The organism is Pseudomonadota bacterium (assembly GCA_016195085.1).
Lineage (GTDB): Bacteria > Pseudomonadota > Alphaproteobacteria > SHVZ01 > SHVZ01 > JACQAG01.
Window position 1 is genome coordinate 1 of the sequence record JACQAG010000008.1, and the last position, 56,261, is coordinate 56,261.

Genomic DNA, 56,261 nt, shown 5'->3' on the forward strand with positions numbered 1-56,261 from the left:
CGCACCCCCTCCCCGGCCCTCCCTGGGCGGGAGAGGGGCTTAATGCGGAATCTCCTAACCCCTCGCCCGCATCGCGGGAGAGGGTGGCGAGCGCAGCGAGCCGGGTGAGGGTCTTATCCTATCTGGGCGGCGATCGGTCGAGGCGCTCGGTGGCACTCACCGCACGGCTCGGCAGCGGCACCAGGAGCCGGCGGCGGCGTGGTGTCGCCCGGACGGCGCTGGCGGCATAAACCTGCTTGGCCGCTTCCAGCAGCACCACGCCGGCGAAGGTTCTGAACCAGCGTTCGCCGATCTCGTCGACGGCCCCGGCCGAGCGGCTGATCAGCCGGATCCCCCAGGGCGGCGAATAGAGCGCGCCCGCTCCCTGCACCGGGGTGAACATGGTATCCCGCAGCAACCGGGAGAGCTGTCCTTGCGAATAGGGCTGGCCATGGCCGAAGGGCGAGCGGTCGCTGCGCGCCCACAGCCCGCGACGGTTGGGCACGACCACCAGCAGCCTGCCGTTGCCGGCGAGCACCCGCCAGATCTCGCGCAGCATCGGCCGGAGCTGCTCGGCCCCTTCGATCGCGTGCACCAGCAGCACCCGGTCGAAGGAGAGGTCGGGCAAGGGCAGCTCGCTTTCGTCGGCGAGCGCCACCTGGTTGACGCCGTCGCTGGGCCAGGCCAGCACGCCCTGGGTCGCCGGCATCAGCGCCACCACCCGCTCGGCTTCGCTGCGGAACGGGCCCAAGAATGGCGTGGCGTAGCCCAGGCCCAACAGGCTCTGGCCTTTCAGATCCGGCCAAACCCGGCGGATCCGCTTGCCAATGAGGCGCCGTGCCATTTGGCCGCGCCTGGAGGCATAGAAGGTCCGGAGATCGACGACGTCGGTAAACATCGGCTCAAATCCTAGCACGAAGCGCCGGCCGGCGCCGACGGTGCTTAAAGCTGGCTCCCGCCTCTCTAAATGTAGATAGTGAGCGCCGGCCGGATGCGCGAGCCCAGGGATCCGCGACCCGGGCCGACACCCATTCTCTTCGGGGCCCTCGCCATGGCCAAGCTCGAAATCGTACAGCTCCCGGTGTTGAGGGACAATTACGTCTACCTCGTGCGCGAGCCGGAGACGAACCAGGTGGGCGTGGTCGATCCCTCTGTGGCCGCCCCGGTCCTGGACCGGCTCCGTGAGCTCGGCTGGACCTTGACCCACATCATCAACACCCATCACCACAACGACCATACCGGCGGCAATCTCGAGCTCAAGGTCGCTACCGGCTCAACCATCGTCGGTCCCAAGGCCGACCGGGACCGCATTCCCGGCATCGACGTGGCGCTGGCCGATGGCGAGCGGTTCCGCTTCGGCAATGCCGAGGCGGCGATCTTCGACGTGCCCGGTCATACCCGTGGCCATATCGCCTACTGGTTTGCGGAATCGGATGCGCTGTTTTGCGGCGACACGCTGTTCCTCCTGGGCTGCGGCCGGCTGTTCGAAGGCACGCCGGCGCAAATGTGGCGCTCCTTGAGCAAGCTCAAGGCGCTGCCCGGCTCGGCGCGCGTCTTTTGCGCGCACGAGTACACCCAGGCCAATGCCCGCTTCGCGCTGACGGTGGATCCAGAGAACCAGACGCTCAGGGCCCGCGCCCGGGAGATCGACAGGCTCAGAGCCGAGGGCCTGCCGACGGTGCCGGCGACCTTGGCAGAGGAACGCGCGACCAACCCGTTCCTGCGCGCCGACGATCCGGCACTCGCCGCCTATGCCAAGGCGAGCGACCCCGTTGCCGTGTTCGCGGCCGTACGCCTGGCCAAGGACAATTTTTAGCCCGGACGCGGCCGCCAGCTTCGGTATCGGCAATGGACGCCACCGATCTCATCCGGCATCTCGGGCTGATCCCGCATCCCGAAGGCGGGCATTACCGGGAGATGTACCGCGACCAGCCGCGGGCGGGCGGGCGCGGGCAGCTCACTACGATCTGCTATCTGCTGCAGGCGGGCGAACGATCCGCCTGGCACCGGGTGACCGACGCGCTCGAGGTCTGGAACTTCCATGCCGGCGCGCCCTTGGTGCTGACCCTCTCGGCCGACGGCAGGAGCGTGGCGACGCACCGTCTCGGGCCCGATGTTGCCGTGGGTGAGCTGCCCCAGGTGACGGTGCCGGCCGGATGCTGGCAGGCGGCGCAAAGCCTCGGCGCCTGGACCCTGGTCGGCTGCGCAGTGGCGCCTGCCTTCAGCTTTGCAGGCTTCGAGATGGCCCCACCGGGCTGGCATCCAGGTCAGCGGCGGGGCTGAAATCGCGGGGCGTATCCAAGGCGGCGAGCGCGGCCCCGCCGATGAGGGTTGACTGGCCTCTGGTCATGGGAGCGTCCGCCGGAGGGATTGGGCCAGCCCGATCACCCGCACCGTCTCAGACCACATGCCGAGAGTCTCGATCGCATCCACAGTGACCCACTTCGCCGCCGCCGCGTCATCGCGTGCGGCCGCCTCGCCCGCGCGCCAATCCGCCACCACCTCGACAAGCGTGTAGTGGTAGCGGACCCGGCCGGCCTCGTCGCGGCTTATGGAATCGATCGCCGTCACGATCGCCTTCGGCTCGATCTCGACGCCCGTCTCCTCGAGGACCTCGCGGCTGGCCGCCTCGAACACCGTCTCGCCCACATGCTGCGCGCCGCCGGGCAAGCCCCACTGCCCGAGGCGCGGAGGCTTGCCGCGCTGGACCAGCAACACCTCCGATCGGCGCAGCACCACGACGCCGATGCCGACCCAAGGCCGGCTCGGATATTCGCGCTCGTCAATGGTCATGAGCTGCTGTCGGCCGACGCTATCTCGGCCCAATATGTCGCAATGCGCAAGCGTCGCCGCGCAACACGAATTGACGTTGAGGTTCGCAGCATTGCGGGCAGTTAAGAACCCTCACCCTAACCCTCTCCCGCGGTGCGGGAGAGGGGACTCGACGCCTCTCTCATTCTCCCTCTCCCGCACCGCGGGAGAGGGTCGGGGTGAGGGTCTTAGCAGACCGAATTCGGCGGAGCGGATCGCCGAAGAACGCTAATACATGTGCTGGCCGCCATTGACCGAGAGGGTCGAGCCGGTGATGAAGCCGGCATCGTCGGCGACCAGGAACAAGACCGTGCGGGCGATCTCCGAGGCCTTGCCGAGACGGCCAACGGGGATGCGGGCAACGATCTTCTCCAGCACATTGTGGGGCACGGCGCGCACCATCTCGGTGTCGATGTAGCCGGGCGCGATCGCATTCACGGTGATGCCCTTGGGGGCACCCTCCTGCGCCAGCGCCTTGGTGAAGCCGTGGATGCCGGACTTGGCGGCGGCGTAATTGACCTGCCCATACTGCCCCGCCTGGCCGTTGATCGAGCCGATATTGACGATGCGTCCGAAGCTGCGCTCGCGCATGCCGTCGATCACCGTCCGGCACATGTTGAAGCAGGAGGAGAGGTTCGTCTGGATGACGGAATTCCACTGCTCGAAGCTCATCTTGTGCATGGTGGCGTCGCGGGTGATGCCGGCATTGTTGACCAGCACCTCGACCGGCCCCAGATCCTTCTCGATGCGCGCCACCCCGGCCTTGCAGGCTTCAAAGTCGGACACATCGAAGCGGTAGACGGCGATGCCGGTCTCCTTGTTGAACGCCTGGGCCACGCCGTCATTGCTGCCATAGATCGCCGCGACGTTGTACCCGGCGTCCTTGAGCGCCGTGCAGATCGCCGCACCAATGCCGCGCGTGCCACCGGTGATTGCCGCTACCCGAGCCATCATGCCTCCCCGTTCGTTCTTATTGTCGTTGCAGAGCCAGAGCCTAGCGCTCGACGCACATGGCGATGCCCATGCCGCCGCCGATGCAAAGCGTCGCCAAGCCTTTCTTGGCGCCGCGCTTCTTCATCTCATGCAAGAGCGTCACCAGGACGCGCGCACCCGATGCGCCGATGGGATGGCCGAGCGCGATCGCGCCCCCATTTACGTTCACCTTCGCCGGATCCCAGCCGAGGTCCTTGTTGACCGCACAGGCCTGGGCGGCGAAGGCTTCGTTCGCCTCGATCAGATCCAGATCCTCGATCTTCCAGCCGGCCTTGGCCAAGGCCGCCCGGCTGGCCGGGATGGGCCCCGAGCCCATGACCGCGGGATCGACGCCGCGCGTGGCCCAGCCGGCGATGCGCGCGATCGGCTCGAGGCCGCGCCGCTTGGCTTCGCTGGCGCTCATCAGCACATGCACGGCCGCACCGTCATTGATGCCCGACGCGTTCCCCGCCGTCACCGTGCCGTCCTTGGCGAAGGCGGGACGCAGCTTCGCCAGGATCTCGGCGGTGGTGCCGAATTTCGGATACTCGTCGGTGTCCACCACCACGTCGCCCTTGCGGCCTTTGATGGTGATCGCGACGATCTCGTCCTTGAAGCGGCCGGACTTGACCGCGGCTTCGGCCTTGGCCTGGGAGGCGGCGGCGAAGGCGTCCTGCTCCTCGCGCTTGATCTGCCATTTCTCAGCGACGTTCTCGGCGGTGTTGCCCATGTGGTAGCCGTTGAAGGCATCCCACAGCCCGTCCTTGATCATGGAGTCGACGAGCTCAGTGTCGCCCATCTTGGTGCCGTTCCTGAGATGGATGCAGTGGGGCGACTGGCTCATGCTCTCCTGGCCGCCGGCGATCACGATCTTGCTGTCGCCGGCTTGGATGGCTTGCGAGCCGAGGGCGACCGCGCGCAGACCCGAGCCGCAGACCTGATTGATCCCATAGGCGGTGGTCTCGATCGGCAGCTTGGCGCCGATCGAGGCTTGCCGAGCGGGATTCATCCCGGACCCGGCGCCCAGCACCTGACCCAGGATCACCTCGCTTACATCTTTCGGCTCGAGCTTGGAACGCTTGAGGGCGTCTGCGATCACCGCTTGGCCGAGCTGGTAGGCCGGCAGCGCGCTCAAGGCCCCATTGAAGGCGCCGATCGGCGTGCGCACGGAGCTGACGATGACGACATCCTCGGCCATCGCTTGATCCTCCCGCTAGGATTTCGACCGGCGATCCCGACGATCGCCCAAGTCCCCTTGCCGGCCACCATAGTTCCCGCTCCGAAGCCTGGCAACATGAGGGGGAATTCGCGGCCGGACGGTGCTCAGGCTTTGCCGAGATGCCGAGCCAGCCATTGCGTGAGCGGGGTCCAGAGCCGCTCGGGCGCGCTGCCGCCGACGACCATGCCGATATGGCCCAAGGGCGGCTGCAGCCGCGTCGCCTGCTTCAGGCCATCGGCAAGCGCCAAGGCCGAGGCCGGCGGCACGATGCGATCGCGGCCGGGCACGACGACCAGCGACGGGCATTGGATCAGCTCCGGCAGCACGGCGCGGCCGGCGATCCGCCATTGGCCGGCGGCCGCGGTGTTGGCGCCATACCAGCCGAGCAGGCATTCGCGCGCCACCGGTCCGGCGAGCGGCACGCCGTCATTCAGCCAATCTTCGAGCGCGACGAAGGCCTCCGCCTCCGGCGAGGCCGGATCGAGACCGGCGAAGCGCTGGAATTTGCGGATCACCAGAAACGGATCCAGACCGTAGAACAGGCTTTGCAGCGCGTCGGTCGGAAGGCAGCCGAGGAACTCCAGCCACCAAGCGACCGCCGGCGCCATCAGCGGCATCGAGGCGGTGAGCGCCGAGCCGGCCGACCGGAAATCCCACGGTGTCGCCAGCAGTGCCAAGGCGCCCACCTCACGCCTGCGGCGCTGGGCAAGCGCCAAAGCCAGGAGCCCGCCCATGCAGTAGCCGATGACGCCGACTGGAGCGCCGACACTCTCGATCGCCGCCTCGAGCGCGCTTTCCAGACGACCGGCGATGTAGTCGGTCAGGGTGAAATCCCGCTCCAGCGCGCCCGGCCGATCCCAGTCGACGAGCAGGGTGCGGAAGCCCGCCTTTGCCAAATGGCGCAGCAGGCTCTGGCGCTCCGACAGATCGAGGATGTAGGCACGGTTGACAAGCGACGGGATGACGAGCAGCGGCGGACCGGCTCCGCCATAGTCGAGCAGCTGCGTGGTGCCCTCGCGCCACAGAATCGGCGGGTCGGTCAGGTTGCGGCGATAAGGATGCCGGCGATAGGCGCTGACACCGTCCATGAAGCGGCCGAGACGACGACCCAGCCGCCGCTCGAGGGCGCGCTCGAATTTCCTAGGATCGACGCCGGCGAGGCTTTGCCGGAGCGCGCTTGCTTCTTGGGCGAGCGCCGGCTTCCACACGGGCGAGCCGCTCCTCAAGAGCGGCAATGCGGCGCGCGAGCCGAGCCACTCCATCGTCGCCGTGGCCAGATGCAGCGGCAGCGGCCTTGGACCGAGACGTCGGGGCGGTGCCGTTGGCGGGCGGGCGCTCACCCGCACCTTCGGATCGTTGCTGGCCGGATCCTGCATGCTCTCCCGCCGGGCCGGAGGCCGTCCCCGGCACGCCTAAGCCCCATAATGCGAACAGCCGGCGCACGGCATCGGCAAGTTCCGGATCGCCCGCCATCGCGGCCATCTGATCCTGCCACAGATCGATGAAGCGGTCGGCGAGCGCGTCGAGATCGGGCGGCTCCGACATGGCGGCGGAGTATAGCCAGGGGATCCGGCCCAGGCCAAGGACATACCGCGCTGCAGCACGAGGCAAGGGGTCGCGCCGGGAGCACTCCCGCGGCGCTGCCGCATGCATTTGTCCCGGCATCTGCTATTGTCGGCATCAGCCTCCACCGGACCTCGACCTCAGACCGCGAAAGCAAGGCTCCATGGCAGAGAAAACCGAACTGCAGTCCGCCCCGGTCACGATCAAGAAATACGCGAACCGGCGGCTCTACAACACCGCCACCTCGAGCTATGTGACCCTCGATCATCTCTGCCAGATGGTGAAGCAGGGCACCGATTTCGTGGTCTACGACGCCAAGACCGGCGATGACATCACCAGGAGCGTGCTCACCCAGATCATCGTCGAGGAGGAAGGCAAGGTCGGCCAGAACCTGCTCCCGATCAGCTTCTTGCGCCAGCTCATCGGCTTCTACGGCGACAACATGCAGATGCTGGTGCCGGGCTATCTCGAATATGCCATGCGCTGGTTCGGCTCCAACCAGGAGCAGATGCGCAAATACATGACGGATGCCTTCGGCGGGCTGTTTCCCTTCGGCCAGCTGAATGAGATGGGCAAGCAGAACATGGCGATGTTCGAGCGCGCCATGAAGATGTTCTCGCCCTTCTCTTTCGATGCCAGCGGCCAGCCGACGGCCGAGCGGCCGGCCGATGCCGGCCTCGACACGCTCCGCTCGCAGCTGGAGCAGCTGCAGAAGCAGCTGGAGAGCCTGTCCAAGGTCACGAAGCCGAAGGAATAGGGCGGGGCTATCCCGCCGCCTCGAGCCAGGGCTCGCCCAGGCGCGGCCGGCCGAAGAGATAGCCTTGCAGCTGGTGGATGCCTTCTTCCGCCAAGACCGCGGCGTCGGCTTCGCTTTCCACGCTTTCCGCGACCGTGATGAGGCCGAAGCCGTTGGCGAGCCCGGCCAGCATGCGGATGAAGAGGCGATTGTCGGGCTCGCTCGCAATCCCGCGCACGAATGAGCCGTCGATCTTGACGAAGTCGACGCCGAGCTGGCGCAAATGGCGGAACGAGGTGTAGCCGGCGCCGAAATCATCGAGCGCCACCTTGCCGCCGAGCGCGTGCACCGCCGAGACGAAGCGCTGGGTCTCGTCCACGTCGACGAGCGCCACGGTCTCGGTGATCTCGACGATGAGCCGGCGGGCGATGTCGGGGTGCTGCCGCAGACGCTCGTGCAGCATGGTGAGCCAGGTGCCCTGGCCGGCATTGAGCCCGGAGACGTTGACGGCGAGGCTAACGCCGGGGTGGCCCGCCAGCGTGTTCAGGACCGATTCCAGCACGACGCGGTCGAGCTGGTGCATGAGGCCAAGCGCCTCGGCGACAGGGATGAGGCTGCCGGCATTGATCATCTCGCCCACATCGTCGCGCATGCGCAGCAAGCTCTCATAGTGGCAGATCCGGCGCCCCACCGTCGCCACCACCGGTTGGTAGGCCATGTGGATGCGGCTCTGCCGGACGCCGCGCTCGATTAGCTCGGCGATGGCGAGATTGACCCGCATCGAGCGCCGCTCGCGTTCGGTGCGGCGATAGGCGAGCCAGCAATTGCGCCCGGCGCGTTTGGCGTCCGCGAGTGCCGCTTCGGCCTTGACCATGGCGTCCGCGGCGGAGCGTGTCGTCTCCGGAACATCGACGAGGCCGATGGAGACGGTGACGCGCAGATCCCCGGCCGGCGTCTCGATCACACTCGAATCCACCGCACGCAGCAGGCGCTGCGCCGTCTCGCGTGCGACCTCGGGCCCGAGACCGGCGAGGATCACCCCGAAGGTGTCGCCGTCGACCCGGCCGATGATGCCGGCGGCACCGACCGCATGGGCGAGCCTCTCCCCGACTATTCGAATGACTGCGTCGGCGCTGGGCGCGCCGAAGAGCTCGTTGACGGTTCGCAGCGTATCGATTCCGACCGCAAGATAGACGCCGGCGCGCAACTGTCCCTGCGCGATCTCGTCCTCGAGCATCCGCCTGAGCTCGGTCCGGTTGCGGTGCCCGGAGAGCTCGTCATATTCGGCCAGGCGCTTGAGGTGCGCCTCGTTCCGCTTGTAGGCGTCGATCTGCCTGAGCGCGCCGAACATGCGGATCGGCCTGCCCTCGGCGTCGAATTCGGCCGCCCCGCGATCGCTCATCCACACGAATCCGCCCGCCGCCGTCGCCACGCGGTAGTCGCAGGCATAGGGCGAAGCCTCGTGGAAATGCGCATCGAGGGCGAGGCCTCGCCGTTCCCGATCCTCCGGGTGGATCGCCTCGACTAGTCCTTTGGCGCTGGCGATCAGCCGCGCCGTGCGGGCACCGAGGACCGACTCGGGCAGGCCGAACCACCGGAACGTCCCGGTCTCGAAATCCCACTCATAGGCGAGATCGCCGGCGGCGGTGACGGCACGGTCGAGGTGCTCTCGGGCGGTCTCGCTCGTCGGCATGGAGGCTCGGGCTGGAAAATGCGCGGAAAATGCGCCGGGATAATGCGTCACGACCGGGATTTTAAGCAAGCCGCGCCGGGACAATCCTACCCTGCTGCAGTGCAGCGGGGGCGGATTTCATCCCGCTGTGGCTTGCCTACCTACAATAATTGGCGTATTTATATAAAGATTAGATAAAATGCCTACTATTCCATCCGCCACCCTTCTCCCCTTTGCCGTGCCCGGCCAGTCCGTCGCCCTGCGGCCGGACGTCACGCGCGAGAACGATGCCGCCCGGCTTCGCGGCAGGGACCCGCGGGTCGCCGCCTTCTCCGAGCGCCTGCAGCGCTCCCGGATCGACCCAGGTGCGGGCGACGGGTCCGGCGCCGACACCAGGCTCGGCTCCCCGGATCTGGCCTCGGAGCGCCGATCCCGCTCCCAGGCGAGCGACGACAACAGCGGCGGTGCTTCCGCACCCTTCCTCGCCCAAGCCATCGGTCAAGAGCTGGGGCAGACAGAGGAGATGCCGGTCGATCCCTTCGGCCAGGCGACCGCCGCCTATGGCCGGCTGCAGGCCAAGCCCGGCAGCCTGGTCATCGATTTCCCCGCCCGCGTCGACATCAGCGTCTGATCGCCCGCCACGAGTCTTGTCCAGACGCGCTATCGTCTCTCTTTTTCATTCGTCATGCGCGGGCTTGACTCGCGCAACCAGTCCTACAGTGGAACAAACGCCCCGATCGCCTTCATAGAGCGTGCCGATCCGTCGACTCGCCATGATGTAGACGTAATACGGCATTGGGGTCGGCGGACTGGATGCCCAGGGGAGGGTCGGGGAGGGGGTGATCTCACCCCCTCCCAAAGTCCACCCCCGAGGTCAAGCCTTCGCATGACAAAGAAAAATGAGCGCTTCGTTAGGGTATCGCCGTCGGCAGCTCCACGCTCAACAGCACGCCGAATTCCTTCGCCAGATTGCAGCTGACGCGCGCATGCACGCGGCCCTGCTTGTCGAAGAAGCGGCCGGTGGGGGCCGTCGGAAACACGCCCTCGTGCCAGATCTCGGGATGGATGTAGAGGCCCTGGCTGCCGTCGAACCAGAACGCCTTGAAGTGCTCGGGGCGAATGTCGTCGCCGGGACGCGCCAGCGGGACGACGAAGGGTCCGGGCTCCAAGGGATGAAACAGCTGCCCGCCATCGGGGTGGTAGTTGACGTGCCAGAGGAGCACGTGGGAGCGCCGGGCGGCGGCACGCACGCTTCTCGCAGGTGCTCCCGGCGGCTCGCTGAAGCCCAGAACATAGTGGCCGTTCACCGCTTCGTTGCGGCCCATGAGGCGGCTTCCTTCCCACCAGCACTGGAACACGCCCTCGGTGGTGCCGCCCTCATCGCCGCTGTCGCTGTCGATCGCGCGCCAACCCTTGGCGGGCCAGCGGACGATCTCGATCGCTTGCGCCTCGGGCTGGCTCACCAGCCTGCCGTAGCCGGCGAGCGAGGCCTCGGTCGCCCGCACCAGCGGCAGGGCGAAGGACGCGATACCCGGCGGGATCTCCGGGTCGAGGTAGTCGGGGGGAGCTGTCTCGATTCGTCTTTGCCCGGTCATGAGCCCGTTCGCCCTAGAAGCGGCTGAGCTTGTCAGCCGCATTCCTCGAACGCAAATCCGGCGTCCGCAAGATGCCCAAACCTGAGCGCGAGCTAGCCTAAAACACGCTCTAGGAAGCAGAAATATCTATTGCATATCAATCAATTAGCATGAGACGCACGCCTATACGTTCATTTAGAACCGTTGCATTCAGGCAAGACCCTCTGTATGACCTTGGGGGCGCGGCAGAGGCGTCGCGCGTTTCGAGGTCACGCGACGATATGAAGAAGACCACCGCCCGCACCCAAGAAATCGATCGTCATGTCGGCGGCCGCGTCCGCGAGCGCCGCATCATGCTGGGGCTGACCCAGCAGCAATTGGCCGACATGATCGGCGTCACCTACCAGCAGGCGCATAAATACGAGCGCGGCATCAACCGGGTTTCCGCTGGCCGCCTGTTCGAGATCGGCCGGGTGCTGGGCGTGCCCGTGGCCTTCTTCTACGACGGCATCGACGGCAGCGCGCCGCCGCAGGTGACCGATCGCCAGCGCATGTGCCTGGAGCTGGCGCGCAACTTCACCTCGATCACCAATGAGCGCCATCAAGAGGCGCTGACGCAGTTGGCGCGCGCCCTTGCCAGCACCGCGGTCCCGGCCGAGTAAGCGCTAGTGTCGTGAATCTGAAATTCGTAGCCACGAATTTCAGATTCAGGTCGAGACGAGCTCATTGAATAAGCGGTGCGCCGACCGTTCCGAAGTTCGCCGGCGATACCGGCGAACTTCGGAACCGGCACACCGGCACGCTTGCGCGCCGCCAGTCCTGTCGATATGACGGCCGGCGGGATGACATTGCTTCTATCGATCGCAGCGGGCTGGACCATGGTCGCCGGCGCCATGTTTTTCGGCCAGCGGGCACTGCTCTACCACCCCGATCCGCGCGCGCCGGAGCCCGGACCGCTCGCCGCTTCCGGATTGGCGCCGCTCCCGGTCAAGACCGCCGACGGTCTCGAGCTCGATTGCTGGGCGAAGCCGCCGGCTGCCCCGGGCGGCTTGACCGTGGCGCTGTTCCACGGCAATGCCGGACATCACGGCCATCGCCTCTTCGCCGTCATGCCGCTCATCGCCGCCGGCTACGGCGTGGCGCTTGCCTCCTATCGCGGCTATGGCGGCAATCCCGGCAAACCCAGCGAGGACGGTCTTTACGAAGACGGGCGGGCGACGCTCGACGCCTTGGCCCGAGCCGGGATCGAGGCCGACCGGATCGTGCTTTGGGGCGAGAGCCTCGGCACCGGTGTCGCCACCAAGCTCGCCAGCGAGCAGGAAGTGGCCGGCGTGGTGCTGCAGTCGCCCTATACCTCGATCGCCAACCGCGCTCAGGAGCTCTACCCGTTTTTGCCGGCGCAATTCCTGGTGATCGACCGCTTCGAGAACGAGGCGCGCATCGGCCGCCTCGCCGCACCTCTCCTCATCGTCCATGGCGAGGAGGACGGGGTCGTGCCGATCGCCCATGGCAGGCGGCTCTTCGCCGCCGCCCATCAGCCGAAGCGGGCCGCGTTCATCGCCGCCGCCGATCACAACGATCTGGTTGAGCACGGCCTGATGGATCACATCCTCGAATTCCTGGCCGGCATCGAGGCCGCGGGGCCGCGCTAGCCCTCTATCTCACCGGGATCGGGACAGCCCTACCGATGCAGGCGGCCGTCTACACGGCGTGACAGGCAACGGTTCGACCGTCGCCGACATCGCGCAGGATCGGTGCTTCGAGGCGGCAGCGCTCCATCGCCAGCGGACATCGGGGGTGAAAATGGCAGCCGCGCGGCGGATCGATCGGGCTTGGGACCTCGCCCAGCGGCACGGCGCGGGCGGTGCGCCGCCGCGCCGGGTCGGGCACGGGAACGGCGGCAAGCAAGGCCCGGGTGTAGGGATGCAACGGCGCGGAAAATAGCGCCTCCGCAGGGGCAATTTCGACGATACGGCCGAGATACATGACCGCGACCCGCCGGCTGATATGGCGCACCACCGCCAGATCGTGGGCGATGAAGAGATAGGAGAGGCCGCGCTCCTCCTGGAGATCGGCGAGGAGATTGACCACCTGCGCCTGCGTCGACACATCGAGCGCCGAGACAGGCTCGTCGGCGACGATGATTCCGGGGTCGAGCACGAGCGCGCGCGCAATCGCCAGCCGCTGGCGCTGACCGCCCGAGAATTGCGCCGGATAGTTCACCATCTGGTCGGCTCGCAGACCGACGCGCTTGAACAAGGATGCGACGCGGGCTTCGAGCTCGCTCCCGCGCGCGAGCCCATGAACGCTGAGCGGCTCGCCGACGATGTCCCCCGCCGTCTGGCGCGGGTTGAGCGAGGCATAGGGATCCTGAAAGACCATCTGGAGCTTGCGGCGGCGCGGGCGCATCCGGGCGCGCGTGACGTGCGTGATGTCCTCGCCATCGAGCTCGATGCGTCCGGAGGTCGTATCGACCAGCCGCGTGATCAGCCGAGCGATGGTCGATTTGCCGCAGCCCGACTCGCCGACGAGGCCCAGGGTTTCTCCGCGGCCGATTGCGAAGGAGACCCCGTCGACCGCGTGCACCACCGGCCGCGGGCCGCGGAGCCCGCTGCGCGGCAGCTCGAAGCGTTTGACGAGATCGGCGACGACGAGGATCGGCACGGCGTCCATGCGCGCCTTCACAGGCGATCGCTGTGCCAGCACGCGGCCAAGTGCCCGGCCGCTTTCGCTGTGAGCGGCGGCCGCTCGGCGCGGCAATGCGCGTCGGCAAGGGGACAGCGCGGCGCGAAGGCGCAGCCCGCCGGCAGCTCCCAGGGCGCCGGGACGGCGCCGGCAATCTCGACGAGCCGCGGCCCCGGCGCGGCGTCGAGCCGCGGCACGGAGGCGAGCAGCCCGCGCGTATAGGGATGGCGCGGCCGCCCGAACAGAGCCTCGACCGGCGCCTCCTCCACCTTGCGCCCGGCATACATGACCACGATCCGATCCGCGGTCTCCGCCACCACACCCAGATCGTGGGTGATCAGCACCACAGCCGAGCCCAGCCGGGCCTGCAAGTCCCGCAGCAATTCCAGGATCTGCGCCTGAATCGTCACATCGAGCGCCGTCGTCGGCTCGTCGGCGATCAACACGTCCGGCTCGCAGGCGAGCGCCATCGCGATCATCACGCGCTGCCGCATTCCGCCCGACAGGCGATGCGGGTACTCGCGCGCACGGCGCGCCGGCTCGGCGATGCGCACGAGCGCCAGCAGCTCCTCCGTCCTCGCCGCCGCCGCCGCAGTCGACAGGCCCCGGTGCAGCTCCAAGGCCTCGGCTATCTGTCGGCCAACCGTCATCGATGGATTGAGCGAGGTCATCGGCTCCTGGAAGATCATCGAGATCCGATTGCCGCGGAGACGACGCATGGCCGGCTCGTCCGCCTGGGCTAGATCGCTCCCTCCGAAGCGGATCGAGCCGGCGACGATCCGCGCCGGCGGAGACGGCAGCAGGCGCAGCACCGAGAGTGCCTGGACGGATTTGCCGCAGCCGGACTCACCGACGATGGCGAGCGTCTCGCCGCGGCCGAGCGAGTAGGAAAGGTCGGCAACGGCATCGAAGACGCCATTCTGCGTCTCGAAGCGCGTGGTCAGACCCTCGACGGCAAGAATCGGCGCCGATACGTCGGGCACGGGCGGCACCCGCCTTAGTCGGCGGCCGCCCGACCCGAGGCCGCGATGCCCGGAAACAGCCCGAGCGTATTGTCGCGGAATATGCGGCGCCGGTCCTCCGCGCTCAGAAAGTCGCAATGATCCCAGACATAGCTCAGCGCCTGGCGATAGGTGCAGTAGCGAGCGACATTGGGCATGTCCGAGCCCCAGATCAGCTTTCCCGGTCCGAAGCGATCGTAGATCTGGCGGATATGCGTGCGGGCCCGGGCGTAGGGATAGTCCATCTTGCCGCCCCAGGCGATCGGATACAGCACCTCCGACCAGACCGGATATTGATCGAGAACGTCAGCGATCTCATCCGGCCAGGTAATTCGGTCCTCGGCGTCGGCATAGAGGCTGGTCGGCACGCCATGGATGAGAACGTGCCGGATCCCCGGATGGCGATCCAGGATGCGACGCAGGCGGCGCATTTCGTCGACATAGCTGCCGGCCGGCGACTTCGCCGCGTGAACCCAGAACACCGGCAGATCGAGCCGCTTCACCAGTCGCCACAGAGGGTCATAGGTCGGGTCGTCGCACAGCATCCGGTAGCCGTTGCGGAAATAGGCGGTCATGGTGAAATACAAGCCGCGCATGCCGAGGCGCGAGACCTGGTCCTCCAGTGCCGCCAGCTGATCGTCCTGGTAGGCGGTGGCCTCGTCGACCTGCGCCAAACCGATGAAGCGCCCGGGCCAGCGGCGTATGGCATCGGCGAAGTATTCTGCCAGGTTGCCGTAGATATGATCGTTCTGCAGCACCACCGTGCCAATGCCGGCATAGGTCATCTCGACCGCCATGCCCTCGGGCGGCGCGTGCAGATCATGCATATGCGGCGGCAGGAACTGCACATAGCAGCCCTCCCCGGCCCGCTCCCATTCGAAGCGGCCGAAGCGGCCGACTCGAAAGCCGACATCCGTGGCCCGCCCCGCCTCGGACGGATCGTCCGCCTGCCACAGATCGCGCTGGGTGACGGCCGCGTGATCGCTGCGCCGGCGATATGGCTGGTTGCCGTGCACGTGCATAGCACGTTGCTGATGCAGCAGATGCGTCGCCGCATCGGGAAAGCCGCAGGCGCCTGCGAGCGGCGGGAATATATGGCCGTGGCAGTCGACGATCTCGTATTCCAGCGTCATGTTGACCTCAGGCGCGGTAGTTAGGGTCGAGACGGTCGCGCAATCCGTCGCCGAACAGGTTGAAGGAGAAGACGAGCAGCGAGATGGCGATGCCTGGCGCGACGACGAGGTGCGGCGCCACCTCGAGGAACTCGCGGCCGCCGCTCAGCATGGTGCCCCATTCCGGCGCCGGCGGCTGCACGCCGAGGCCGAGAAAACCGAGCGCCGAGCCGACGAGCACTGCCTGTCCCGCCAGCAGGCTCGTCTCGATCACGATCACGGTGAGGGCGTTGGGCAGCACGTGGCGGACGATGATGCGCACATCGCCCATACCGACGGTGATCGCCGCCTGGACGAAGTCCTCTTGACGGATCTCCATGACCCGCCCGCGGATCAAACGTGCCAGCGGCGGCACGAAGCTGGTGGTCGTGGCCGCGATCAACCCGGTCATCCCGGCGCCGATGACGCTCGCGATCGCGATGGCCAAGATCAGGTTCGGCACCGTGAGCAGCAGGTCGACGAGGCCGGTGATGGCCGCATCGATACGGCTGCCGAAATAGCCCGCCGCGACGCCGAGGCTCACTCCGAATGTCGCGGCAATGGCGACCGAGGCGATCGCCACGGTGAGGGTGAAGCGCGTGCCCAGAATCAGCCGCGACAATAGGTCGCGTCCGATCTGGTCGGTCCCGAGCAGATGGCTAGCCGACGGCGGAGACAGAATGCCGAGGAGATCCTGATCGTTGCCGCCATAGGGAACGAGCCAGGCGCCAAACGCCGCGACTCCGACATAGGCCGCGAGCATTGCCGCCCCAATGGTGAGATAGACGTTGCGCCGACCGCGCCGTCGGGCCATCGCCGGCACGGCCGCGACCGAGGCGGTTCCATCAGGCATGGCGGAGCCGCGGATTGATGACCACGTAGAGCATCTCCACGGCGAGATTGATCAGCAGAAATCCGAGGACGAACAGCAGCGTGATGCCCTGCACCAGCGTGTAGTCGCGGGCCCCGATCGCGTTGATCATGAGATCGCCGATGCCGGGCCAGGCGAAGAGCCGTTCGACGACGACCGATCCGCCGAGCAGGTAGCCGGTTTGCAAGCCGATGACGGTCACGGTCGGGATCAGGGCGTTGCGTAGGACGTGCCGAACGACGACGGTTCGTCCGTCGAGCCCCTTGGCGCGCGCCGTGCGGACGTAGTCCTTGCGCAGCTCCTCGAGCATGACGCCGCGGGTCATGCGTGCGACCAGCGCGATGAGCCGGGCAGCGAGTGCGGCCGTCGGCATGACGAGCGACAGCCAGCCGGTGAAGCCGAAGCTCGGCAACCATCCCCAGTCGACCGAAAGAACGACGATCAGCATCATGCCGAGCCAGAAATTCGGCACCGCGAGGAGGGCCACGACGAAGGCCGAAAGCGCGTAATCCGGCCAGCGATTCTGGTAGACGGCGGCGATCACGCCCGCCGGCAGCCCGAGGGCGACGGTGGTGAGGATGGATGTCGTCATCAGCGCCAATGTCGCAGGCAGGCGACCGATGATGTGCGGCAGCGGGTTGCCGCGGAACGTCGATGAGAAACCGAGATCGCCCTGCAGAATTCCGAAGATATGGGCGAGGTACTGCTGGAGGATCGGGCGGTCGAGGCCGAGGCGCACACGCAAGAGATCGATCTCGGCCTGGCTCGCCGACGCGCCGGCCATCAGCGTCGCCTCGTCGCCGGGAATCATCTTGAAGATGAAGAAGATGATGGTCACGACGCCAAGCGCGATCGGCAGGATGCGGACGAGGCGCAACGGCACGAAGGAAAGCATGGCGCGATCAGCAGCCCGCCGCCGGCGCGCCGCCGCGCCGCTCCACCCCCCTGCCTTGAGGGCTCACGCCTCGAGGCGGGCGCGGCGCGGGATGGTGAAGACGATCGGCCAAAGCTCGACTCCCTTGAGGCCTTTGCGGAAGGCGGTCGCATTCTCGTTGACGTGGAGCCAGACATAGGGAGCATCGTCCCACACGATCTTCTGCACCTCGCCCAGAAGCTCGCCCTGCTTCGCAGGATCGGGGTTGGCATTCGCCTGTCGAAGGAGATCCTCGACGCGCGCGTTCCGGTAGCGCCCGATGTTCCACACGGTCGGCCGTCCGGCATCGTCGATGTTGGCCTTGAACAGCGATTCCAGATGGTAGAGCCCGGAAGCGTTCGACGGATTGAAGCCGAAGATCGCCAAATCGAAATTCAGCGACGCACGCTCCTGGCGGAGCGCATCGTAGTATGAGCCGCGCTCGATCTTGGTGATCGACACCTCGATGCCGACCTGCTCGAACGAGCGCGCGCAAATCTCGGCGATGCTGACGTCGCCGGGGAAGAGGCCATCCGAGGCCAGCAGCGACATTTTGAGCGGCTGGCCGCCGCGCTGCAGCTTGCCGTCGGCGCCGGGCGCGAAACCCGCCTCCTTCAACAGCGCCTTGGCGTTGTCGAGCGAGTATTCGTAGGTACCGGCCTTGCGATAGCCCTGGGTGTCGAACGCGAGCGGCGAGTCCGACGGCTTGGCGAAGCCGAAAAACACCCGCTCGGCGAGCGCCTTCACCGGCACCGCGTGATTGAGCGCCTTGCGCACCCGGGGATCGTCATAGGGCGGTCGCGTCAAATTGATCACCAGGCCCATCGGGCGCAGGCCCGGGCGGGTCATCACCTCGATATTGGGCTCGCGACGCAGGCCGGCGATCAGTTGCACGGGAACCGAGTCGATCAAGTCAACCGCGCCGCTGCGCAGCGCGGCGACGCGGGTCGCCGCCTCCAGAATGTATTTGAAGACGATGCGGTCGGTCGCCGGCTTCCCGCCCCAATAGCCCTCGAAGGCGCGGAGCACCACCTCCTGGCCCGGCGTGAAGGATTCGAGCTGGAACGGACCGGCGCCAACGGGGTTCTGCGCGATCGCCTTCTCGCCGTACTTCTCCACCGCCGCGGGCGAGACCTGCGAGCCTGACCCGTGGGCGAACGAGTTGAGGATCGCCGAATAGGGCTCCGTGGTCCGGACCACCACGGTGTAGTCGTCGACGACGTCGACGCCGCTGAGCGGATCCCATAGCGGCCGGTTGGTGACCGTGCGGGTCTTGTCCATCATCCGCTCGATGTTGAACTTCACGGTCTGCGCATTGAACGGTGTGCCGTCGTGGAAGCGCACGTTACGGCGCAAACGAAAGCGCACCGACTTGAGGTCGGCGGCGATCTCCCAGCTCTCCGCCAGCTGCGGCACGAATTTCAGGTTCTCGTCGAAGTCGACGAGGCGGTCGTAGAGGCAGTAGCCGACCTCGTAGCCCGCCGGATAGGTGGCAAACGATCCCTGCGAGGGATCGAGGGCGGTGACGCCGCCGCTCTGGCCGTAGGTGAGCGTACGTCCCGGTGCTGCCTGCGCCAGCACGCGGCGCGCCAGACCGAATGCGAGCGGCGCGGTCGCCGCGCCGGTCATCAGCGCAAGTGCCATACGACGATCCATGATCAACCTCCCGTACTCGATGTTCTTCTGGGGTCGCCGGCTCGACTAGCCGGTCCATAGCTGATTCCAGGTGAAGATAGCGGGTCCACCGCCGGTGTGCACGAAGACCACGGTGTCGTCCTTGCCGAAGCGACCGTCGCGAATATGGGCGATCATGCCGGCAGCGCATTTGCCGGTGTAGACAGGGTCGAGGATGATGCCCTCCATGCGCGCAACCAGGCGCACCGCCTCGATGCCGTCCGGGCTCGGCCTGCCGTAGCCTTCGCCCACGAATCCGTCGAAATTGACGATTTCGTCGGCGCGGATCTCGAGGTCGAGGCCGAGCGTGCGCGCGGTTTCGTTGGCGATCGCGGCGGTTCGCTTCGGCACGTCGTATTCGCGGGTCGCGGTGACGCCGTGAATGGCAAAGCCATGCCACAGCTTCCGGGCGATCTCCAGACCGGCCTGCCCCTTGCCGCTCGACGACATGTAGAGCGCGGTCGGCGTTACGGCCATGGCGTCGAGCTGCTCCAATATCTCCATCGTCGTCTCGAGATAGGCGATGGCGGACGCCACATCGAACATCGGGTTGTCGTTGAGGATGTGCGGCCGCCGTCCCTTGCGTCGGCATGCTTCCGCCAGCGAGTCGAGCATGGCCCGCTGCTCCTGCCGCGTGGCGGCGAAATGCACCTCTGCGCCGAGAAGATAATCGACCAGCAGGTTGCCCTGCACCTCGTTGGGCCGGGCGCCCTCGAGGACGAGAATGGTATCGAGCCCGAGCTTGTTGCAGGCGCCGACGGTCTGGCGCGCCGAGTTGGACTGGAGATCGAGCCCGACGATGACGACGTCCGGCTTCTCGGCCATTGTGCGGGCAAGCCGGAACTCGAGGTTGCGCAGCTTGTTACCGCCGAATGCCACGCCTGTCAGATCGTCGCGCTTGAAGAAGATGCGCGGTCCGCCGAGCGCCTTGGCGAGATTCGGCGCCTCCACCATGGGCGTCGGCGTGCAGGCCAGCTTGACGCGCGGAATACGAGCGATGAGCGCGCGAATGTCGGCGAAGGACGGACTCGGCTGTTCGACGGCTCGACTTGCTACCAAGATCATTCTCCTTCGGGACCGGGGCGGCTTCTCTCCGACGGTCCGGCCGCCGCCATCTGCGTAGTCATATTACATCCCTCGCGCGCCATCATGGCGATCCGGAATTTCACCGGAGACCGCCGGCGCTCCCGCCTCAGCCGACGGCCTGCGGCGACCGGCCGACGATGCGGCGATAGAGCTCGGGGTCCGTCGCCCCCTCGCTGCCGAAGACCATGACCCTGGATGCGCCATCGAGGCCGATCGCCTCGCGTGTCGGATGATCGGCGGCGGCGGCCAGCACTCCGGCGAGGCCGCCCACCCCCGCCTCGCCGCCCACGACCGGCGCGTCGCCGCCAACGCCGGCGGCCAGAAGCCGCATCGCCGCCACCGCCGCGGCATCGGGAATGATCATGAAGAATTCCGCGCCGCGCTTCAGGATGTCCCATGCCAAGAGCGACACTTCGCCGGCGGCAAGCCCGGCCATCAGCGTCTCCAAATCGCCCTCCGACTTGGTCGGACGGCCGGCAAGGGCGCTCTGGTAGAGGCAGTCGGCGCGCTCCGGCTCGACCACGATGAAGCGCGGCCGATCCTTGCCCCAGGCCTCCCACAGCTCCGCCACGACCGCGGCGGCGAGCCCGCCGACCCCGCCCTGTAGGAAGACGTGGCTCGGCTTGATACCGGCGCCGAGCTCATCGACCGCCTCCGCCGCCATCACCGAGTAGCCCTGCATCACCATGCGCGGCACGTCGCGGTAGCCTTCATAGGAGGTGTCCGAGACCACCTGCCATCCCCGGCGCACCGCCTCCGCCGCGCAGTGATGCACCGAGTCGTCGTAGTTGCCGGCGATGCGCACCACCTCGGCGCCATAGCCGGCAATCGCCCGGCACCTTCCCTCGCTCACCGTGGCGTGGATGTAGATGACGGCGCGGCAGCCGAATTGCTGGGCACCCCAGGCGACGGAACGGCCGTGATTGCCGTCGGTGGCGCTGGTCACCACGATGTCGCCGGTCATGGCCCGGTACTGCCCGGACAGGAGCTCGGCGGCGCTCGGAATGCGACCGATCCCATCCGCGATCTTGGCGGCAAGCAGGCGATAGACGGCATAGGCGCCGCCGAGCGCCTTGAAGCTGCCGAGACCGAAGCGGCCGGCCTCGTCCTTGTACCAGAGCTCAGCGATGCCGATGGCCGCCGCCAATCCCGGGAGAGAATAGAGCGGCGTTGCCCGGTAGCCGGGCCAGGCCTCGATGATGCGGCGCGCCGCAGCCCCTTCGGCACGGTTGAGGATCGCCCGCTCCGCCTCGCCATAAGCCGAACCCGGCGCTGCCCGCGTGTTGCGGCAGAGCCCGACCGGGAATTGCTGAAGCACCCGGCTCATGGGAGCGCGCTATCGCCGTCATAGAGGTAGGGCCATTCGCGGAACACCTCGATCCGGAGCCGTGCCAGATCGGCAATGCGGCGCTCGAGTTCCGTCCCGGTCACGCGCTCGACGGTGATGCCGGTCAAGCGATCTGACGCAACCATTCCTGCAGATTGTAGTAGTTGGCGATGCGGGCGATACGGCCCTTGGCCAGATCGAAGAAGGCGCCGCCGGGCAAGCGATAGGTCTGCCCCCTTGCCGGCGGCAAGCCGGTATCGGTCGCGACATAGGCGCCGCTCACCACGTACTCAACGCCCACGTGCCTGCCCTTGGGCTCGGTCATGACCACGAGCTCCCCCACCTGTTCGCGATAGGAGCGGGCCATGCGCTCGAGAAAGCGCCGGAAGGCATCGCGCCCGATCTCGCGGCCGCCCTGGTTGATGTCGTGGGCCACGTCCTCGGCCATCAGCCCAATCATGCCGTCCCAGTCGCCGGCATTGAAGCGGTTGTAGTATTGACGAATCAATGTCGCGGCCGCGTCCGCCATGACGATCCTCTGCTGCGAGTTCCAGATAGACGCATTCCGGCATCGAAGCCAAGGCCGAATAAGTCTTTACCCGCGGTCTTTCACGCGGTGCCGCATGCTTAGAGTGCAGGCCGGGCCTTTAGTGTAGGCGAGAGCTACATCCGTGACCCAATCATAACCTTATCAGCGCTGATCCATACCCACACGCCATTGACTGATGAATTCAAGACAATCGTGGGTAACTGTTTGAAGATCACCACGCGCATCGATGATCGCATCCGCTACCGCCGGAAGGGAACCTTGCAGCTCCGCCTCGACGCGATGTGCATCAGCCCTTACGAAATCACTGCTGCCACCTGCGCGAGCTTCTACTCGCTTCAACCTCTGGGTATCGTCGGCCGCCAAAAAGATAAGCTTCACTATTGAAGGTGCGGCCATCGCAACAAGGATGTTTTGGACACTGACATGCCGGATGCCATCGACAAGAAGGTATTCTCCTGGTCTGAAGTGACCGCTATCAAGAACAGCGCGGCAGAATGGTTCGCTGCCTGTGGCGACTAGCGCCTGACCAAGATCCTGTAACGCCTCACGGGATTCTGGGTTCTGACCACGCCTCACGAGTTCAGCACGAAGATAGTCGCCGAAGCTTACGCGAGGCCACTCGAGCATCTCAGCCAAGGTCTGGCTAACAGACGATTTGCCGCTACCAATGCGCCCTGCGAAAGAGACCACTAGCCCCATTAGAACCGAAATGCTGATTGACGAGAACGTAACGACACCCATCCGCGTCGATCTCTTTTGCGCCATTCAAGTGGATCTATCGTGGCGGTCTCCGCAAGTTCTATTAGCGTCACATATGTAGCATCGCGTTGAGTTTCCCAGAACGCATCATCAGCGCATATCATATCGCCATATCGTTTTCTGATTTGCTCGAACTGCCCGTCCGAGAGGTCATGAAACCACGCGCGTTTTGCGAGCGTAAGGCCCCGCACAGGGCCAGAAATTTCCTTAACGAGAATGACATCACCTTCCGCCACCTCACCGAATGGTGCGCAGCGCCTTCGACTGAATCGTGACTCCACAGTCTTTCGGCCGCTCAAAACCAGGGATAGGAACGGCTCTGCAAACACTGCGAGATGTATGCCAACTGGGCTCCCGGGTAGGGATATCGTATGCAAGTAGCTTAACCAGAAGCTATGCTTGACGACCCGACCCAAGAGTTCGTTGATTCCGGCTGCCACTTTTCGCTCCGTCCAGCGCTGTTTCCAAATCGACTGGATCGCTCCTCTGACGACTCCAGACGGGCGAGAGAGCGCAAATAATCCTTCAGCCGCCTCACCTCATCACGCTCCTCAATCGTGGCCCAAAGGAGCGGGAGAGTGCCAGAGTCTTCTTCGTTGCTAGAGAGAGCTAAAGCCACTGTGATGACCAATTCCGGATTGTTAGTGGCGAAGATCCGATTTCCCGAAGTCCACAGCTGGGCTCGCTTCCGGCGGGGATCTTTGCGACTGACCGTAGGCAAAATATCGCCATCGACAAGCGAAATAATAGGGCATCCGCTCTGCAAAGGGACACTGCGACGACGTACGTATAGACGCATCCGACCAATCATCACTTCGTACCAGTAGTTCCTTTGGTCGCTGGCTGTTGGTACAGCGCGGCTCAGTGTTTCGGCCTTTCGGAAGACCACAAGATCACCACGACGCCACGAGTGTGGGGCTTGTAAGCCTGCAGCTGCGAGGGCATTCGCCTCAAAAAACGGCGTTTCATAGGTGAGAGCAAAAGTGCGTGTATCGAGATGCACGAGGCCGATGTGCGCCGCAAATGTCATTACCTTGGCCCGGTCATCTGCTGCTTTTGATCGCGCTCCTTCGGGAGGCAAGCTGATAAGGACATACCCTCCTATGCGACATGCGGCCACTGCAGAAGCCAACATCGGCCGGACGTAGTCGAGGTACCATGGAGGATCAAGGATGATGACCGAGGCGGTATTGCAGTAGGACATCGCGGGATTGCAAAACTCAATCGTTAGAGGAGCGCCGCTGGCCTGGTTGAGTGCCGTTAGACGATGCGTCACCGTGTTGGGTTCGCCAAGGAATATCACGGGCCTTTGGAGGGGCCGAGATAGTGCTTCGATTGCTACGCCGGGTGTACCGAACAGCAATATAGGTTGCCCCACCTCGCAAATGTCGTCGGCCAGGTCGAGTAACAAGCGCGCGGCATCCGGCGTGAACCGCCATTCATAGTTTATAGGATGCGGTAGCGGCAGCAACGAACGAGGGCGCGGCGTGAGTATTGGTTGGATGTGGGCCTCGCGCTCGATTGCGCGGGCTGTGTGAGCTGCGATTTGACCCCGCGCGGCAAGGCGCCTAACTGCGTCGAGCGCGATCGTGGGATACACTGACGGCAGGCGTTCCAAGAGATGGGCGTAGCTGGTGTAGCCTGCGCTCAACTGTGCAGCGACCCAAGTCTCAACCATTCTCTCGAAGACCAGAGATCCCTGATTCATCGCTCTGGCCATTAGTGCTACTGAACTCCGGTGATAGGCACGTTGGCGACGTCTAACGCGCGGGCGGTGGGTTCAAAGCGACGATCAAGTTCGGATTCCCAGGCAGCAATCGCTTCCTCTTGAACGGCAAGACTTCGCTCTCGGTCAGCTGTGAGGCGGCTGTTAACTGGCGAGAAGACCCTGATCTGCAATGGCGTGACGCGAAGCGGAAGGTTCGGGTTTAGGTTTTGAAGTCGATCGACGAAATTAGCGACGCTCGCCGCCACTCCTTCAGAGTAGGGTGATGTCAGCGTGACATAGCCATAGAGGTCGATGTCTAACGTCAACAGCCGACGCATAATCACAAACTGATTATCAAAGTCCTCCTCTGCGGCTCGTGTGTTGAACGCGAATGAACGCGCGTCATAGCCCTTAAAACAACAAACTCGGCCATAATTTTTGTATTCTTGCATGATATCGAGCTGTGTTTGGTCGAGTTTGTCGAACAAATATGTTGTGCTGAGGTTGTCGTCAGTCCACAGGTAGGTAGTCTGGTCGAGCCCAACATTCTTCAGCGCACTCATCATCCATGGCGTCCACTCAGGGATGAGATCGGGTGATCCACCAGACAAGTCAATGATTCGCGGTCGATCAGGTTCAGCCTGGTACATGCTGACGAGCTCTTCCGGTGTCAGCCAAGCCGAAAGAGACTGATTCGCACTGAGAAGGTTGTAGGGCACGAAGCAATACCAGCAACGCCATGCACAGGCCGCATTCTGAAATACCTGGGCGCGCATCATTTGTGGGGGCGGATTTATACCCAGGGCCTTGCTCGCAGGAACTATCGGCAATGGATTGATTGGCCAACCCGAAGATGTCGTTTGCTTGAAATGGCGAACGCGACCGTAACCTCTGCAGTTAGTCGGGGCGCTCAGATCTACTTCTTGCTCGGAGCCTGCCAATCGGGAGACCAGAAGGCGCCGTCCCGCTACGTCAATGGCACGCGCGCGTAAAGTCTCGGAAAGCTTCGCCGTATCGATTGGCTTAGTGAGGGCGCTCATCGGGGTATCGCGCCTGCATCGGGCAGTTGTGCATGTTGACGTCGTGGAACCTTGATTGGATCATCCAAGAGATCGGGGACTCGCTCATCGAGGAAGAGATCAATCAGCTTGGCGCAGTACTCAAATTCCTCCCGCGTTAGCGATCGCCCTTTAGGGATTGAGTGCCAGTATTCTAAGCAGGTACGACAGCAGCAGGCGGTGGCGTGTTGGGCGTAATAAATAGCATTGCCATGCAGCGGCGTTTGGCGTCCGTCTCGTGGCGGGTTGGCCGACGCGAGATATTTCGCTAGGCGGTCACGTGCTGCAACCTTCAGTTTGATCCGCCCCTTGCGTTGTGCATGACGAATTGCCGTTTCGTCGATCTCTTTGTGGAAGAAGTGATGGCGGATTAGCTCGTGTTGAAGCGCTCGGAAGGTGTGCTGTGCATCCCTAAGATCACGCAAATGTACGCGCTGCCAATTAATAAGATCTGCCCCACAAGCTCTACATCTGCCCCGCTCCTCGGATGTCATCCTTTTGAGCTGCTTGAAACAATGTAAGCCGTTGTCACAATCGGTTGATGTGCACTTGATCTCAAGCGGGGGAGGTTTTTGAAAGCCAGTCATGGCACCCTCAGTGCAAGGAGCGTTCGAGAAGTTGACGATCTAAGTCGCTATCGATCGCGAAGGGAAAGCGTTCAAAAAAGACATCACGGGCGATGGTCCATGGATCTGTATCGCCAGTCTGGAGATTAGCGGCAGCACCCCACCAATTGATGTTCTGCCAGGAAAGGCGGAACGCCAGATAATTGGCGAGTGCTCCGATGTCGACGCCCTCGCGTTTGGCGACAGTAGGGACAACACGCTTAAGACGCTCCACGGAGTTCCGTGCCGCGGCTACGCAAGCCTGCGCCAATTCTTCCGCTCGACCATCCAACACCACGTCACCAGCGAATTGGCTGGCTGCAACCTCTTCATCAGATTTGCGACGCTCGGGCGAAGTTTCGTCGGCTTCGATAACTTCCATCGTCTCCGCCTCAGGCCGCTGCGCAGCGTGGAATAGCTCGTGGAGTAGATCGAATAGCCAGCGCGCTTCATGCTTGGAGGATTGCTTCAAGACGACAACATTGCGTCCCTGATAGCGCCAGCAGGCGCCATGGAACGTCCCCCGGTTCTTAAGCGGCAGCACTGGCACCCCGATATCCCAGGCGTAGCGTAAGGTTGAGCTGAGTGTCAGGACAGCATAGCGCTCGACAATTGCGTACCGCATTGTGCGGGCTGCAGTCGGAATAAGCGTCTTCGGCAGATTGCTCGAACCCTTGAGAACTACGACAGAAAGATAATTCGCGTACGCCGCATAAAGGGTTGTATCGGCCAGGTTACGACCGGCCGGAATCTTGAACCGCGCCTCTGCGGCTGCGAATCGGGGCGCGGCCAACGGCTGTGCACCGAAGAGGTTATCAGGAGTCCATCCGAACACGCGCCCAAGTGCCGCCGTCGCTTTCGCCGACAATGCTCCATCGTCCTCAGTGGGCACCTCTCCCGCAGCTCGAGCCGCATCGATGGACGACAATAGGTGCGTGACCAGAAAATCACGATCAAGGCCGACCTGCCGGAGTTTGCTTACGAGACCATTGAAACTGTCGGGAGCAACCGGAAGAAGAATGTCATTTCTAATGCGTACACCGATAGCATCCGCGACTTTGCGCAGTCTCTCAAAGCTCGTCGAGGCGTAGCGCTCGGCCTCATATCGCTGAATCTGCTGTTCCTTCATCCCGAGACGGTCAGCCAAGGCTTTTTGGCTGAGACCGGCGACAATTCGAGCCTTGATTAGGCCCTCCGCCAGTTCATCAAACGAGTTAATGGAAATGACGGCCATATCCGCTGCCTTTAACCGTTCATACTCCGACAGTTCGGCACGCAGATCTTCGAGTTGACTCTCAAGAGCTTCTCGTTCTGCTTGAATCAGACGCGGATGGACGCCTTCCCTCGCGCCACCTTCCGCAGCGAGGTCGGCGAGGGCGCGACGAAAGTTGTCGGCTTCAGCTCTGGTGATCTTGTACTGACGTTCGTTGGTGATCATGGGAGACTCTTAAGATTGATCTGTAGGATTCCTTTGGGTACGCCATCGCGGTCTTTAAGAAAGAACTCACGGTAGCGAATTCCGGCCGCGGCCAGGGCAGTGGCGGGAAAGAGTTCACCGCCAAACTTGGCTTTCATGGCGGCACGCTTGTTGGAGAAGTCGAGTAGGACCGGATCAAGAAGGCTCGGATCCACTCCTCGGGGGTCCCATGCCCCGTCATAGTCGTCCGGCAGGTCTTTTACAGAGATGAAGCTGCCGTTAAGAAGGACAGACTCGCATCCTGCTCCCGCGAGGCTTTTCGCCGCTCCGAGCAGTCCGCCAACGAGACCCGTTCGGTGCGAATTTCCCGAGAAGCGAGCCACCATTTCGGTCCACGAGCTGTCATGGACGCCGGGCGGCAAATAGCCAGTCGCTGCATCAAATGCGGGGATCATCAACACAACAATATCGTTGTGTTGATGATGATGTCAAGGTTCATAGACGTACGCGGCTCGGCACGGGCTTAAACAGCGCGACACCAACCCGCGGCGGATTGGATATGTCTGCTCAATCAATAAATTAACTAGAGATGAACATAGCTTGCGCCACTCTTACGCAACAAGCCAGGGGCACGATTACGCGCTTCCGGGCCCATCTCTTGCGCGGCTGGAAGGGTGATTCTCACCCCTACCGGGCGTCACATTGAAGGAGAGAGTCGGGGTTGGGGCGCCTTCCTATTCGATGCGCACCAGGATGCGGTCGTAGTCGACCGGGCCCTTCGGGCTTTCGAAGGCGATGCCGAAATGCTCCAGCCGCCAGCCATACTCGTCGAAATCATGCCAGCGGGCGTCGAGCTCGGCGCGCGGAATGTAGCCGATGCCGAAGGTCGCGGGGTCCTCGAAGTAGAAATTCCTCTCGTCATAGCCGGTGGCGACGATGTAGTGCCCATCCTCGGTGCGCCGCTCCCAATCCGCGGGCACGCCGGAAGGTCCGTCGACCCAGGCTTGCAGCGCGATGATGACGGGAATGCCGCGGTCGATGAAGGCTTGCAGATCCTGCGTGCTCATATGCTCGAAGTCGGCGGTCTTGAGGCCGTACTCGCCGGCGACCCGTTCGATCTCCCACCAGCGCGTTCCGATCTTGCGATCGGTGCCGAGCTTGGCCATCAGCGTGTCCTGGCGCGAGTCGATACCGTAATAGGCAAGCACCGCCTGGAGCGCCGCCGCTCCGCAGGCATAGACCGTGTGCTGGCGCACATCGGGCATGGCCAGCATGCGGGGCCCGCCCGCCGCGGCCGCGGCCGGGACGAGGAGGAGCGCCAGGCCGAAGGCCAGAACCGCCAGCGCACGCCGCCCGCCGATACACCATGGACGCCGCATCATTTGCCGCCCCGCTTGACTCAAACGTGGAACAGCCGCCCGAGCCCCGGCAGCGTGTCCTTGACCCCGGCCAAGCGCAGCGCGTGCCAGGCCATCGCATGGTTGCTGGAGGTGACCGGCTTGCCGAGGGCGGCCTCGAGCGCCGCCACATGCTCGGCTACGCGCAGGCTGGTGCAGGCGACGAAGACCGCATCCACCGCCTCGTGCCGGCCGAGCTCGGCGACGGCGCTTCGGATCGACTCACCGGAGATCCTGGCGACCTCGTCGTCGTTCTCGTGATTGTAGGAGCCCATTACCGGCACGGCGAGCCCTCGCTCCTGGAGGAAGTCGCGCATCATGTGGTTGATACGCGCGATGTAGGGGGTGAGGAGCGCCACCCGTCGTGCTCCCAAGGCTTGCAAGCCGGCGACCGCTGCGGTGATCGGGCTGGTGCAGGCGATGCCTGGTCTGGCCTGGCGGATGCGCTGCCACACCTTTTCCTCGCCGATCACCATGGCCCCCGAGGTGCAGCCATAGGCGATAACGTCGAGATGCTGGCCGGGGCGGATCACCGCCGTGGCTTCGGTCAAGTCCTGCTCCATCGCCGCCAGCGTCTCCGGCGTAATGGTGCTCGAATTCATGATCCGGCTCTCGTAGAAGGCGATGCCGTCCTGGCTCAGCATGCGGCGCCACTCATATTCGATGGTGTGATCGGTGGCGAGCACGATGAGCCCGATGGCGGCGCGGTGGGCGATGCCCCGGTCGAGGGTGAAGGCAAGCTTGGTCCGGTCGACCAGGAGCCCGGCATCCTCTCGCTTACGCTCTTGCAACGCGGTCATGGCGAATACTCCGTCATCCAGACGATCGACGCCGCAAACATCACGCGGCCGCCGGCATGATGCCAGCGAGATCGAGCTCGGGCTTCAGCCCACCCACGAGATCGGCCAGCACCCGGCCCGAGCCGCAGGACATGGTCCAGCCCATATGGCCATGGCCGGTGTTGAGCCAAAGGTTCCGGTAGCGGGTCGGGCCGATGATCGGCGTGCCCTCCGGCGTCATCGGCCTCAGGCCCGCCCAATAGTTGGGCTGGTCGCAGTCGGCGGCCTCGGGAAAGAGGTCGCGGGCGGATGCCAGCATGGTACGGAAATCGCCGGGGGTGTGGCTGGTGTCGTAGCCGGCGAAGTCCGCGGTCGCGGTCAAGCGCAGGCGATCTCCGAAGCGGGCATAGGCGACGAGCTTGTCCTCGTCTACGCCGCCGATCGCCGGCGCCCGGTTGCTGCCCCGGATCGGCAGGGTCAAGGAATAGCCCTTGATCGGATAGATCGGGATCTTGATGCCGAGCGGGCGCGCCATGATCGGCGAATAGCAGCCGAGCGCCATCACATAGGCATCGGCGGTGAGCCGGCCTCGGCGCGTCTCCAGGCCGGTGATGCGATCACCCTCCCTCGAAATGCGCTCGATCGGTGTCTCGAAAGCGAAGCTGACGCCCGCTTCCTTGCAAATATCCGCCAGGTTGCGGGTGAACAGGTTGGCATCGCCGCTCTCATCCGTGGGCGCGTAGATGGCGCCGGCGAGCTTGGCAGTGGCGCCCGCGAGGGCGGGATCGATCCGAGGAATCTCGCCGGGCTCGATCAGTCTCAGATCGAGGCCGTTGTCCTGGAGGATGCGCATCGTGGCCGCGCCGCGGGCGAACGACTCCTGGCTGCGATAGAGGTAGAGCAGCCCGCCTTTGAGCCCGTCATAGGCGATCTTGGTCTCCGCCACCAGCTGATGCAGCGCTGCTTGGGAATAGAGGCAGAACCTGACCTTGCGCGTGGTGTTGAGCCGCGCCTTGGCGCTCGTGCAGTTGGCGAGGAATTTGAGGCACCAGGACCACATGCGCGGATCGGCACGAAGGTGCAAGCGCAACGCTTGGTCGTCGCGGAACAGCGACTTCAGGAGGATCTTCGGCGCCCGTGGGCTGGCCCAGGTATAGGAGTGGCCCGGCGCCACCAGCCCGGCATTGGCGAAGCTGGTCTCGTTCGCCGGCAGCGCCTGGCGATCGACCACGGTCACCTGATGGCCGGCCTTGGCGAGGTAATAGGCGCTGGTGACGCCGATCACGCCGGCGCCCATGACCAGGATCCTCATGGCGAAAGGATGGACCCGGGCTGAGCCAGGCGCAAGGCCGGGAGGCCCGCCGCGAGGCCGGTGGCGAGAGGCAGGCGCGATCGCCGTCCCCGATGGACCGGGGCGGGCCACCTCCGCTATCGTCCGCGATAACGATAAAGCATCTGGGAGGCGCCTATGCGCGGCATGATGATGGACCGGCCGCTCCTGATCCAATCCCTTCTCGAGCACGCCGCCACCCGCCACGCCGACACCGAGATCGTCTCGCGCACGGTCGAGGGACCGATCCACCGCCACGGCTATGCCGATGCCGAGCGCCGCGCCAAGCGGCTGGCGAACGCGCTGACCAGGCTCGGCATCGGCCACGGCGACCGGGTGGCGACGCTCGCCTGGAACGGCTACCGGCATTTCGAGCTGTATTTCGCCGTTTCCGGCATGGGGGCGGTGTGCCACACCATCAATCCCAGGCTCTCCCCGACCCAGCTCGAATACATCGTGAACCACGCCGAGGACCGCTTGCTGTTTCTCGATGCGAGCTTCCTGCCTTTGGTGGAGAAGCTCGCCCAGGCGTTCCCGTCCATCCGCTACTTCGTGGTGATGACCGACCAGGAGCACATGCCGAAGACCAGCATCAAGCAAGTGCTCTGCTACGAGGAGCTGCTGGCGGTGGAGACGGATCACTTCGTCTGGCCGAGCTTCGATGAAAACACCGCCGCCTCGCTCTGCTACACTTCGGGCACCACCGGCAATCCCAAGGGCACGCTCTACAGCCACCGCTCGACCGTGCTGCACTCCTACGCGGTGTGCATGGCCGACACCGTCGGTCTCTCCTCGGTCGACAGCGTCTGCCCGATCGTGCCGATGTTCCATGTGAATGCCTGGGGCATGCCCTATGCCGCGCCGATGACCGGGGCGAAGCTGGTCTTTCCCGGCCCCAATCTGGACGGGGCGAGCCTGCACAAGCTGTTCGAGGCCGAGCGGGTCACCTTGACCCTGGGCGTGCCCACCGTGTGGCTGGCGCTGTTGAAGCACATGGACGACAGCGCCAGCCGGTTCTCCACCCTCAACCGCACCGTGATCGGCGGCTCGGCGGTGCCGCGGGCGATGATCGAGGCCTTCGAGAACCGCTACGGTGTTGCCGTGGTGCAAGGCTGGGGCATGACCGAGATGAGCCCGGTCGGCACCGTTGGCACCTTGAAGGCGAAGCATCGGGCGCTGCCGGCCGATCGGCAGGTCGACTACAAGGTGAAGCAAGGGCGCTTCCTCTACGGCGTCGAAGCCCGCATCCTCGATGCCGACGACCATGTGCTCCCCAATAACGGCGTGAGCGTGGGCGAGATGGTGGTGCGCGGCCCTTGGATCGCGTCGGGCTACTTCAACGACGAGAAGGCGAGCCGCGAAGCCGTCACCGCCGATGGCTGGTTCCGCACCGGCGACGTCTGCACCATCGATGCCGACGGCTACGTGCAGATCACCGACCGGCGGAAGGACGTGATCAAATCCGGCGGCGAATGGATCAGCTCGATCGATCTCGAAAACTTGGCGGTCGGCCACCCCGATGTGATGGAGGCCGGCGCCATCGGCATCCCCCATCCGAAATGGGGCGAGCGGCCGCTCCTGGTCGTCGTGCCGAAATCGGGAAGAGCGCCGACGGCGGAATCCATTCTCGCCTATATGGCCGACCGGATGCCGAAATGGATGCTGCCGGATGCGGTGGTGAGCGTGGCCGAGCTGCCGCACACAGCCACCGGCAAGATTCTCAAGACCAAGCTGCGCGAGCAGTTCCGCGAGTATCGGTTGCCGACGGCATGAGGACTATGGTTCGCTCGACACCGCATAACGTTGCAATGAACCGGGGAGGAGACGACATGCTGAAGCTCAGTCTGACCAAGCGGCAATTCATCGCCGGAGCGGCGGCCGTCGGCACCAGCACCTTCATGCCGGCGATCCTGAAGGCGCAGAGCGCCATGGTGCTGCGCTGGGGCGACGTGGTGGCGCCAACCCATCCCTCGCCGCAGTCGGCCGAGCGCGCCGGCAAGGAAGTGAAGGAGAAGACCGGCGGGCGCATCGAGATCCAGAGCTTCCCCTCGGGCCAGCTCGGCGGCTCGCGCGACATGGTGGAGGCGGTCGCCTCGGGCGCGCTCACCATGGTGACCGAGGGTGCGGCCATCATCGGGCAATACCTGCCGCAGATCTCCATCATCGAGGCGCCCTATATCTGGAACGACGCCCAGCACATGGCCCGGGCGCTCTCCTCGCCCTTGATCGACGAGCTCAACAAGACCCTGATCGAGAAGCGCGGCATCCGTATCGTCGCTGTTACCTATTACGGCAAGCGTCACCTCACCACCGGCAAGCGCGAGGTGCGCAGCGTTGCCGACATGCAGGGATTCAAGCTGCGCGTGCCCGAGGTCGACACCTTTACCGCCATGGCCGAGGCGTGGGGCGCGAAGCCGACGCCGATGAATTTCGGCGAGCTCTATCTCGCGCTGTCGCAAGGAGCCGTCGACGGCCAGGAGAACCCGCTGCCGACCATCCAGTCCGGCAAGTTCTACGAGGTGCAGAAATACCTGGTGCTCACCGGCCACATCATCACGCCCCGCCTGGTGATGGTGAACGATGCGCAATGGCAGAAGCTCGCCGACGGCGACCGGGCCATCGTGCAAGCCGCCATCCGCAGCGCCTCGTCCTGGAACGACGGCGAAATCCTGAGCCAGGAGGCGGGTCTGGCCGAAATCTTCAAGAAGGGCGGCATGACCGTGATCGAGCCGGACGTGGAGAGCTTCAAGAAGCCGGTCCTGGCAAAGCTGCCTGCCATGTTCGAGGCGAAATGGGGCAAAGGCCTCTGGGACCGCATCCGCGCGCTTTAGGGTCGGGTCCTCTCCAATAACCCGATAAGACCCTCACCCCCACCCTCTCCCGCAATGCGGGAGAGGGAGCATGAGGATGCTCCGGAGCCCCTCTCCCGCACCGCGGGAGAGGGTGCCGAGCGAAGCGAGGTGGGTGAGGGTCTGGGGACGTCGATGCTCGCTGTGCGCTTTCCGTGAAAGCCTTGATCCTCGCACGCGCCAGCGCCTGGTCCGACTGCGCCGCCAGGCTCTTGGCGATCGGGCTCATGCTGGCGCTGTTGACCAGCGTCATGCTGGGCGTGGTGACGAGGGCGCTCGGCGACCCGCTCATCTGGACCGACGAGGCCTCGCGCTTTCTCATGGTCTGGCTCGCGGTCATCGGCTGGTGGCTCGCCAGCCGCAGCCGCGTGCACATCCGCATCCGCTTCTTCATCGACTTTCTACCGGCGGCGTGGCGCCGCCGGGGCGAGCTGGTGATCCAGCTCGCCGTGGCACTCTTCGGTGTCCTCGTCGCCTGGTACGGTGTCAGCCTGGTCACCCGCAACTACGACGTGACCGCGACCTCGCTGCCGATCTCCATGTCGCTGCTCTATCTCCCGGTGGTCATCGCCGGCCTCGTCACCTTCGTGCAGGCGCTGGCCGAGGCTCGGGAAAGCCTCGGCCGCGCGCGGGGTGCCAGCGAATGACCCAGCTCATGCTGGAGATCGCCGGCGTCTGGCTCCTGGCGGTGCTGGCGGGGCTGCCGCTCTTCGCCTCCATGGGGTTGGCAGCCTTCGCCTTCGTGCACGTGGCCGGCCTTTCGGATTCGATCGTCCCGCAGAAGATGGCGCAGGCGATGAACTCGTTTCCGATCATCGCGGCACCGCTTTTCATCCTCATGGGCAACATCCTGGCCGCGGCCCGGATCACCGACAAGATCGTCGCCTTCGCCACCGCCCTCATCGGCTCTGTGCGCGGCGGCTATGCCCATGCCAGCATCTTGGCCAGCATGATCTTCGCCGGCATGGTCGGATCGGCGGTGGCGGATGCGGCCGGCACCGGGGCCATCGAGATCCGGGCCATGCGGCGGGCCGGCTACCGGGCCGAGGTCGCCGCCTCGATCAATGCGGCCGCCGCCACCATCGGCCCGATCATTCCGCCCAGCCTGCCGATGGTGATCTATGGCGTGACTGCGGATGTCTCCATCGGCCGGCTGTTTCTGGCCGGCTTCCTGCCGGGCATCCTCATGGGTGTGAGCCTGATGGCGCGGGTGGCCTGGATCGCCAGACGCGAGGGCTTCGCGCCGCGCCCCTTCGGCGGCCTTGCCAATCTCTGGCAGGCGTTTGGCGACGGCATCTGGGCCTTGCTGGCGCCGGTGTTGCTGCTGGGCGGCATGTTCAGCGGCCTCTTTACGCCGACCGAAGCCGCGGCGGTGGCCACGCTCTATGCCTTGTTCCTGGGCCTGGTCGTCTATCGCACCCTCGAAGTGAAGGCGCTTCCGGGCATCCTCGCCGACAGCGCCGAAACCACCGGCCTGGTCATGGCGCTGGTCATGGTCGCGGGCGCGCTCGGCTGGTGCATGTCGATCTCGCGCCTGGCGCAGTCGGCCACACCCGCGGTCGTCGCCGCCATTCACGATCCCTTGTTGTTCTTGCTCACCTGCAACCTCGTGCTCTTGCTGATCGGCTGCTTCATGGAGACCCTGGCGGCACTCCTGCTGCTGATCCCGATCATGGTGCCGGCGGCACAAGGCTTCGGCATCGATCCGGTGCAGTTCGGGCTCATCATGATCTTCAACCTGATCCTCGGCACCATCCACCCGCCGGTGGGCGTGGTGCTGTTCGTCACCTCCCGCATCGCCGAGATCAGCTATGAGCGCCTGTCCAGGGCGATCCTGCCCTGGCTGGTGCCGCTCCTCGTGGTGCTGCTGCTGATCACCGTGTGGCCGCCCCTGACCCTGTGGCTGCCGAATCTGGTGCTGCCGGTGAAGTGAGCGGCAGCGCGGGCTCGCGCGCGTCGTCCATCCGAGCCCCGGCTTCGCGCTCCAAGAGGGCGCGCTTGCGCTTCACGCCCCATCGATACCCGGCCAGGGTTCCGTCCTTGCGCACCACGCGATGACAGGGAATGGCGACGGCGATCGGGTTCGCGGCGCACGCGTCGGCGACCGCGTAGGGCTCCTTCGGGGCACCGACGCGACGGGCGATTTCCGAATAGCTTGCGGTCGAGCCCGACGGGATCCCACGGAGGGTTTGCCAGACGCGCTGTTGGAACTCCGAGCCTCGCGCGTCCAGCGGCAGATCGAGCGCACCCGCGGGGGCTTCGAGGAATTCCAGAACCTTCGTTAACAGCAGGCCGAGCTCCGCACCCCCATCAACCAGCACCGCCGCCGGCCAACGGGCTCTGAGATCGCGCCGCAGCGATTGCGCGTTGGACCCCAGCAGAATCGATGCGATGCCTTTGTCGCTCGTCGCAGCCAGGACCGTACCCAGCCAGCACGCGCCCACTGCGAACCGGATGGGCTCGCCGGCAGGACCTGCGTGGGTGGGGCACGAGGCTGTTTCGAACCGATTGCCGTCGGTAGGCAATGTCGACCAATCCATGTCAGCTCCTCCTCGGAATCGGCAGACCGTCTCGGTCCCCGCCTGTCATGGACAATTGGCGATCACCGCGCCCGGGCCACTCCGCTTCTTGCGTTGCAATTCTTCTTCAGTGTCGATCCGCCCGCATGGAAGCTATGCCGGCAGCGCCAGCCGGTAGACCCTTGCCGCCGTCAGCGAGAATAGGTCGGCCTTTTCCGCAGCGCTGGCTCCCGATGCGAGCTTCTTGCAGGCGTTCCAGAACACAGGATAGCTGTAGGACCCCTTGTCGACGGGAAAGTTGCTCTCGAACATGGCGCGCCCGGCGCCGAAGGCCGCGATGCAGGTGTCGATATAGGGCCGCCATGCGGCAACGAGATCGTCCGAAGACGGCGGATCGGGCTTGTCCTCGAAGCCGAAGCCATTGAGCCGCATGCCGAGTCCGCCCAGCTTCACGCTCACATTCGGGCATCGGGCGAGTCCGCGGATGGCCCCAGACCAGACTTTGAAGACCTCATCGCGCCGTCCGGCATAGGGGCCAAGCCCCAAGGGCCCGCCGACATGGTTGAGCACGATGCGCGTCTCCGGAAACGCCCGGGCCAGCGCCGTCAGCTCGTCGATCTGCGGATGATAGAGCCAGGCATCGAAGGAGAGCCCCAGGGGCGCCAGACAAGCGAAGCCCTGGCGGAAGGCCGGATCGGCCATCAGGCCTGCGGGCATCTCGTAGGCCGGATTCCGCAATCCGGCGTAGGCATCCCATGCGGTCGAGTGGCGCATGCCGCGGAAGCGGTCGGGAGCGACGCCCAGATGCGCCTCCAGGACCGGCTTCGCCAGCGAGCCTAAGCGGAGATCGGCATGGCCGACGATGCCGGCGCAGATTTGGCTCAGGCCGTAGCCGCCGCTGGCGCTCATCGCCGCCACGCCGTTGACGAATTCCGTCTCGCCCACCGGCTTCATCGCTTCCGGCCCCTGGGCGCGGTGCATGGCGCGGCACTGCAGGAACACGGTGGCGACGATGTTATGGCCGCTGTTCAGATCCTCCAGCAGCTCCGGCAACAAGTAACGCCAATCCGGCCGCTCCCAGAGATGATGGTGCGGGTCCACGATCGGCAACGCCGGCTCCAGGATCGCTTCCTGCCGCCGGTCGAGCCACTCCTGACGGACCTTGAGAAAGATGCTGGGCGCGGCAGGCGGCTTGCTGGCGACACTCATAGGCGCGGCTCCTCCCCTTGGACTAGGCGGCGATGGTAGGCCGGATCGCCGCGTCCACGCACGCCCGTTCGCTTCGGGGTTGACAGAGGCGGCTCCGATCCCAATACTTAACTTCGTGGTTAAGTATCAACAAGCCGCTCTCGACCGCACCTTCGCCGCGCTCGCCGATCCGACGCGGCGCACGCTCCTGGCGCAGCTCAGCCAAGATGAGAGCCGGTCGGTGAGCGAGCTGGCGCGGCCGTTTGCGATGTCGTTGCCGGCGGTCATGAAGCATCTCGATGTGCTGTCGGAAGCCGGACTCATCCAGCGGGTGAAGAGCGGCCGCACGGTCGCCTGCCAGTTAACCGCCCGACCCATGGAGGACGCGGTGAACTGGCTCAATCGCTACGCCCGCTTCTGGTCCGAGCAGCTCGATCGCCTTGCCGCCTACGTGGAGAACGAAGCATGTCGACCCAGCCCAACCTCACCTTCAAGCCCAGCCTCACACTCAAGCGCCGCCTCAACGCGCCGCCGGCGAAAGTCTACGGCGCCTGGACGGTGCCGCAGAAAATAATGGGCTGGTTTGGGCCGACCGGGGCCCGGACCATCAGCGCCGAGACCGATCCGCGCACCGGCGGCGGCTTTCGCGTGGTCTTCGTCACGCCCGACGGCGAGGAGCATGACGTGAGCGGCATCTACCGCGAGGTGGTGGCGAACGAGAAGCTGGTGTTCACCTGGGTCTGGCGCAGCATGCCGGAGCGCCAGTCGCAGGTGACGATCCTCATCAAGCCGGACGGCGCGGGCAGCCTGCTGACGCTCACCCATGAGCAATTCTTCGACGAAGCCGCGCGCGACCGCCATCGCGATGGCTGGACTGGAATACTCGACAAGCTCGAGCGCTTTATCACCTGAAGACCAGGAGGACGAGGACATGGAACCGCACAAGATCGTCTCTCGCGAGGAGTGGCTGGCGCTCCGCAAGCAGCATTTGGTCAAGGAAAAGGCCTTCACGCGGCTCAGGGATCATTTGAGCCGGGAGCGGCGCGAACTGCCCTGGGTCAAGATCGACAAGACCTATGTGTTCGACGGACCTACCGGCAGGGTGACGCTGGCCGAGCTCTTCGAGCACCGCAGCCAGCTGATTGTCTATCACTTCATGTTCGCGCCGGATTGGGAGGAAGGTTGCCCCGGCTGCTCCTTCCTTTCCGACCACATCGACGGCGCCAATCTGCATCTGGCGCACCACGACGTGTCTCTGGTCGCGGTCTCGAGAGCCCCCTATCACGAGTTCCAGGCGTTCAAGAAACGCATGGGCTGGCGCTTCGACTGGGTGTCTTCCTACGAGAGCGACTTCAACTACGACTTTCACGTGTCATTCACGGAGGCAGACGCCGCCAAGGGCAAGGCCTCCTACAACTACGACGTCGTCGATGGCGGCGGTGGAGAGATGCCCGGCATCAGCGTGTTCTACAAGGACGAAGCCGGCACCGTCTTCCACACCTACTCTTCCTATGCACGCGGCGGCGATCTCCTGATCGGCGCCTACAACTACCTCGACTTGACGCCGAAGGGCCGCAACGAGACCACCATTATGGATTGGATGCGGCACCACGACCGCTATGAGGCCGATGGCGGCGTCGATCCGACCGGGCTGTCCGTCGCTCACCAGGAGGAGGCCGCCTGCTGCCGTTCGGATTGACGCCCTTATTCGAGCGCTACGGCAAGGAATTCGACCCGAAGACCGGAACGGGCCTGGTCGAGATCTGGATCCCAACCAAGGCATGAGCGGCGAGGGCCGGTCGCCGATGCCGCTCAGGCCGCCAGGAGCTGGCGCACCCGTGCCCTCACTGCAGCGGCGATGTCGGCGCGGTAGGCGGCGTCGAGCTCCTCGAAGGCGGCCTGGGCCAGCATGAGGTCGAGCGGGTCCTCGGAGCGGACCGCCTTCGCCAAATAGCGTGCCACATCGGTATCGGGGCCGATGATGTCCTCGATCACCTCGAGCAGGACGCGAACGGGATCCGGCGGCTGGGCCATTGGCCCTTAGAGTCCATGGCGGCGGGGATGGTTCGGGTGAGCTAACACCTCCAGGGCCGGATTTATTCCCCGAGTCGGACCCGAGCCTCGCCCCCTCACCTCACATCGGTCGCCAGATGGGCCACACAGTCGCCGGGCTGCACGCGGCCGAAATGGCGCTGGCAGATGAGGAAACCGGCCCGCTTGAAATGGACGGGGATGCCCTTGCGGCCGGGATTGTCGATGAAGTGCACATGGCCGGCGAGCTGCCCCTTCTTCACCACGTCGCCGAGCCGCGCCGCCGGCTCGAACAGCCCGGTCTCGGGCGCATAGACGTAATAATCCTGGCCGCCCAGCTCCATGAGCCTTGTCTCCGTCGCCGCCGGCACCTTGAAGCGGCCGATGTCCTTCAGCACGCCCAAATGCTTCAGCACGCGCAAGACGCCGTTCCGTGTCATGGCGACGCCGTCGGGATTGACCGAGCCGCCGCCGCCGAACTCGCCGCCGAGATAGGGGATCTTGCGGTGATGCGCCGCGGCCGCGGCCAGGCGCGGATCGGGTGCCGCGGTCACGCGGATGCTCCTGGGTGCGGCGAAGGCCTGCATGATGCCTTCGGTCCGGGCGTCCAGCTTCTTATTGTGGCCGGTCTGGTAGAAGGCAGCGAAGGGGAGGTAGGCGAGCGAGCTGCCGCCGGAATGGAGATCGAGCCAGGCCTCCGCCATCGGCACCAGCACCCGATCGATGTAATGGGCGATCTGCCAGGTGGGTGTGGTCTCCGGATGGCCGGGAAAGGCCCGGTTGAGATTGCCGGCATCGAGCGGAGAGACCCGGGCGCCGGCCATCGCGGCGGGCAGATTCGCCGCCGGCATGACGATGATCCGCCCCTTCACGTCCCTGGGCTCGATCTCCTGGATGAGGCGCACCAGGGTCACCTGGCCCTCATACTCATCGCCGTGATTGCCGGCCATCAGCAGCACGGTCGGCCCGTCGCCATTGCCGATGACGGCGAGCGGGATGTCGATCATGCCGTAGGCCGAGCGGGTGACCGAGTAGGGCAGATGCAAGACGCCGATCTGCTTGCCCTTCTTCTTGAAGTCCAGCTCGGTCCAGATCAGGGTGGGCTTGTCGTTGGCGGGCATTGGGGGCGCACCTCCACAGCTTGTCGTTGAGTACTCCTTTGCTCGCCAGCATACGACAGGGGGCGTCCGGCTTGGCTATAGTCGCCGGCAAAGCAGCCTTTGACCGGCGGTCCGGGGCGCAAACGGCGGCGCGGCCGCCTTGGGGGGAGGATCAGCGAGCATGTATGGACGGCGTCCGACGATTGCCTCGGTCAACGGCATGGTGGCCGCGGCCCATCCGCTGGCGGCCCAAGCCGGAGCCCGGCTCTTGGCCGAGGGCGGCAGCGCCTTCGATGCGGCCGCCGCCACGGCAGCCGCCCTCAACGTGGTCGAGCCCTACATGTCGAGCCTGGGCGGCATGGGCTTGGCGATCTGCTATGTCGCGGCCGAGAAGCGCATCAAGACCCTCGATTTCGTCCCCTGCATTCCCAATACGTTTCCGGCCGGGCGCTTCACCCGGCGCGAGGAGCTGGCGCGGGGCGCCTCTGCGGTCGGCACGCCCGGCAATCTCGCCGGCTGGGCCGAGTTGGTCGGCGCCCATGGCAAGAAGCCGTTCAAGCAAGCCCTCCAGCCGGCCATCCGGCTTGCCCGCGACGGCTTTCCCCTGATCGAGTTCAATATGGCGATGATGAACGAGGTGGTGCCGGAGCTCAGGCGCCATCCCCCGCTCTTCAAGGAGTGGTCGCGCGTGTTCCAACCCGGTGGCGGGTGGGCGACGCCAGGCCAAGTCCTGAAGCAGCCGGATCTCGCCCGGACCTACGAGGCCATCGCCGAGGAAGGCCCCGACCATCTCTACAAGGGCAAGCTCGGCCGCGCCGTGGTGGCGCATTTGCAGAAGCTCGGCGGCACCTTGAACATGGACGACCTCGCCTCGATGCGGCCCGAATGGCGCGATCCGATCAAGGCGAGCTATCGCGGGCTCGTGGTGCACACCGTCTCGCCGCCTTGCGAAGGCTTCCAGATGCTGCTGGCGCTCCGCATCCTCGACGGCTTCGATCTAGCCCGGCTCGAGCGGAACGGGGTCGAGCATCTGGACCTGGTCTATCGCGCCATCCGGCTCGCCGCCGGGCTGCGCCTGGCGTTCAACAACCCGAAGCCGAAGAAGCTGGCGGAGCTATTGTTGGACGCGCATATCGAAGCGCTGCGCAGCCGTGTCCGAGACGGGCGCCCGATCAGCCGGCCGACCGAGCAATGGACTGAGCCCGCGCCCGGTGAAGATCCCGGGCACACCACCTCCTTCTCGATCGCCGACCGCGACGGCAATCTCGTCTGCGTGACCCAGAGCATCGGCGCGCCCTTCGGCAGCGGCATCGTCGTCCCCGGCACCGGCGTCACCCTCAACAATTTTCTCTTCTGGGCCGATGTCAATCCAAAGAGCCCGAACTTGAGCAAGCCCGGCGACGCCTTGCCCATGTGCATGGCGCCGACCTTGTCGCTCAAAGGCCGGAAGCCGGTGCTGGCGCTGGGCACGCCCGGCAGCTACGGCATCCTGCAGACGCAGGTGCAGGCCCTGGTGCAGCATCTGGATTACGGCCTGCCGATCCAGGCGGCGATCGAGGCCCCTAGGGCGCGGCTCTGGGACGGACGCAGAATCCAAGTCGAGGGAAGGATCGACGGCAGCACCATCTACGCGCTCCGCACCCGCGGCCACGACATTGAGCCCTTCGATCCCTGGACCTACAAGGTGGGGGGCATGCAGGCGATCCAAGTCGATCCCGCGACCGGCACCTTCACCGGCGCCGCCGACCCGCGCCGGGACGGCTACGTGGTGCCGGTGTGAGGCGCAGACCCGCTGCACGCTTGAAGTCGTGGGTGGCTGGGCTCGACCCAGCCATCACGATTTAGGAATTTCACCACAGAGGTCGGACCGCGAAGCGGTCGACGAGGACACGGAGAGGATTCGATTCGTGCCGCGCTGCGCGCGAATGATTTGTTTCTTCTCCGCGCTCTCTGTGTCTCTGTGGTGCGTCTCTCTTTTCCGTCCTGTCGGTGTTCAGGAGCACTGTAAGAGAAGGCTCACGCCTGGCTCTTCAGCAGCTCGGCGAAGCGTTGCAGGTCTTCGGCGTTGATGTCGGAGACCGCCCAGAACACCGTGCCCTTCAAGGTCCAGCCGAGCGCGTTGTAGCCGCGCCGGGAGAGATGGCGGGCAGCACCGTCGCCGGCGCTGCCATCGACCCAGACATAAAGCGTGATCGGGTGCTGGCGGTGCCGGTAGACCAGGGCCGCCACCGGATGCCCATCCACATAGTCGAGCCTGCCGCCCACCAGCGGAAACTCCTCCCGGGCGAGATCAACCACCGGCGGCGACAGGTCGAGCTTGCCGTTGAACCAGGGCTTGACCGTGTGCTGGTCCGAGGAAGCGACGTCGGTCATGTGATTGGCGACAAGGGCGCGCACATGGCCGGAGATCACCTCTTCGCCCTGACGGTCGGTCTCGCCCGGCACGGAGAAGCGGAAGGTCAAGGCCGAGGAGATGACCGCCACCAACAGAAAGGAAGCGGCGAGGCCGAGCTGGCGCCAGCTGACGGCATGCTCTCTCGAAGCCGGCTTCGCTGCCATCTCCAAGGCAGCACCGATGCGCTGGCCGAGATCGGCCGGGGCGGTGAAGCGCTCGGCCGCTTGGCGGAGCGACGCGCTCATCTGCCGCTCGCGCTCGTAAAGCCGCCGACACTGGGCGCAGCCGCGGATATGCGCGTCGACCCTGGCCGCCGCCGCGCGGTCGAGCTCGCCGTCGACATAGCCATGCACCGCCTCCTCGGCTTCCTTGCAGTCCATTCCAGGGTTCATGGGCCAGGGTTCATGGGAGAGTTGCTCGCTTCATGCGCCGTTGATGGCTTCTCTGGGCGGGCGCCGCGTGAGGGCCTCCTTGAGGAGGCGGCGGGCGCGCGCCAGACGCGACATGACGGTGCCGATCGGGATGGCAGCGATGTCGGCGATGTCCTTGTAGGAGAGCTCATGCAGCTCGCGCAGCACCAGGATCTCGCGAAACTGCGTCGGCAGATCGGCGATCGCCTGGTTGAGCTCTCTCAGCTCGGTGGCGCGCAAGAGATGCGCCTCCGGATCCAGGGGCTGCACGGCGGCGCTCGAGCTGGCCGGCTCCGGCTCGCCGTCGCGGAAGGCCTCGTCCAGGCGCACGACCGTGCTCGGCCGGTTGCGCTCGAGCCAGTCATAGGCGACCCGTCTGACGATGCTGAGCAGCCATGGCCGGGCCTTGTCGCCCTTGAAGCCGTCAAAATAGCGGAATGCCCGCAGATAAGCCTCCTGCACCACGTCGTCGGCATCCTGAGCGTCGCGGGTCAACCATCTGGCGAGGTTGTAGGCGTCGTTCAGGTGCGGCAGCGCCAGCCGCTCGAAACGCTTCACCCGGTCTTGCTCGCTCACCCGTGAGCTCCCATTGCGAGGGCCGGCGACCTCGACATTACCCCTACTGCCGGCATGACACGTTTATTCCCGCCAGGCTGCAAAAAGATGGCGGGAATAAGCGGCGGACGCGGCCGGTACTGCCTGGTGACGTCGCATGCTTCGCACATACCCCAAGGGAGACGCTCTATGCTAGACGACCTGGATCGCCGTGGCTTTCTCAAACTGGCGGGCCTCGGTGCCGGTGTCACCTTCGCCTCGGGCCTCGGCTTCAAGGCGGACCCGGCGCTGGCCGCGGATTCCGACTTCTACTTCGTGCAGCTGACCGACACCCATTGGGGCTTCAGCGGCCCCAAGGTCAATCCCGAGGCGTTGAACACGCTGCCGAAGGCGGTGGCCGCGGTGAACGCGCTGGCCACACCGCCGGATTTCATCGTGTTCACCGGCGATTTGACCCACACCACCGACGATCCCCTGGAGCGGCGCAAGCGCATGGCGCAGTTCAAAGCGATCGTCGGCGAGCTCAAGGTCAAGACCATCCGCTACCTGGCAGGCGAGCATGACGCCTCCCTCGACAAGGGCGAGGCCTTCCGCGAGTTCTTCGGCGAGATGCACTACGCCTTCGACCACAAGGGCGTGCACTTCATCGCCCTCGACAACGTCTCCGATCCCGGCGCCAAGCTGGGCGAGGCGCAGCTCGATTGGCTGAAGGCGGATCTGGCGAAGCAGAAGCCCGAGCAGTCGATCGTGGTGCTGACGCACCGGCCGCTGTTCGATCTCTATCCGGATTGGGACTGGGCCACCCAGGACGGCGCCAAGGCAATCGACCTGTTGATGCCCTACAAGAACGTCGCGGTGCTCTACGGACACATCCACCAGGAGCACCACAAAATGACCCAGCACATCGCCCATCATGCGGCGACGTCGCTGATCTTCCCGCAGCCGGCGCCGGGCTCGCAGCCCAAGCGCACCCCCCCGGTCGAGTGGGATCCGGCGCATCCCTTCCGCGGCCTGGGTTTCCGCGAGATCGCGGCCAAGGCGAAGGTGCCCGCCGTGACGCTGGCGGAAGTCCCCTTGGTCAAGGCCTGATCGATGCCGATCCCTCGGCGCCGCTGCGCGCTCTTCCTCCTCATGGGGATCCTCGGCTTGGGCCTCCTTGGCCGAAGCGGCGCCGAGGAGCGGCCGATCGTGCACATCACCGCCAAGCGCTTCGAGTATGAGCCGCCGGTGGTCAAGCTGAAGAAAGGCGTGCCGGTCACCATCGAGCTCACCGCGCTCGATCGCCAGCACGGCTTCAAGGTGCCGCAGCTGGGCTTGCGCGTCGATGCCTGGCCGGGGGAGACGACGCGGGTCGAGCTCATCCCCGACAAGTCCGGCACCTTCGAATTCGTCTGCGATGTGTTCTGCGGCTCCGGCCATGAGGACATGGACGGTAAGATCATCGTCGAGGAGTGAGCGGATGGTGGAGGGGGGAGGACGACGGCCGATGCAGCCCGATCGCTAAAGCAAATTGCGATGACGAGGAATCCCCCTCACCCAGCTACGGCTAGGCTCGGCTTCGCCTCTCCAAGCCTTCGCAACCCTCTCCCCCACTGGGGGAGAGGGCAGGGTGAGAGGGTGACGCCATCTCACAGGAACGTACTCTACAGCGGCCGCTTCAGGATCCGGCCGAGCTCGCCGACGATGCCGCGGCGGAAGGTGAGCACGCAGAGGACGAAGATGGCCCCCTGCACGACGGTGACCCAGGCGCCGAGCTGAGCCAGATAGTTCTGCAGCGCCACGACTACGAAAGCGCCGACCACCGGCCCGAAGATGGTCCCGAGACCGCCCAACAGCGTCATCAGCACGACCTCGCCCGACATGCTCCAATGGACGTCGGTCAAGGAGGCGAGCTGGAAGACGATCGCCTTGGTACCGCCGGCCAGACCCGCCAAGGTCGCCGACAGCACGAAGGCCAGGAGCTTGTAGTGGTCGGCCCGGTAGCCAAGCGAGATGGCGCGCGGCTCGTTATCGCGGATCGCCTTCAACACCTGTCCGAAGGGCGAGTGGATGATGCGGTAGATGAATAGGAACGCCGCCAAGAAAATCACCAGCACGACGCTATAGAGCGTCATCGTGCCGCGAAGGTCGAGGACGCCCAGCATGACCCCGCGCGGCACGGATTGGATGCCGTCTTCGCCGCCGGTGAACTTCGTCTGGAGGGCGAAGAAGTACACCATCTGCGCGAAGGCCAGCGTGATCATGGCGAAATAGATGCCCTGCCGGCGAATGGCCAAGAGCCCGAAGATGAGGCCCAAGAGCCCGGCGGCGATTGTGCCGGCGAGTATCGCCAGCTCCGGCGGCAGCCCCCACACCTTGGCCGCGTGCGCGCTCACATAGCCGGCGGTGCCGAGAAATGCCGCATGGCCGAAGGACAGGAGCCCGGCATAGCCGATCAAGAGGTTGAAGGCGAGGGCGAAGAGCGCAAAGCACAGCGCGTTCATGAGAAAGATGGGATAGATGAAGAACGGAGCGACCACGAAGAACGTCGTCATCACCGCGAAGGCGATGACCTGATGCGAGGGCACGCCCGGCGCGGCCATGGTCGCCGGAAGCTCGCGCTGGACCGCCATCTACTGGACCCTCCCGAACAGGCCGGCAGGCTTGATCAGGAGCACGATGGTCATGATGACGAAGATGACGGTGTTCGAGGCCTCGGGATAGAACACCTTGGTCAATCCCTCGATCACGCCCAAGCCGAAGCCGGTGAGGATCGAGCCCATGATCGAGCCCATGCCGCCGATCACCACCACGGCGAAGACGACGATGATGAGATCGGCGCCCATCAGCGGCCTGACCTGGTAGATGGGTGCCGCGAGCACGCCGGCGAAGGCGGCCAGCGCCACGCCGAAGCCGTAGGTGAGGGTGATCATCCTGGGCACGTTGATGCCGAAGGCCTGCACGATCGTCGGATTCTCGGTCGCCGCTCTCAGATAGCTGCCGAGCTTGGTGCGCTCGATCGCCCACCAGGTCGACAGGCAGACAGCGAGCGAGATGACGATGACCCAGGCGCGGTAATTCGGCAGGAACATGAAGCCGAGATTCTGCCCGCCGACCAGCGCCGGCGGAACCGCGTAAGGCAGACCCGAAGACCCGAACTCGTTCTGGAATACGCCTTGGATCACCAGGGCCAGACCGAAGGTCAGAAGCAAGCCGTAGAGGTGATCGATCTGGCGGAGCTGCCGCAGCATGGTGCGCTCCAGCAGCATGCCGAAGAGGCCGACGACGAGCGGCGCCACGATGAGCGCCGACCAATAGCCGAGGCCCAGGCCCTGCAGCAGGAAATAGGCGACGAAGGCGCCCAGCATGTAAAGCGCGCCATGGGCGAAGTTGATGATGTTGAGGAGCCCGAAAATGACCGCCAGCCCCAGGCTCAGTATGGCGTAGAAGGCCCCGTTGATGAGCCCGACCAGCACTTGGCTGAACAGCGCCTGGGGCGCCACGCCGATGAGTTGAAACATCTCCAGCCCCTCGCTTAGTGCGTTCCAGCCGCGAGCAAGCCCCCACCCCAACCCTCCCCCACGCTCCGCGCGGGGGAGGGAGACGATCGCGCCGGCCCCCTCCCCCGCGACCGCGGGGGAGGGGTGAGGTGGGGGCTCATCGCAGCACGATCTGCGATGCTCAGCCCTTCTTCACCAGCGGGCACTCGCCTTGGTCCAAGGGACGGAAGGCTTCGGCCGCGGGAATGGTCGCCTTCAGCTTGTAGTAGTCCCAGGCCGCCTTCGACTCCGCCGGCTTCTTCACCTCGAAAAGATACATGTCGTGGATCTTGCGGCCGTCTGCACGGATGGTGCCCTTGCCGAAGAGCGGATCGTCGGTGGGCATGGCTTTCATCGCTTCGACGATCTTCGCGCCGTCGCGGGTCTTGGTGGCGGCGACCGCCTTCAGATAATGCGTGACGGCGCTGTAGACGCCGGCATGGATCATGGTCGGATGGATGCCCTTGTCCAACGGCGTGAACCGTTTGGCGAAGGCGCGGCTCTGGTCGTTCAAGTCCCAGTAGAACGACTCGGTCATGACCAGGCCCTGGGCGGTCTGCAGTCCGAGCGAATGCACATCGGTGATGAACACCAACAGCCCGGCGAGACTTTGCCCGCCCTGGACGATACCGAACTCGGCCGCCTGCTTGATGGCGTTGGTGGTGTCGCCGCCGGCATTGGCGAGCCCGATGACCTTCGCCTTCGATGCCTGGGCCTGCAGCAGGAATGAGGAGAAGTCGGAGGAGTTGAGCGGATGGCGCACCTGGCCCAGCACCTTGCCGCCATTCGCCTTCACCACCTCGGCGGTATCGCGCTCGAGCGCCAGGCCGAAGGCGTAGTCGGCGGTGAGGAAGTACCAGCTGTCGCCGCCGGTCTTGACCAAGGCCTTGCCGGTGCCGTTGGCGAGCGCCCAGGTATCGTAGGTCCAGTGCACGGTGTTCGGCGAGCAGGCCTTGCCGGTCAAATCCGAGGCCGCCGCGCCGGAGACGAGGAAGACCTTGTTCTTCTCTTTGATCACCTGGTTGACGGCGAGCGCCACGGCCGAGTTCGGCACGTCGACGATGGCATCGACCTTGTCGACGTCGAGCCATTGGCGGGCGAGGTTGGAGCCGACATCGGCCTTGTTCTGGTGATCGGCGAAGATGATGTCGACCTTGAGGCCCTTGGCGGCGGCGCCGAAGTCCTCGACCGCCAGGCGCGCGGCCACCACCGAGCCCTGGCCGGTCAGATCGGCATAGAGGCTCGACTGGTCATTGAGGATGCCGAGCTTGACGGTGAAATCCTGGGCCGCGGCCGAGCCCGCGACGAGGCCGGCAATCGCCGCCGTCGCCAACAAACGCGAGAGTTTCATGACCTATCCTCCATCTTTCCCTTGTTGCGAGAATCCGAGCTCAAACCCCGAGATATTCGTGCAGCTTCGCCATGTTCGCCTCGAGCGCCGCGTTCGGGATCATGTCAACGACGCGGCCATGCTCCATGAGGTAGTGCCGATCGGCCACGGTCGCGGCAAAGCGGAAATTCTGCTCGACCAGGAGAATGGTGAAGCCGTTGGCTTTCAGCTTCTGGATGGTGCGGCCGATCTGCTGGATGATGACCGGGGCCAAGCCTTCGGTCGGCTCATCGAAGAGCAGCAGGCGCGCGCCGGTCCTGAGGATCCGCCCGATCGCCAGCATCTGCTGCTCGCCCCCCGACAGCTTGGTGCCCTGGCTGGTCAGCCGTTCCTTCAGGTTGGGAAACAGCTCGAAGATCGCCTCGAGGCTGAGCCCGCCGGGGCGCACAACCGGCGGCAACATGAGGTTCTCGCGAACATCCAGGCTGGCGAAGATCGCCCGCTCTTCCGGGCAGATGGCGATGCCGCGCCGGGCGATCGCGTTGGAGGCGAGCCCGATCAGCTCCTCGCCTTCGTAGACGATCGACCCCTTGCGCTGGCGCACGATGCCCATGATCGACTTGATCGTGGTGGTCTTGCCGGCGCCGTTGCGGCCTAGCAAGGTCACCACCTCGCCGGGATTGATCTCAAAATCGACGCCGTGCAGCACATGCGACTCGCCATACCAGGCGTTGAGCCCGCTCACTCGAAGCAAGGGGGCTTGGGCGGCGGCCGCTTGCGGCCCGATCTCGATCGCCTCACGCATGGCCGGCGCCCATATAGGCTTGCACCACGTCGGGATTCTTCGACACGCTCGCGTAATCTCCTTCCGCCAGGATCTCGCCCCGCGCCAGCACCGTAATAGTGTGCGACAGGTCGGCAACGACCGAAAGATTGTGCTCCACCATCAAGACCGTGCGGTTCGCCGACACGCGCTTGATCAGCGCGGCGATGCGGCCGACGTCCTCGTGGCCCATGCCGGCGGTCGGCTCATCCAAGAGCATCATCTCCGGCTCGAGCGCCAGCGTGGTGGCGATCTCCAGGGCGCGCTTGCGCCCATAGGAGAGCTCGACCGCCGTCGTGTCGATATAGTCGGCAAGGCCGACGGCCTCGATCAGCTCGATCGCGCGGTCGTTGAAGGCTTCCAGCATCCGTTCGGAGCGCCAGAAATCGAAGGACCCGCCGCGCTGGCGCTGGAGCGCGATGCGCACATTCTCCAAAACCGAGAGATGGCCGAACACGGCGGAGATCTGGAAGGACCTGACCAGGCCTTGGCGGGCGATGTCGGCGGGCTTCGCATGGGTGATCTCGCGGCCGTTGTAGACGATGCTGCCGCGGGTCGGCGTCAGGAATTTGGTCAAGAGATTGAAGCAGGTGGTCTTGCCGGCCCCGTTCGGGCCGATGAGGGCGTGGATGGTGCCGCGCCGCACCCTGAGGCCGACATCCTTGACTGCGACGAAGCCGCGGAACTCCTTGGTGAGCCCGCTGGTTTCGAGGATGACGTCATCTGCCATGCGGAGCCTCCCTAGACGCTGGCCAGCGGCCGCTCGAAGAGCCCGTGATCGCCCAAGCCCGCCGGCGCCGGCTGCAGCCGATCATGGGCCAATCCCATGCGCGCCGCCTCGAAGATGCGCCCATCCATGAGCCGTAGGTTCGGCGCGATCCGCGGCTCGAACTCCATCTGCTGCAGGATGTGGCGATCGAGCTGCACGCCGGGCGCGATCTCGACCAGCTCCAAGCCCTGCTCGGTCAGCCGAAGCATGCAACGTTCGGTAATGTAGAACACTGTCTGGCCGCGCTCCAAGGCATAGCGGCCGCTGAAGGTCAGATGCTGCACCGAGCTCACGAATTTGGTGTGGGCGCCCTCCTGATCGATGCCGAGCACGCCGTCTTCGATATGGAACCGCTGGTCGCCGGAGGTAAAGGTGCCGAGGAAGTACACGGCCTTGGCGCTTTGGCTGATATTGATGAAGCCGCCGGCGCCAGCCATCTTGGCGCCAAAGCGGCTGACGTTGACATTGCCCAGGCGATCCACCTGCGCCATCCCCAGAAAGGCCTGGTCCAGGCCGCCGCCATCATAGAAGTCGAACTGGGCCGGCTGATCGATGATGGCCTCCGCGTCGGCGACCGCGCCAAAGCTCAATCCACCCGCCGGTACGCCGCCGATGCCGCCGGGCTCGACCGTGAGCGTGATGCGATCGAGGATGCCTTCTTCATTGGCGATCGAGGCGACGGTCTCCGGCATGCCGATGCCGAGATTGACCACCGCGCCGTCCTCGAGCGCGATGGTCGCGCGGCGGCCGATCACCTTGCGCTCGGACATGGCCAAGGCGCCGATGGTCGAGCGCGGCAGGACGATCTCGCCCGTATAGGCCGGGTTATAGGCCTCGGCGAAGGTCTGCCGATGCTGGCTCGGCTCCGCCACCACCACATGATCCACGAGAATCCCGGGAATGCGCACGAGGTGCGGGCTCAGCACGTGGCGGACGGTGATGCGCTCAACCTGCACGATCACCACGCCGCCGGAATTCTTGACCGCCTGGGCGATCGCCAGGCATTCGAGCGGCAGCGCCTCGCGCTCCATGGTGATGTTGCCGTTCTCATCCCCGGTGGTGCCGCGCAAGAGGGCGACGTTGATCGGGAACGCCTTGTAGAGGAGGTAGTCGCGACCGCCGATGGCGATGAGCTCGACCACATCTTCCGTCGTGCGGGCATTCATCTTGCCGCCTTCGATGCGCGGATCGACGAAGGTGTGGAGGCCCACCTGGGTGATGGCACCTGGCCGTCCCGCGGCAATGTCGCGGTAGAGATGCGTGATCACGCCTTGAGGCAGATTGTAGGCTTCGATCTTGTTCTGGTGGGCGAGCTCGCCCAGCTTCGGCACCAGGCCCCAATGCCCCCCGATCACCCGCTTGATCATGCCTTCATGGCCGAAATGATTGAGGCCCGCGCTGTGTCCGTCGCCCTGGCCGGCGGCGTAGACGAGCGTCAGATCGCGAGGCTTGTTGGTCGCAAGGAAACGCCGTTCGAGAGCGACCGCCAGCGCCTCGGCGAAGCCGATGCCGACGAAGCCGGCGGTGGCGACCGTGTCGCCGTCGCGCACATGCGCCAAGGCATCAGCGGCCGAAATGACCTTGTTCCGCCGCATCCGGCGCCAGCTAGGCTTCGAGCCGGTCTTGCGACCGGGCATGGCACGAGCCGATGATCGGGATGCGCGTGTCTGCACCCAAGGGATCCTCCCGCTTCGCCTGGTCTTCAGCGGTCGAAGGACCGCACGCCGGCGTTTTCCATCAGCCTCTAAGCAGACAGCGTGCCAATTGGACAAGCTATTGAAATTGCTTGCACTTGAGCGATCGATTCCATCCGGGGAGCAAAATTTCCAAATCGTCTGTACGGAATTCAAGACAGAAATCGCTTCCGTTGGTTAAATCTGCGGTTCGCACTTCTGTATATCTGTGCTGATTCCAAGACATTATGTCGGATTATCAGACAGTTCACCGAGACGGGCGAGGCGATCATAGAGCTTGGCGCGGGAGATTCCGAGGAGCTTCGCCGCTCCGGCCTTGCGGCCGCTGGTCGCCGCGAGCGCGGCCCGGATGGTCTCGCGCTCGGCCGTCCGCACCGCATCGGCGAGCGGGCGGACCAGAGCAGCCGCCTCGCCCGTGGATCCGGGCCGGGCGGGACCCGGCTCAGGCAGGATGCGGGCGAAATCCTCCGCGCCGAGCCGCGGCCGATCGGAGACCGCCACCGCGCGTTCGAGGGTGTTGGCGAGCTCGCGCACATTGCCCGGCCAGTCGTGTCGTGCCAGCGCCGCCACGCCGGAAGCCGTGATTTCCCGCGGCGTCCCGCCACCGGCCCGCTGGATCCGCTCCAGGAACGCCTCGGCCAGGATCTCGATGTCGCTCAACCGCTCGCGCAAGGGCGGCAGGGTGATCGGCAGCACATTCAGCCGGTAGTAAAGATCGGCGCGAAACTGGCCGTTGTCGACCAGCTGCTTCAGCGCGCGGCTGGTGGCCGCGATCACCCGCACATCCACCTTGATCAGCCGGTTCGATCCGAGCGGCTCGATCTCCTGCTCCTGCAGCGCGCGCAAGAGCTTCGCCTGCACGGCCAAGGGCATCTCGCCGACCTCGTCCAGGAACAGCGTGCCGCCATCGGCGATCTTGAACTTGCCGTCGCGCTCCCGGCGATCGGCGCCGGTATAGGCGCCGGGCGCCACGCCGAAGAAGTCGGCTTCCAGCAACGTCTCCGGCACGGCCGCCAGATTGACGCCGACGAAGGGCCTATTGGCGCGCGGGGAGGCGGCGTGGATGGCGTGCGCCAGCAGCTCCTTGCCGGTCCCGGTCTCGCCCAACAGCAGAACCGTGGTGTCGAGCTGGGCGGCGCGGCGGGCTTGGCGCTTCACCTCGAGAATGCGGGGATGGGCGCCGAGGAACTGCGAGAAGCTGTACTTCGCGCGGCGGTGCTGCGCCAGCTCCCGCTCGGCCCGCAGCAAGCTCGACTGCAGCTCGGTGAAGCGCGCGACCAGCGGCTTCAGATAGTTGAGCCGGTCATAAAGCACGAAGCCGACCGCACCGATGGTGACGCCGGCCTCGTCATTGATCGGCATTCGCGTGACCACGAACCATTTTTCGCCAAACTGCATGATGTCGAGGAGGATCGGTCGGCCGGATTCCGCCACCTCCCGCATTCGGCTGTGCGGCAGCACGGATTCGATGTCGCGGCCGATGACCGCATCGGCCGCACCGATACCCAGAAGGTTGCGGTACTTGTCGTTGATCCACGCGATCCGGGCGCGGCTGTCGACGGCGATCGCGCCCTCGCATAAGCTCTCGAACAGCGCGAACAGCGAGCTCACCGCCTGCGAATGCACGAGTTCCGGGTCTGCGGGAAAAGGGCTCGGCAAGTTCATGCGGGGCCTCACGCGCCAATTGCGGCTCGGATGCATATTGCCCAGCGCCGGCCGTGGCAGCAATGAGGCAGCTCGAGATTGGCGCATTTGCGCTGGTCGTCTTGGCGAGCAATGGTCTATTGGATGCCTGCAGCATGCGGAGGCTTGTCGATGAATCGCCTCTTTCTCGCCGGCCTTGCGGCCGTGGCCGCAAGCGCCGCAGCCCTGGCCGAGCCAGCGGAGGTGAATATGCCGGTGCTGGTGCCCTTGACCGGTCCGGTGGCGCTTGAAGGCACCAGCCAGCAGAACGGCGCCTTGCTTGCGCTCCGCAACGCGCCTGCGGGCGTCAAGGCGCACTATCTGGTCATGGACGTCGACGGCTCGCCCGAGCAAGCGGTCAACGGCTTGGAGCGGGTCTTGAGCCGCGGACCGGTGAGCGCCGTCACCGCCTCGATCTTCGGGCCGCAGATGCTGGCGATGCTGCCGATCGCGCTCGAGCGCAAGGTGCCCTTGATCACCATCTCGGGCACCACCGACATCACCGAGCGGGGCAATCCCTATGTCTTCCGCTTCTTCCCGACGGACGCAGTCGCCAAGGTCGCCCATGCGCGCTACGCCGTCGAGATCTTGGGCAAAGGGCGGCCGGCGCTGATCTACCAGACTACCGCCTATGGGCAATCCGGGGCGACGCAGCTGCGTGCGAATTTGCAGCGGCTCGGCGTCGAGCTGGTCTTCGAAGAGGCCCTCGACCCCACCGTCAAGGACATGCTGCCGGTGCTGGCGAAGGCGCGGGACGCCAAGCCCGACGTGCTGCTCTTGCATCTGCACCAGGCGCCGACTGCTCTCGTCATTCGCCAAGCCGCCGCGATGCGCCTCGGGCTGCCGATCGTGGCGGGATCGGCCGCGCATTCGCCGGCGACCGCGGCACTCCTGGACCCGGCCGAGCTTGCCGGCGTGTGCACCGAGACCAATGCCGCGCCGGCCGCCGGCGGCTCGCCGGCGCTCGAGCGCTTCCTTGCGCAATACCGCGAGGCCTTCGGCAGCGAGCCCGACGGCTATGCGCTCGGCCAGTATGACGGCGTCATGATGGTGCTGGATGCCGCCCAGCACGGCGCCGGCAATGCGGCGGAAATCGCCGCCGCGCTGTCGCGCTCGACCTATCAGGGCCTGGCTCAGACCTATCGCTCCGACGGCAAGGGCAACATGGCCCATGGCGCCATCATCATGTGCTATGACGGCACCGGCCGGGTTCCCCGCATCGTGAAAAGCTATGAGAACGTGACCGGCGTGCTCGCCCGCTAGCGGACCGGCCTGAGCCGAAGCCTCTTTCCGATGATGGCCCTGCAGCTCTTCGCAAATGCCCTGGCGCTGGGTGCGGCCTATGCCTTGGTGGCGTTCGGCTTCGTGCTGGTGCTGAACGCGACCACGGCCGTCAACTTCGCCCAAGGCGATCTGGTGGTCGCCGGCGGCTTCGCCGCCGTGGCGCTGGCCGCTTCCCTCAAGCTGCCGGGTATCGCACTCCTGCCCCTGGTCATGCTGCTGATGGCGGTTCTCGGCCTCGGCCTCTCGCTGGCGGCGTATTTCCCGCTCAAATCCCGATCGCCGGTGCCGGTGTTCTTGAGCACGATCGCCGCCGGGGTGATGCTGCAGAACGCGATCAACATCGGCTTCGGGCCCGAGCCGCGCACCGGCCCGCCGCTCATCGCCAGCGGGGCCTTCGAGCTCATGGGCGTCGTCATCGGTCGCCAGGCGCTCGCCGTCATCCTCGTTGCCGTTCTGCTCTATGCCGGCCTCCACCTGCTGCTTCGCCACACCCGGATCGGCCGCCGGATCCGAGCGACGGCGGAGGACCGGGAGATGGCGGCGGCCCTCGGCATTCGCGTCGACGCCATGGTGGCACTCGCCTTCGCGCTCGCCGCCGCCTCCGCCGGGGCCGCGGGGCTGCTGCTCGCCAATAGCTTCTTCGTGACCCCCACCGACGGCGGCAACTACATGATCAAGGCCTATATCGCCGCTGCCATCGGCGGTTGGGGCCGCATCGGCGGCGCGGCGATCGGGGCGGTCCTGATCGCCATGTTCGAGGTGCTGTTCCCGGCCTTGCCGACATTGCTGCCGATGGGCTGGCTTACGGGTTTCGGATGGCTGTTCTCGCAAACCGCTTCTGCGATCATCCTCTATGCCGTGCTCTTGGGCATCCTCGCCGTCAAGCCTCGCGGCTTGTTCGGCGAGCGCGCCGAGCAACGGGCATGAGAGGCTGGCTCGCGGCCAGGCTCAACCTGCCGCTCGTTCTCGGCGCGGCGCTCCTCGCCCTTTGGCCGCTTCTCCTCGACAGCTCCTATGAGCGGCGCGTATTCACCCTGGCCGGCATCTACGCGATCATGGCCATCGGCTACCAGTTCATCTTCGGTCATGCCGGCCAGCTGGCGCTGACCCAGGGCACTTTCTTCGGCCTCGGCGCCTATGTCACGGGCGTGCTCGCCACCCGCCTCGGCTGGACGGCGGAGGCGACCTTGCCGCTGTCGGTCATGGTGCCTGTCCTGCTCGCGGCCGCCGTGGCGCTTCCGGTCGTGCGCCTGCAATCCCACTATTTCGCCTTGGC

At 65.4% G+C, this 56,261-nt stretch carries 58 protein-coding genes (1 of these 58 running past the window's edge); 19 read left to right on the plus strand and 39 right to left on the minus strand.

Translation table 11 applies throughout. The features are described 5' to 3' along the window. Positions 1–118 precede the first annotated feature (118 nt). Positions 119–877, minus strand: a complete 759-nt coding sequence (locus tag HY058_02400) for a methyltransferase domain-containing protein (GenBank protein ID MBI3496135.1) — start codon at positions 875–877, stop codon at positions 119–121. Positions 878–1,030: 153 nt separating this feature from the next. Between HY058_02400 and gloB the strand changes: the two genes are divergently transcribed. Further along, the gene (gene gloB, locus HY058_02405) at positions 1,031–1,795 is read left to right on the plus strand and encodes a hydroxyacylglutathione hydrolase (GenBank protein ID MBI3496136.1); all 765 of its coding nucleotides are present in this window, start codon (positions 1,031–1,033) and stop codon (positions 1,793–1,795) included. Positions 1,796–1,827: 32 nt separating this feature from the next. Further along, entirely contained in the window at positions 1,828–2,262 is a 435-nt protein-coding gene (locus HY058_02410) for a cupin domain-containing protein (protein MBI3496137.1), read from the plus strand. A gap of 63 nt (positions 2,263–2,325) precedes the next feature. Here HY058_02410 and HY058_02415 read toward each other — a convergent pair whose 3' ends face one another. From HY058_02415 to HY058_02430, 4 genes are all read right to left on the minus strand, one after another. Then, the gene (locus tag HY058_02415) at positions 2,326–2,772 is read right to left on the minus strand and encodes an NUDIX hydrolase (protein ID MBI3496138.1); all 447 of its coding nucleotides are present in this window, start codon (positions 2,770–2,772) and stop codon (positions 2,326–2,328) included. 246 nt (positions 2,773–3,018) lie between these two features. Further along, positions 3,019–3,741 carry an acetoacetyl-CoA reductase gene (gene phbB / locus HY058_02420; protein MBI3496139.1) on the minus strand — a complete coding sequence of 241 codons (723 nt, stop codon included), beginning with the start codon at positions 3,739–3,741 and terminating at the stop codon, positions 3,019–3,021. Positions 3,742–3,784: 43 nt separating this feature from the next. Beyond that, positions 3,785–4,960, minus strand: coding sequence for an acetyl-CoA C-acetyltransferase (locus HY058_02425; GenBank protein MBI3496140.1), 1,176 nt, complete (start codon positions 4,958–4,960; stop codon positions 3,785–3,787). 125 nt (positions 4,961–5,085) lie between these two features. Continuing rightward, positions 5,086–6,243 carry an alpha/beta fold hydrolase gene (locus HY058_02430; protein MBI3496141.1) on the minus strand — a complete coding sequence of 386 codons (1,158 nt, stop codon included), beginning with the start codon at positions 6,241–6,243 and terminating at the stop codon, positions 5,086–5,088. 464 nt (positions 6,244–6,707) lie between these two features. Here HY058_02430 and phaR point away from each other — a divergent pair, with 464 nt between their 5' ends. Beyond that, a complete protein-coding gene (gene phaR / locus HY058_02435) occupies positions 6,708–7,301 on the plus strand; it encodes a polyhydroxyalkanoate synthesis repressor PhaR (GenBank protein ID MBI3496142.1) in 594 nt (197 codons plus the stop codon). Between the two features lie 7 nt (positions 7,302–7,308). Here phaR and HY058_02440 read toward each other — a convergent pair whose 3' ends face one another. After that, the gene (locus HY058_02440; GenBank protein MBI3496143.1) at positions 7,309–8,973 is read right to left on the minus strand and encodes a GGDEF and EAL domain-containing protein; all 1,665 of its coding nucleotides are present in this window, start codon (positions 8,971–8,973) and stop codon (positions 7,309–7,311) included. A gap of 178 nt (positions 8,974–9,151) precedes the next feature. Here HY058_02440 and HY058_02445 point away from each other — a divergent pair, with 178 nt between their 5' ends. Beyond that, positions 9,152–9,583: a hypothetical protein gene (locus HY058_02445; GenBank protein ID MBI3496144.1), complete on the plus strand. Its 432-nt coding sequence runs from the start codon at positions 9,152–9,154 to the stop codon at positions 9,581–9,583. 280 nt (positions 9,584–9,863) lie between these two features. Here HY058_02445 and HY058_02450 read toward each other — a convergent pair whose 3' ends face one another. After that, complete coding sequence (locus HY058_02450; GenBank protein ID MBI3496145.1) at positions 9,864–10,547, minus strand: ureidoglycolate lyase; 684 nt, start codon at positions 10,545–10,547, stop codon at positions 9,864–9,866. Between the two features lie 260 nt (positions 10,548–10,807). Between HY058_02450 and HY058_02455 the strand changes: the two genes are divergently transcribed. Together HY058_02455 and HY058_02460 are read left to right on the plus strand one after the other, a co-directional pair. Further along, positions 10,808–11,188, plus strand: coding sequence for a helix-turn-helix transcriptional regulator (locus HY058_02455; GenBank protein MBI3496146.1), 381 nt, complete (start codon positions 10,808–10,810; stop codon positions 11,186–11,188). A 180-nt stretch (positions 11,189–11,368) separates the two neighbouring features. Beyond that, a complete protein-coding gene (locus tag HY058_02460) occupies positions 11,369–12,178 on the plus strand; it encodes an alpha/beta hydrolase (protein MBI3496147.1) in 810 nt (269 codons plus the stop codon). Positions 12,179–12,227: 49 nt separating this feature from the next. Here the strand turns inward: HY058_02460 and HY058_02465 are convergent, their stop codons facing one another. From HY058_02465 to HY058_02555, 19 genes are all read right to left on the minus strand, one after another. After that, a complete protein-coding gene (locus HY058_02465) occupies positions 12,228–13,199 on the minus strand; it encodes an ATP-binding cassette domain-containing protein (GenBank protein MBI3496148.1) in 972 nt (323 codons plus the stop codon). Between the two features lie 8 nt (positions 13,200–13,207). Continuing rightward, on the minus strand, positions 13,208–14,194 hold the full coding sequence (locus HY058_02470) for an ABC transporter ATP-binding protein (GenBank protein MBI3496149.1): 987 nt from the start codon (positions 14,192–14,194) through the stop codon (positions 13,208–13,210). A gap of 14 nt (positions 14,195–14,208) precedes the next feature. Continuing rightward, entirely contained in the window at positions 14,209–15,345 is a 1,137-nt protein-coding gene (locus tag HY058_02475) for an amidohydrolase (GenBank protein MBI3496150.1), read from the minus strand. A 7-nt stretch (positions 15,346–15,352) separates the two neighbouring features. After that, positions 15,353–16,216: an ABC transporter permease gene (locus HY058_02480; GenBank protein ID MBI3496151.1), complete on the minus strand. Its 864-nt coding sequence runs from the start codon at positions 16,214–16,216 to the stop codon at positions 15,353–15,355. After that, on the minus strand, positions 16,209–17,129 hold the full coding sequence (locus HY058_02485) for an ABC transporter permease (protein ID MBI3496152.1): 921 nt from the start codon (positions 17,127–17,129) through the stop codon (positions 16,209–16,211). The genes HY058_02480 and HY058_02485 overlap by 8 nt, the downstream gene beginning before the upstream one ends. A gap of 63 nt (positions 17,130–17,192) precedes the next feature. Next, positions 17,193–18,803, minus strand: a complete 1,611-nt coding sequence (locus HY058_02490; GenBank protein ID MBI3496153.1) for a hypothetical protein — start codon at positions 18,801–18,803, stop codon at positions 17,193–17,195. 45 nt (positions 18,804–18,848) lie between these two features. Next, on the minus strand, positions 18,849–19,880 hold the full coding sequence (locus HY058_02495; protein MBI3496154.1) for a pyridoxal-phosphate dependent enzyme: 1,032 nt from the start codon (positions 19,878–19,880) through the stop codon (positions 18,849–18,851). Positions 19,881–20,013: 133 nt separating this feature from the next. Continuing rightward, positions 20,014–21,234, minus strand: a complete 1,221-nt coding sequence (locus HY058_02500; GenBank protein ID MBI3496155.1) for a diaminopropionate ammonia-lyase — start codon at positions 21,232–21,234, stop codon at positions 20,014–20,016. Then, positions 21,231–21,380: a hypothetical protein gene (locus tag HY058_02505; protein MBI3496156.1), complete on the minus strand. Its 150-nt coding sequence runs from the start codon at positions 21,378–21,380 to the stop codon at positions 21,231–21,233. The genes HY058_02500 and HY058_02505 overlap by 4 nt, the downstream gene beginning before the upstream one ends. After that, on the minus strand, positions 21,359–21,763 hold the full coding sequence (locus HY058_02510; protein ID MBI3496157.1) for a nuclear transport factor 2 family protein: 405 nt from the start codon (positions 21,761–21,763) through the stop codon (positions 21,359–21,361). The genes HY058_02505 and HY058_02510 overlap by 22 nt, the downstream gene beginning before the upstream one ends. Positions 21,764–21,925: 162 nt before the next feature. Beyond that, a complete protein-coding gene (locus HY058_02515; protein ID MBI3496158.1) occupies positions 21,926–22,549 on the minus strand; it encodes an AAA family ATPase in 624 nt (207 codons plus the stop codon). 376 nt (positions 22,550–22,925) lie between these two features. Further along, a complete protein-coding gene (locus HY058_02520) occupies positions 22,926–24,263 on the minus strand; it encodes a hypothetical protein (protein MBI3496159.1) in 1,338 nt (445 codons plus the stop codon). Positions 24,264–24,268: 5 nt separating this feature from the next. Next, positions 24,269–25,291 carry a hypothetical protein gene (locus HY058_02525; protein MBI3496160.1) on the minus strand — a complete coding sequence of 341 codons (1,023 nt, stop codon included), beginning with the start codon at positions 25,289–25,291 and terminating at the stop codon, positions 24,269–24,271. Continuing rightward, positions 25,288–25,896, minus strand: a complete 609-nt coding sequence (locus tag HY058_02530; GenBank protein ID MBI3496161.1) for a DUF4186 family protein — start codon at positions 25,894–25,896, stop codon at positions 25,288–25,290. The genes HY058_02525 and HY058_02530 overlap by 4 nt, the downstream gene beginning before the upstream one ends. Positions 25,897–25,903: 7 nt before the next feature. Next, on the minus strand, positions 25,904–27,352 hold the full coding sequence (locus HY058_02535; GenBank protein MBI3496162.1) for a helix-turn-helix transcriptional regulator: 1,449 nt from the start codon (positions 27,350–27,352) through the stop codon (positions 25,904–25,906). Beyond that, entirely contained in the window at positions 27,349–27,789 is a 441-nt protein-coding gene (locus HY058_02540; protein MBI3496163.1) for a hypothetical protein, read from the minus strand. Before HY058_02540 ends, HY058_02535 begins: the two co-directional genes overlap by 4 nt. Before the next feature lie 276 nt (positions 27,790–28,065). Further along, positions 28,066–28,713, minus strand: coding sequence for a C39 family peptidase (locus HY058_02545; protein MBI3496164.1), 648 nt, complete (start codon positions 28,711–28,713; stop codon positions 28,066–28,068). Positions 28,714–28,730: 17 nt separating this feature from the next. Continuing rightward, positions 28,731–29,528 (minus strand): aspartate/glutamate racemase family protein, encoded by a 798-nt coding sequence (locus HY058_02550; GenBank protein MBI3496165.1) that lies wholly within the window; start codon positions 29,526–29,528, stop codon positions 28,731–28,733. Between the two features lie 40 nt (positions 29,529–29,568). Beyond that, positions 29,569–30,819 carry a D-amino acid dehydrogenase gene (locus tag HY058_02555; protein ID MBI3496166.1) on the minus strand — a complete coding sequence of 417 codons (1,251 nt, stop codon included), beginning with the start codon at positions 30,817–30,819 and terminating at the stop codon, positions 29,569–29,571. A gap of 156 nt (positions 30,820–30,975) precedes the next feature. Between HY058_02555 and HY058_02560 the strand changes: the two genes are divergently transcribed. From HY058_02560 to HY058_02575, 4 genes are all read left to right on the plus strand, one after another. After that, positions 30,976–32,610, plus strand: a complete 1,635-nt coding sequence (locus HY058_02560) for a long-chain-fatty-acid--CoA ligase (GenBank protein ID MBI3496167.1) — start codon at positions 30,976–30,978, stop codon at positions 32,608–32,610. A gap of 56 nt (positions 32,611–32,666) precedes the next feature. After that, entirely contained in the window at positions 32,667–33,668 is a 1,002-nt protein-coding gene (locus tag HY058_02565) for a sialic acid TRAP transporter substrate-binding protein SiaP (protein MBI3496168.1), read from the plus strand. 173 nt (positions 33,669–33,841) lie between these two features. Beyond that, positions 33,842–34,333 carry a TRAP transporter small permease gene (locus HY058_02570; GenBank protein MBI3496169.1) on the plus strand — a complete coding sequence of 164 codons (492 nt, stop codon included), beginning with the start codon at positions 33,842–33,844 and terminating at the stop codon, positions 34,331–34,333. Beyond that, a complete protein-coding gene (locus HY058_02575; GenBank protein MBI3496170.1) occupies positions 34,330–35,619 on the plus strand; it encodes a TRAP transporter large permease in 1,290 nt (429 codons plus the stop codon). The genes HY058_02570 and HY058_02575 overlap by 4 nt, the downstream gene beginning before the upstream one ends. Here HY058_02575 and HY058_02580 read toward each other — a convergent pair. Further along, the gene (locus HY058_02580) at positions 35,561–36,226 is read right to left on the minus strand and encodes a methylated-DNA--[protein]-cysteine S-methyltransferase (GenBank protein ID MBI3496171.1); all 666 of its coding nucleotides are present in this window, start codon (positions 36,224–36,226) and stop codon (positions 35,561–35,563) included. The genes HY058_02575 and HY058_02580 overlap by 59 nt on opposite strands. 132 nt (positions 36,227–36,358) lie before the next feature. Further along, on the minus strand, positions 36,359–37,414 hold the full coding sequence (locus tag HY058_02585) for an amidohydrolase family protein (GenBank protein ID MBI3496172.1): 1,056 nt from the start codon (positions 37,412–37,414) through the stop codon (positions 36,359–36,361). Here HY058_02585 and HY058_02590 point away from each other — a divergent pair. From HY058_02590 to HY058_02600, 3 genes are read left to right on the plus strand one after another with little or no spacing between them, the layout of a single operon-like run. Further along, positions 37,377–37,967 (plus strand): helix-turn-helix transcriptional regulator, encoded by a 591-nt coding sequence (locus HY058_02590; protein ID MBI3496173.1) that lies wholly within the window; start codon positions 37,377–37,379, stop codon positions 37,965–37,967. The genes HY058_02585 and HY058_02590 overlap by 38 nt on opposite strands. After that, positions 37,859–38,305, plus strand: a complete 447-nt coding sequence (locus HY058_02595; protein MBI3496174.1) for an SRPBCC domain-containing protein — start codon at positions 37,859–37,861, stop codon at positions 38,303–38,305. The genes HY058_02590 and HY058_02595 overlap by 109 nt, the downstream gene beginning before the upstream one ends. A 19-nt stretch (positions 38,306–38,324) precedes the next feature. Beyond that, positions 38,325–39,092: a DUF899 domain-containing protein gene (locus HY058_02600; GenBank protein MBI3496175.1), complete on the plus strand. Its 768-nt coding sequence runs from the start codon at positions 38,325–38,327 to the stop codon at positions 39,090–39,092. 113 nt (positions 39,093–39,205) lie between these two features. Here HY058_02600 and HY058_02605 read toward each other — a convergent pair whose 3' ends face one another. Together HY058_02605 and HY058_02610 are read right to left on the minus strand one after the other, a co-directional pair. Next, entirely contained in the window at positions 39,206–39,427 is a 222-nt protein-coding gene (locus HY058_02605; GenBank protein MBI3496176.1) for a hypothetical protein, read from the minus strand. Between the two features lie 95 nt (positions 39,428–39,522). Beyond that, positions 39,523–40,545 (minus strand): succinylglutamate desuccinylase/aspartoacylase family protein, encoded by a 1,023-nt coding sequence (locus tag HY058_02610; protein ID MBI3496177.1) that lies wholly within the window; start codon positions 40,543–40,545, stop codon positions 39,523–39,525. 160 nt (positions 40,546–40,705) lie between these two features. On the opposite strand from HY058_02610, the gene HY058_02615 reads away from it, so the two are divergent. Further along, entirely contained in the window at positions 40,706–42,304 is a 1,599-nt protein-coding gene (locus HY058_02615; protein ID MBI3496178.1) for a gamma-glutamyltransferase, read from the plus strand. A gap of 236 nt (positions 42,305–42,540) precedes the next feature. On the opposite strand, the gene HY058_02620 is transcribed toward HY058_02615, so the two are convergent. Together HY058_02620 and HY058_02625 are read right to left on the minus strand one after the other, a co-directional pair. After that, positions 42,541–43,311, minus strand: a complete 771-nt coding sequence (locus tag HY058_02620) for an anti-sigma factor (GenBank protein ID MBI3496179.1) — start codon at positions 43,309–43,311, stop codon at positions 42,541–42,543. Between the two features lie 30 nt (positions 43,312–43,341). Further along, positions 43,342–43,905, minus strand: a complete 564-nt coding sequence (locus tag HY058_02625) for a sigma-70 family RNA polymerase sigma factor (protein MBI3496180.1) — start codon at positions 43,903–43,905, stop codon at positions 43,342–43,344. A gap of 168 nt (positions 43,906–44,073) precedes the next feature. On the opposite strand from HY058_02625, the gene HY058_02630 reads away from it, so the two are divergent. After that, positions 44,074–44,973: a metallophosphoesterase gene (locus tag HY058_02630; GenBank protein MBI3496181.1), complete on the plus strand. Its 900-nt coding sequence runs from the start codon at positions 44,074–44,076 to the stop codon at positions 44,971–44,973. Between the two features lie 3 nt (positions 44,974–44,976). Continuing rightward, complete coding sequence (locus HY058_02635; protein MBI3496182.1) at positions 44,977–45,339, plus strand: cytochrome c oxidase subunit II; 363 nt, start codon at positions 44,977–44,979, stop codon at positions 45,337–45,339. 188 nt (positions 45,340–45,527) lie between these two features. Here the strand turns inward: HY058_02635 and HY058_02640 are convergent, their stop codons facing one another. The 7 genes from HY058_02640 to HY058_02670 all read right to left on the minus strand — a co-directional run bounded on the left by HY058_02640 (position 45,528) and on the right by HY058_02670 (position 53,683). Next, positions 45,528–46,496, minus strand: a complete 969-nt coding sequence (locus tag HY058_02640; GenBank protein ID MBI3496183.1) for a branched-chain amino acid ABC transporter permease — start codon at positions 46,494–46,496, stop codon at positions 45,528–45,530. Continuing rightward, positions 46,497–47,384: a branched-chain amino acid ABC transporter permease gene (locus HY058_02645; protein MBI3496184.1), complete on the minus strand. Its 888-nt coding sequence runs from the start codon at positions 47,382–47,384 to the stop codon at positions 46,497–46,499. A gap of 160 nt (positions 47,385–47,544) precedes the next feature. Then, positions 47,545–48,753, minus strand: a complete 1,209-nt coding sequence (locus HY058_02650) for an ABC transporter substrate-binding protein (GenBank protein ID MBI3496185.1) — start codon at positions 48,751–48,753, stop codon at positions 47,545–47,547. Positions 48,754–48,793: 40 nt separating this feature from the next. After that, the gene (locus HY058_02655) at positions 48,794–49,537 is read right to left on the minus strand and encodes an ABC transporter ATP-binding protein (GenBank protein ID MBI3496186.1); all 744 of its coding nucleotides are present in this window, start codon (positions 49,535–49,537) and stop codon (positions 48,794–48,796) included. Further along, the gene (locus tag HY058_02660) at positions 49,530–50,285 is read right to left on the minus strand and encodes an ABC transporter ATP-binding protein (GenBank protein MBI3496187.1); all 756 of its coding nucleotides are present in this window, start codon (positions 50,283–50,285) and stop codon (positions 49,530–49,532) included. The genes HY058_02655 and HY058_02660 overlap by 8 nt, the downstream gene beginning before the upstream one ends. 11 nt (positions 50,286–50,296) lie before the next feature. Beyond that, positions 50,297–51,919, minus strand: a complete 1,623-nt coding sequence (locus HY058_02665) for an acyl CoA:acetate/3-ketoacid CoA transferase (protein ID MBI3496188.1) — start codon at positions 51,917–51,919, stop codon at positions 50,297–50,299. A gap of 324 nt (positions 51,920–52,243) precedes the next feature. Further along, entirely contained in the window at positions 52,244–53,683 is a 1,440-nt protein-coding gene (locus tag HY058_02670) for a sigma 54-interacting transcriptional regulator (GenBank protein MBI3496189.1), read from the minus strand. A gap of 150 nt (positions 53,684–53,833) precedes the next feature. Here HY058_02670 and HY058_02675 point away from each other — a divergent pair, with 150 nt between their 5' ends. The 3 genes in view from HY058_02675 to HY058_02685 are tightly spaced (at most 30 nt apart) and all read left to right on the plus strand, a layout consistent with a single transcriptional unit that may run on beyond the window. Further along, on the plus strand, positions 53,834–54,964 hold the full coding sequence (locus HY058_02675) for an ABC transporter substrate-binding protein (protein MBI3496190.1): 1,131 nt from the start codon (positions 53,834–53,836) through the stop codon (positions 54,962–54,964). Between the two features lie 30 nt (positions 54,965–54,994). Further along, positions 54,995–55,912, plus strand: coding sequence for a branched-chain amino acid ABC transporter permease (locus HY058_02680; protein MBI3496191.1), 918 nt, complete (start codon positions 54,995–54,997; stop codon positions 55,910–55,912). Beyond that, positions 55,909–56,261, plus strand: partial view of a branched-chain amino acid ABC transporter ATP-binding protein/permease gene (locus HY058_02685; GenBank protein ID MBI3496192.1) — the beginning only. The gene runs 1,435 nt beyond the window's last position; only the first 353 of its 1,788 coding nucleotides appear in the window; its start codon is at positions 55,909–55,911; its stop codon lies beyond the right edge, outside the window. Before HY058_02680 ends, HY058_02685 begins: the two co-directional genes overlap by 4 nt.

Coding starts and splice junctions, on each gene's coding strand:
- HY058_02400 (MBI3496135.1), bottom strand. CDS start 877: ATGTTTACCGACGTCGTCGATCTCCGGACCTTCTATGCCTCCAGGCGC.
- gloB (MBI3496136.1), top strand. CDS start 1,031: ATGGCCAAGCTCGAAATCGTACAGCTCCCGGTGTTGAGGGACAATTAC.
- HY058_02410 (MBI3496137.1), top strand. CDS start 1,828: ATGGACGCCACCGATCTCATCCGGCATCTCGGGCTGATCCCGCATCCC.
- HY058_02415 (MBI3496138.1), bottom strand. CDS start 2,772: ATGACCATTGACGAGCGCGAATATCCGAGCCGGCCTTGGGTCGGCATC.
- phbB (MBI3496139.1), bottom strand. CDS start 3,741: ATGGCTCGGGTAGCGGCAATCACCGGTGGCACGCGCGGCATTGGTGCG.
- HY058_02425 (MBI3496140.1), bottom strand. CDS start 4,960: ATGGCCGAGGATGTCGTCATCGTCAGCTCCGTGCGCACGCCGATCGGC.
- HY058_02430 (MBI3496141.1), bottom strand. CDS start 6,243: ATGGAGTGGCTCGGCTCGCGCGCCGCATTGCCGCTCTTGAGGAGCGGC.
- phaR (MBI3496142.1), top strand. CDS start 6,708: ATGGCAGAGAAAACCGAACTGCAGTCCGCCCCGGTCACGATCAAGAAA.
- HY058_02440 (MBI3496143.1), bottom strand. CDS start 8,973: ATGCCGACGAGCGAGACCGCCCGAGAGCACCTCGACCGTGCCGTCACC.
- HY058_02445 (MBI3496144.1), top strand. CDS start 9,152: ATGCCTACTATTCCATCCGCCACCCTTCTCCCCTTTGCCGTGCCCGGC.
- HY058_02450 (MBI3496145.1), bottom strand. CDS start 10,547: ATGACCGGGCAAAGACGAATCGAGACAGCTCCCCCCGACTACCTCGAC.
- HY058_02455 (MBI3496146.1), top strand. CDS start 10,808: ATGAAGAAGACCACCGCCCGCACCCAAGAAATCGATCGTCATGTCGGC.
- HY058_02460 (MBI3496147.1), top strand. CDS start 11,369: ATGACATTGCTTCTATCGATCGCAGCGGGCTGGACCATGGTCGCCGGC.
- HY058_02465 (MBI3496148.1), bottom strand. CDS start 13,199: ATGGACGCCGTGCCGATCCTCGTCGTCGCCGATCTCGTCAAACGCTTC.
- HY058_02475 (MBI3496150.1), bottom strand. CDS start 15,345: ATGACGCTGGAATACGAGATCGTCGACTGCCACGGCCATATATTCCCG.
- HY058_02480 (MBI3496151.1), bottom strand. CDS start 16,216: ATGCCTGATGGAACCGCCTCGGTCGCGGCCGTGCCGGCGATGGCCCGA.
- HY058_02485 (MBI3496152.1), bottom strand. CDS start 17,129: ATGCTTTCCTTCGTGCCGTTGCGCCTCGTCCGCATCCTGCCGATCGCG.
- HY058_02490 (MBI3496153.1), bottom strand. CDS start 18,803: ATGGATCGTCGTATGGCACTTGCGCTGATGACCGGCGCGGCGACCGCG.
- HY058_02500 (MBI3496155.1), bottom strand. CDS start 21,234: ATGAGCCGGGTGCTTCAGCAATTCCCGGTCGGGCTCTGCCGCAACACG.
- HY058_02505 (MBI3496156.1), bottom strand. CDS start 21,380: ATGGTTGCGTCAGATCGCTTGACCGGCATCACCGTCGAGCGCGTGACC.
- HY058_02510 (MBI3496157.1), bottom strand. CDS start 21,763: ATGGCGGACGCGGCCGCGACATTGATTCGTCAATACTACAACCGCTTC.
- HY058_02515 (MBI3496158.1), bottom strand. CDS start 22,549: ATGGCGCAAAAGAGATCGACGCGGATGGGTGTCGTTACGTTCTCGTCA.
- HY058_02520 (MBI3496159.1), bottom strand. CDS start 24,263: ATGGCCAGAGCGATGAATCAGGGATCTCTGGTCTTCGAGAGAATGGTT.
- HY058_02525 (MBI3496160.1), bottom strand. CDS start 25,291: ATGAGCGCCCTCACTAAGCCAATCGATACGGCGAAGCTTTCCGAGACT.
- HY058_02530 (MBI3496161.1), bottom strand. CDS start 25,896: ATGACTGGCTTTCAAAAACCTCCCCCGCTTGAGATCAAGTGCACATCA.
- HY058_02535 (MBI3496162.1), bottom strand. CDS start 27,352: ATGATCACCAACGAACGTCAGTACAAGATCACCAGAGCTGAAGCCGAC.
- HY058_02545 (MBI3496164.1), bottom strand. CDS start 28,713: ATGATGCGGCGTCCATGGTGTATCGGCGGGCGGCGTGCGCTGGCGGTT.
- HY058_02550 (MBI3496165.1), bottom strand. CDS start 29,528: ATGACCGCGTTGCAAGAGCGTAAGCGAGAGGATGCCGGGCTCCTGGTC.
- HY058_02555 (MBI3496166.1), bottom strand. CDS start 30,819: ATGAGGATCCTGGTCATGGGCGCCGGCGTGATCGGCGTCACCAGCGCC.
- HY058_02560 (MBI3496167.1), top strand. CDS start 30,976: ATGCGCGGCATGATGATGGACCGGCCGCTCCTGATCCAATCCCTTCTC.
- HY058_02565 (MBI3496168.1), top strand. CDS start 32,667: ATGCTGAAGCTCAGTCTGACCAAGCGGCAATTCATCGCCGGAGCGGCG.
- HY058_02575 (MBI3496170.1), top strand. CDS start 34,330: ATGACCCAGCTCATGCTGGAGATCGCCGGCGTCTGGCTCCTGGCGGTG.
- HY058_02580 (MBI3496171.1), bottom strand. CDS start 36,226: ATGGATTGGTCGACATTGCCTACCGACGGCAATCGGTTCGAAACAGCC.
- HY058_02590 (MBI3496173.1), top strand. CDS start 37,377: ATGCTGGGCGCGGCAGGCGGCTTGCTGGCGACACTCATAGGCGCGGCT.
- HY058_02585 (MBI3496172.1), bottom strand. CDS start 37,414: ATGAGTGTCGCCAGCAAGCCGCCTGCCGCGCCCAGCATCTTTCTCAAG.
- HY058_02595 (MBI3496174.1), top strand. CDS start 37,859: ATGTCGACCCAGCCCAACCTCACCTTCAAGCCCAGCCTCACACTCAAG.
- HY058_02600 (MBI3496175.1), top strand. CDS start 38,325: ATGGAACCGCACAAGATCGTCTCTCGCGAGGAGTGGCTGGCGCTCCGC.
- HY058_02605 (MBI3496176.1), bottom strand. CDS start 39,427: ATGGCCCAGCCGCCGGATCCCGTTCGCGTCCTGCTCGAGGTGATCGAG.
- HY058_02610 (MBI3496177.1), bottom strand. CDS start 40,545: ATGCCCGCCAACGACAAGCCCACCCTGATCTGGACCGAGCTGGACTTC.
- HY058_02615 (MBI3496178.1), top strand. CDS start 40,706: ATGTATGGACGGCGTCCGACGATTGCCTCGGTCAACGGCATGGTGGCC.
- HY058_02620 (MBI3496179.1), bottom strand. CDS start 43,311: ATGAACCCTGGAATGGACTGCAAGGAAGCCGAGGAGGCGGTGCATGGC.
- HY058_02630 (MBI3496181.1), top strand. CDS start 44,074: ATGCTAGACGACCTGGATCGCCGTGGCTTTCTCAAACTGGCGGGCCTC.
- HY058_02635 (MBI3496182.1), top strand. CDS start 44,977: ATGCCGATCCCTCGGCGCCGCTGCGCGCTCTTCCTCCTCATGGGGATC.
- HY058_02640 (MBI3496183.1), bottom strand. CDS start 46,496: ATGGCGGTCCAGCGCGAGCTTCCGGCGACCATGGCCGCGCCGGGCGTG.
- HY058_02645 (MBI3496184.1), bottom strand. CDS start 47,384: ATGTTTCAACTCATCGGCGTGGCGCCCCAGGCGCTGTTCAGCCAAGTG.
- HY058_02650 (MBI3496185.1), bottom strand. CDS start 48,753: ATGAAACTCTCGCGTTTGTTGGCGACGGCGGCGATTGCCGGCCTCGTC.
- HY058_02655 (MBI3496186.1), bottom strand. CDS start 49,537: ATGCGTGAGGCGATCGAGATCGGGCCGCAAGCGGCCGCCGCCCAAGCC.
- HY058_02660 (MBI3496187.1), bottom strand. CDS start 50,285: ATGGCAGATGACGTCATCCTCGAAACCAGCGGGCTCACCAAGGAGTTC.
- HY058_02665 (MBI3496188.1), bottom strand. CDS start 51,919: ATGCGGCGGAACAAGGTCATTTCGGCCGCTGATGCCTTGGCGCATGTG.
- HY058_02670 (MBI3496189.1), bottom strand. CDS start 53,683: ATGAACTTGCCGAGCCCTTTTCCCGCAGACCCGGAACTCGTGCATTCG.
- HY058_02675 (MBI3496190.1), top strand. CDS start 53,834: ATGAATCGCCTCTTTCTCGCCGGCCTTGCGGCCGTGGCCGCAAGCGCC.
- HY058_02680 (MBI3496191.1), top strand. CDS start 54,995: ATGATGGCCCTGCAGCTCTTCGCAAATGCCCTGGCGCTGGGTGCGGCC.